51 protein-coding genes, 1 tRNA gene, 2 pseudogenes and 1 riboswitch (2 of these 55 only partly in view) are annotated in these 57,004 nt (G+C 69.4%); of the genes and pseudogenes, 27 read left to right on the top strand and 27 right to left on the bottom strand.

Features of this window, described 5'->3' with window-relative positions; all coding sequences use genetic code 11:
• The 5 genes from AB0C75_RS02910 to AB0C75_RS02890 form a co-directional block, all read left to right on the top strand.
• Window positions 1–1,155 carry the 3' portion of a copper resistance protein CopC gene (locus AB0C75_RS02910; RefSeq protein WP_362886428.1) on the top strand. Its footprint begins 789 nt before the window's first position, so the window shows 1,155 of its 1,944 coding nt (coding positions 790–1,944); its start codon lies beyond the left edge, outside the window; its stop codon occupies window positions 1,153–1,155.
• 5 nt (window positions 1,156–1,160) lie between these two features.
• Window positions 1,161–2,432 carry an iron uptake transporter deferrochelatase/peroxidase subunit gene (efeB, locus tag AB0C75_RS02905; RefSeq protein ID WP_362886426.1) on the top strand — a complete coding sequence of 424 codons (1,272 nt, stop codon included), beginning with the start codon at window positions 1,161–1,163 and terminating at the stop codon, window positions 2,430–2,432.
• A gap of 68 nt (window positions 2,433–2,500) precedes the next feature.
• Entirely contained in the window at window positions 2,501–3,436 is a 936-nt protein-coding gene (pheA, locus tag AB0C75_RS02900; protein ID WP_362886424.1) for a prephenate dehydratase, read from the top strand.
• A gap of 625 nt (window positions 3,437–4,061) precedes the next feature.
• Window positions 4,062–5,339 carry a serine--tRNA ligase gene (gene serS, locus AB0C75_RS02895; protein WP_362886422.1) on the top strand — a complete coding sequence of 426 codons (1,278 nt, stop codon included), beginning with the start codon at window positions 4,062–4,064 and terminating at the stop codon, window positions 5,337–5,339.
• Window positions 5,340–5,347: 8 nt separating this feature from the next.
• Entirely contained in the window at window positions 5,348–6,163 is an 816-nt protein-coding gene (locus AB0C75_RS02890; protein ID WP_362886927.1) for an HAD family hydrolase, read from the top strand.
• A 106-nt stretch (window positions 6,164–6,269) separates the two neighbouring features.
• Here AB0C75_RS02890 and AB0C75_RS02885 read toward each other — a convergent pair.
• The 6 genes from AB0C75_RS02885 to AB0C75_RS02860 form a co-directional block, all read right to left on the bottom strand.
• Window positions 6,270–6,355 (bottom strand) — tRNA-Ser (locus AB0C75_RS02885).
• A gap of 261 nt (window positions 6,356–6,616) precedes the next feature.
• Complete coding sequence (locus tag AB0C75_RS02880; protein ID WP_362886420.1) at window positions 6,617–7,309, bottom strand: hypothetical protein; 693 nt, start codon at window positions 7,307–7,309, stop codon at window positions 6,617–6,619.
• A 281-nt stretch (window positions 7,310–7,590) separates the two neighbouring features.
• On the bottom strand, window positions 7,591–8,310 hold the full coding sequence (locus tag AB0C75_RS02875; RefSeq protein ID WP_362886418.1) for an ABC transporter permease subunit: 720 nt from the start codon (window positions 8,308–8,310) through the stop codon (window positions 7,591–7,593).
• Between the two features lie 30 nt (window positions 8,311–8,340).
• Window positions 8,341–9,252 carry an ABC transporter ATP-binding protein gene (locus AB0C75_RS02870; protein ID WP_362886416.1) on the bottom strand — a complete coding sequence of 304 codons (912 nt, stop codon included), beginning with the start codon at window positions 9,250–9,252 and terminating at the stop codon, window positions 8,341–8,343.
• Window positions 9,249–10,157, bottom strand: coding sequence for an ABC transporter permease (locus AB0C75_RS02865; protein WP_362886414.1), 909 nt, complete (start codon window positions 10,155–10,157; stop codon window positions 9,249–9,251). The genes AB0C75_RS02870 and AB0C75_RS02865 overlap by 4 nt, the downstream gene beginning before the upstream one ends.
• Entirely contained in the window at window positions 10,147–11,160 is a 1,014-nt protein-coding gene (locus tag AB0C75_RS02860) for an ABC transporter ATP-binding protein (protein WP_362886925.1), read from the bottom strand. The genes AB0C75_RS02865 and AB0C75_RS02860 overlap by 11 nt, the downstream gene beginning before the upstream one ends.
• Window positions 11,161–11,407: 247 nt before the next feature.
• Between AB0C75_RS02860 and AB0C75_RS02855 the strand changes: the two genes are divergently transcribed.
• The 4 genes from AB0C75_RS02855 (at window position 11,408) to AB0C75_RS02840 (ending at window position 16,123) form a co-directional block, all read left to right on the top strand.
• A complete protein-coding gene (locus tag AB0C75_RS02855) occupies window positions 11,408–13,198 on the top strand; it encodes an SDR family oxidoreductase (protein ID WP_362886412.1) in 1,791 nt (596 codons plus the stop codon).
• 347 nt (window positions 13,199–13,545) lie between these two features.
• Window positions 13,546–14,103, top strand: coding sequence for an RNA 2'-phosphotransferase (locus AB0C75_RS02850; RefSeq protein WP_362886410.1), 558 nt, complete (start codon window positions 13,546–13,548; stop codon window positions 14,101–14,103).
• A gap of 78 nt (window positions 14,104–14,181) precedes the next feature.
• The gene (locus AB0C75_RS02845; RefSeq protein WP_362886408.1) at window positions 14,182–15,093 is read left to right on the top strand and encodes an LLM class flavin-dependent oxidoreductase; all 912 of its coding nucleotides are present in this window, start codon (window positions 14,182–14,184) and stop codon (window positions 15,091–15,093) included.
• Between the two features lie 187 nt (window positions 15,094–15,280).
• Complete coding sequence (locus tag AB0C75_RS02840; protein WP_362886406.1) at window positions 15,281–16,123, top strand: Cof-type HAD-IIB family hydrolase; 843 nt, start codon at window positions 15,281–15,283, stop codon at window positions 16,121–16,123.
• A gap of 243 nt (window positions 16,124–16,366) precedes the next feature.
• Here the strand turns inward: AB0C75_RS02840 and AB0C75_RS02835 are convergent.
• The 5 genes and pseudogenes from AB0C75_RS02835 to hisC form a co-directional block, all read right to left on the bottom strand.
• Window positions 16,367–18,052: pseudogene (locus AB0C75_RS02835) on the bottom strand (GAF domain-containing protein); the annotation flags it as partial.
• Between the two features lie 79 nt (window positions 18,053–18,131).
• Window positions 18,132–21,695, bottom strand: a complete 3,564-nt coding sequence (gene cydD, locus AB0C75_RS02830; protein WP_362886404.1) for a thiol reductant ABC exporter subunit CydD — start codon at window positions 21,693–21,695, stop codon at window positions 18,132–18,134.
• Window positions 21,696–21,747: 52 nt separating this feature from the next.
• Window positions 21,748–22,749, bottom strand: a complete 1,002-nt coding sequence (cydB, locus tag AB0C75_RS02825) for a cytochrome d ubiquinol oxidase subunit II (RefSeq protein ID WP_362886402.1) — start codon at window positions 22,747–22,749, stop codon at window positions 21,748–21,750.
• A 19-nt stretch (window positions 22,750–22,768) separates the two neighbouring features.
• On the bottom strand, window positions 22,769–24,277 hold the full coding sequence (locus AB0C75_RS02820) for a cytochrome ubiquinol oxidase subunit I (protein WP_362886400.1): 1,509 nt from the start codon (window positions 24,275–24,277) through the stop codon (window positions 22,769–22,771).
• 300 nt (window positions 24,278–24,577) lie between these two features.
• Complete coding sequence (hisC, locus tag AB0C75_RS02815; protein WP_362886398.1) at window positions 24,578–25,657, bottom strand: histidinol-phosphate transaminase; 1,080 nt, start codon at window positions 25,655–25,657, stop codon at window positions 24,578–24,580.
• Window positions 25,658–26,060: 403 nt separating this feature from the next.
• Between hisC and AB0C75_RS02810 the strand changes: the two genes are divergently transcribed.
• From AB0C75_RS02810 to AB0C75_RS02800, 3 genes are all read left to right on the top strand, one after another.
• On the top strand, window positions 26,061–27,173 hold the full coding sequence (locus AB0C75_RS02810) for a LacI family DNA-binding transcriptional regulator (RefSeq protein ID WP_362886396.1): 1,113 nt from the start codon (window positions 26,061–26,063) through the stop codon (window positions 27,171–27,173).
• Between the two features lie 174 nt (window positions 27,174–27,347).
• Window positions 27,348–28,406 (top strand): metallophosphoesterase, encoded by a 1,059-nt coding sequence (locus tag AB0C75_RS02805; protein WP_362886395.1) that lies wholly within the window; start codon window positions 27,348–27,350, stop codon window positions 28,404–28,406.
• Between the two features lie 181 nt (window positions 28,407–28,587).
• Window positions 28,588–29,412 carry a hypothetical protein gene (locus AB0C75_RS02800; RefSeq protein ID WP_362886393.1) on the top strand — a complete coding sequence of 275 codons (825 nt, stop codon included), beginning with the start codon at window positions 28,588–28,590 and terminating at the stop codon, window positions 29,410–29,412.
• Here AB0C75_RS02800 and AB0C75_RS02795 read toward each other — a convergent pair.
• The 3 genes from AB0C75_RS02795 to thiC form a co-directional block, all read right to left on the bottom strand.
• Window positions 29,369–29,545, bottom strand: a complete 177-nt coding sequence (locus AB0C75_RS02795; protein ID WP_362886391.1) for a hypothetical protein — start codon at window positions 29,543–29,545, stop codon at window positions 29,369–29,371. The two genes, AB0C75_RS02800 and AB0C75_RS02795, sit on opposite strands and share 44 nt — an antisense overlap.
• 181 nt (window positions 29,546–29,726) lie before the next feature.
• Window positions 29,727–31,427 (bottom strand): DUF885 domain-containing protein, encoded by a 1,701-nt coding sequence (locus AB0C75_RS02790; RefSeq protein ID WP_362886389.1) that lies wholly within the window; start codon window positions 31,425–31,427, stop codon window positions 29,727–29,729.
• Between the two features lie 163 nt (window positions 31,428–31,590).
• Complete coding sequence (thiC, locus tag AB0C75_RS02785) at window positions 31,591–33,399, bottom strand: phosphomethylpyrimidine synthase ThiC (protein WP_362886387.1); 1,809 nt, start codon at window positions 33,397–33,399, stop codon at window positions 31,591–31,593.
• Window positions 33,392–33,525, bottom strand: a riboswitch (TPP riboswitch). It overlaps the preceding gene by 8 nt.
• 71 nt (window positions 33,526–33,596) lie before the next feature.
• Here thiC and AB0C75_RS02780 point away from each other — a divergent pair.
• Window positions 33,597–34,952: a YibE/F family protein gene (locus AB0C75_RS02780; RefSeq protein ID WP_362886385.1), complete on the top strand. Its 1,356-nt coding sequence runs from the start codon at window positions 33,597–33,599 to the stop codon at window positions 34,950–34,952.
• 15 nt (window positions 34,953–34,967) lie between these two features.
• Here AB0C75_RS02780 and AB0C75_RS02775 read toward each other — a convergent pair whose 3' ends face one another.
• The 4 genes from AB0C75_RS02775 to AB0C75_RS02760 form a co-directional block, all read right to left on the bottom strand.
• Window positions 34,968–35,405, bottom strand: a complete 438-nt coding sequence (locus AB0C75_RS02775) for an SsgA family sporulation/cell division regulator (protein WP_073750747.1) — start codon at window positions 35,403–35,405, stop codon at window positions 34,968–34,970.
• Between the two features lie 101 nt (window positions 35,406–35,506).
• Window positions 35,507–36,274 carry a helix-turn-helix domain-containing protein gene (locus tag AB0C75_RS02770; protein WP_362886383.1) on the bottom strand — a complete coding sequence of 256 codons (768 nt, stop codon included), beginning with the start codon at window positions 36,272–36,274 and terminating at the stop codon, window positions 35,507–35,509.
• Between the two features lie 252 nt (window positions 36,275–36,526).
• On the bottom strand, window positions 36,527–36,733 hold the full coding sequence (locus AB0C75_RS02765) for a DUF5326 family protein (RefSeq protein ID WP_362886923.1): 207 nt from the start codon (window positions 36,731–36,733) through the stop codon (window positions 36,527–36,529).
• Window positions 36,734–36,896: 163 nt separating this feature from the next.
• Window positions 36,897–37,214 (bottom strand): cupin domain-containing protein, encoded by a 318-nt coding sequence (locus AB0C75_RS02760; protein ID WP_362886381.1) that lies wholly within the window; start codon window positions 37,212–37,214, stop codon window positions 36,897–36,899.
• A gap of 78 nt (window positions 37,215–37,292) precedes the next feature.
• Here AB0C75_RS02760 and AB0C75_RS02755 point away from each other — a divergent pair, with 78 nt between their 5' ends.
• The 5 genes from AB0C75_RS02755 to AB0C75_RS02735 all read left to right on the top strand — a co-directional run bounded on the left by AB0C75_RS02755 (window position 37,293) and on the right by AB0C75_RS02735 (window position 41,184).
• On the top strand, window positions 37,293–37,670 hold the full coding sequence (locus AB0C75_RS02755; RefSeq protein WP_362886379.1) for a phage holin family protein: 378 nt from the start codon (window positions 37,293–37,295) through the stop codon (window positions 37,668–37,670).
• A 63-nt stretch (window positions 37,671–37,733) separates the two neighbouring features.
• Complete coding sequence (locus AB0C75_RS02750; protein WP_362886377.1) at window positions 37,734–38,858, top strand: cystathionine gamma-lyase; 1,125 nt, start codon at window positions 37,734–37,736, stop codon at window positions 38,856–38,858.
• Window positions 38,859–39,129: 271 nt separating this feature from the next.
• Window positions 39,130–40,026, top strand: coding sequence for a LysR family transcriptional regulator (locus AB0C75_RS02745; RefSeq protein ID WP_362886375.1), 897 nt, complete (start codon window positions 39,130–39,132; stop codon window positions 40,024–40,026).
• Window positions 40,027–40,078: 52 nt separating this feature from the next.
• On the top strand, window positions 40,079–40,558 hold the full coding sequence (locus AB0C75_RS02740; protein WP_362886373.1) for an NUDIX hydrolase: 480 nt from the start codon (window positions 40,079–40,081) through the stop codon (window positions 40,556–40,558).
• A 113-nt stretch (window positions 40,559–40,671) separates the two neighbouring features.
• Window positions 40,672–41,184, top strand: a complete 513-nt coding sequence (locus AB0C75_RS02735; RefSeq protein ID WP_362886372.1) for a DUF2269 domain-containing protein — start codon at window positions 40,672–40,674, stop codon at window positions 41,182–41,184.
• Here the strand turns inward: AB0C75_RS02735 and AB0C75_RS02730 are convergent.
• On the bottom strand, window positions 41,084–42,328 hold the full coding sequence (locus AB0C75_RS02730) for an MFS transporter (protein WP_362886370.1): 1,245 nt from the start codon (window positions 42,326–42,328) through the stop codon (window positions 41,084–41,086). The genes AB0C75_RS02735 and AB0C75_RS02730 overlap by 101 nt on opposite strands.
• 142 nt (window positions 42,329–42,470) lie before the next feature.
• On the opposite strand from AB0C75_RS02730, the gene AB0C75_RS02725 reads away from it, so the two are divergent.
• Genes AB0C75_RS02725 through AB0C75_RS02715 form a run of 3 tightly spaced genes read left to right on the top strand, consistent with a single transcriptional unit; the run spans window position 42,471 to window position 44,615 of the window.
• Window positions 42,471–42,929: a MarR family transcriptional regulator gene (locus AB0C75_RS02725; protein ID WP_362886368.1), complete on the top strand. Its 459-nt coding sequence runs from the start codon at window positions 42,471–42,473 to the stop codon at window positions 42,927–42,929.
• Between the two features lie 27 nt (window positions 42,930–42,956).
• A complete protein-coding gene (locus tag AB0C75_RS02720) occupies window positions 42,957–43,409 on the top strand; it encodes a GNAT family N-acetyltransferase (protein WP_362886366.1) in 453 nt (150 codons plus the stop codon).
• A gap of 42 nt (window positions 43,410–43,451) precedes the next feature.
• The gene (locus AB0C75_RS02715; protein ID WP_362886364.1) at window positions 43,452–44,615 is read left to right on the top strand and encodes a winged helix DNA-binding domain-containing protein; all 1,164 of its coding nucleotides are present in this window, start codon (window positions 43,452–43,454) and stop codon (window positions 44,613–44,615) included.
• A 110-nt stretch (window positions 44,616–44,725) separates the two neighbouring features.
• Here AB0C75_RS02715 and AB0C75_RS02710 read toward each other — a convergent pair whose 3' ends face one another.
• A complete protein-coding gene (locus tag AB0C75_RS02710) occupies window positions 44,726–46,105 on the bottom strand; it encodes a serine hydrolase domain-containing protein (protein ID WP_362886362.1) in 1,380 nt (459 codons plus the stop codon).
• 37 nt (window positions 46,106–46,142) lie between these two features.
• The gene (locus AB0C75_RS02705) at window positions 46,143–46,754 is read right to left on the bottom strand and encodes a winged helix-turn-helix domain-containing protein (RefSeq protein ID WP_362886361.1); all 612 of its coding nucleotides are present in this window, start codon (window positions 46,752–46,754) and stop codon (window positions 46,143–46,145) included.
• A gap of 63 nt (window positions 46,755–46,817) precedes the next feature.
• Here AB0C75_RS02705 and def point away from each other — a divergent pair.
• Together def and AB0C75_RS02695 are read left to right on the top strand one after the other, a co-directional pair.
• Window positions 46,818–47,369, top strand: a pseudogene (def, locus tag AB0C75_RS02700) (peptide deformylase); the annotation flags it as partial.
• Window positions 47,370–47,497: 128 nt separating this feature from the next.
• The gene (locus tag AB0C75_RS02695) at window positions 47,498–48,064 is read left to right on the top strand and encodes a dihydrofolate reductase family protein (RefSeq protein ID WP_362886360.1); all 567 of its coding nucleotides are present in this window, start codon (window positions 47,498–47,500) and stop codon (window positions 48,062–48,064) included.
• 39 nt (window positions 48,065–48,103) lie between these two features.
• Here the strand turns inward: AB0C75_RS02695 and dnaB are convergent, their stop codons facing one another.
• On the bottom strand, window positions 48,104–49,579 hold the full coding sequence (gene dnaB / locus AB0C75_RS02690; protein ID WP_362886359.1) for a replicative DNA helicase: 1,476 nt from the start codon (window positions 49,577–49,579) through the stop codon (window positions 48,104–48,106).
• 458 nt (window positions 49,580–50,037) lie between these two features.
• On the opposite strand from dnaB, the gene AB0C75_RS02685 reads away from it, so the two are divergent.
• Window positions 50,038–51,375 (top strand): MATE family efflux transporter, encoded by a 1,338-nt coding sequence (locus tag AB0C75_RS02685; protein ID WP_362886358.1) that lies wholly within the window; start codon window positions 50,038–50,040, stop codon window positions 51,373–51,375.
• A gap of 112 nt (window positions 51,376–51,487) precedes the next feature.
• Here the strand turns inward: AB0C75_RS02685 and rplI are convergent, their stop codons facing one another.
• The 4 genes from rplI to rpsF all read right to left on the bottom strand — a co-directional run bounded on the left by rplI (window position 51,488) and on the right by rpsF (window position 53,218).
• Complete coding sequence (gene rplI, locus AB0C75_RS02680; RefSeq protein WP_362886356.1) at window positions 51,488–51,934, bottom strand: 50S ribosomal protein L9; 447 nt, start codon at window positions 51,932–51,934, stop codon at window positions 51,488–51,490.
• Window positions 51,935–51,952: 18 nt separating this feature from the next.
• The gene (gene rpsR / locus AB0C75_RS02675) at window positions 51,953–52,189 is read right to left on the bottom strand and encodes a 30S ribosomal protein S18 (RefSeq protein ID WP_003967857.1); all 237 of its coding nucleotides are present in this window, start codon (window positions 52,187–52,189) and stop codon (window positions 51,953–51,955) included.
• Between the two features lie 43 nt (window positions 52,190–52,232).
• Window positions 52,233–52,856 (bottom strand): single-stranded DNA-binding protein, encoded by a 624-nt coding sequence (locus AB0C75_RS02670; RefSeq protein WP_362886354.1) that lies wholly within the window; start codon window positions 52,854–52,856, stop codon window positions 52,233–52,235.
• A gap of 71 nt (window positions 52,857–52,927) precedes the next feature.
• Window positions 52,928–53,218 carry a 30S ribosomal protein S6 gene (rpsF, locus tag AB0C75_RS02665; RefSeq protein WP_280887590.1) on the bottom strand — a complete coding sequence of 97 codons (291 nt, stop codon included), beginning with the start codon at window positions 53,216–53,218 and terminating at the stop codon, window positions 52,928–52,930.
• A 286-nt stretch (window positions 53,219–53,504) separates the two neighbouring features.
• Between rpsF and AB0C75_RS02660 the strand changes: the two genes are divergently transcribed.
• From AB0C75_RS02660 to AB0C75_RS02650, 3 genes are all read left to right on the top strand, one after another.
• Window positions 53,505–53,858: a hypothetical protein gene (locus AB0C75_RS02660; protein WP_362886351.1), complete on the top strand. Its 354-nt coding sequence runs from the start codon at window positions 53,505–53,507 to the stop codon at window positions 53,856–53,858.
• Window positions 53,859–53,996: 138 nt separating this feature from the next.
• A complete protein-coding gene (locus tag AB0C75_RS02655) occupies window positions 53,997–55,115 on the top strand; it encodes a peptidoglycan bridge formation glycyltransferase FemA/FemB family protein (protein ID WP_362886349.1) in 1,119 nt (372 codons plus the stop codon).
• A gap of 69 nt (window positions 55,116–55,184) precedes the next feature.
• Window positions 55,185–56,216: an alanine racemase gene (locus tag AB0C75_RS02650; RefSeq protein ID WP_362886347.1), complete on the top strand. Its 1,032-nt coding sequence runs from the start codon at window positions 55,185–55,187 to the stop codon at window positions 56,214–56,216.
• Between the two features lie 12 nt (window positions 56,217–56,228).
• Here AB0C75_RS02650 and AB0C75_RS02645 read toward each other — a convergent pair whose 3' ends face one another.
• Window positions 56,229–57,004: the 3' portion of a glycosyltransferase 87 family protein gene (locus AB0C75_RS02645; RefSeq protein ID WP_362886345.1), read on the bottom strand. The gene runs 730 nt beyond the window's last position; 776 of the gene's 1,506 nt are visible here — the last part of the coding sequence; the start codon falls outside the window, past its right edge; it ends in the stop codon at window positions 56,229–56,231.

Below are 57,004 nucleotides of genomic sequence, written 5' to 3'. Positions count from 1 at the left end.
TTCATCGCCGTCCTCTTCGGTGCGTACGCCAAGCGCGAGGACGAGAAGGAGAAGCAGGACCTCACCTTCGGACTGGCGGCGGGCGGAGCGGTCATCGCCGCCGGGATCGCCGGTACATGGGCCCTGGCCGAGCACGCCTCGACGGGGATCCAGCCCGGCATCGCCATGCCGGTCGACGTGCTCCACCTGCTCGCCGTCGCCACCTGGTTCGGCGGGCTCACCGCGCTGCTGGTCGCCCTGTACCGGACACCGGACATCACGAGCGCTGCGGTACGCCGCTTCTCGCGCATGGCGTTCGGCAGCGTGCTCGTCCTCGCCGCGACCGGGCTCTACCAGTCCTGGCGTCAGGTCGGCTCGTGGTCCGCGCTGACCGGGACCCGCTACGGGCAGCTGCTGCTCGTCAAGGTGGCGCTCGTCGCCCTGCTCGTCGGGATCGCGTGGATATCGCGGCGGTGGACGGGTCGGCTGACCGAGCGCGCCGCGTCCACGCCCGCCGATGCGGTGGAGTCGGTGGAGCCGGCCGCGCCGGTGGCAACCGTGGAGCCGGCCGCCGCGTCCGATGAGGAGGAGGCGGCTCCGGAGCGCGCCGCCCAGCTCCTCCGGCAGCGCGCCGCCCTGACGGCGACGAAGGAGAAGCGCGCCCGCGACGCCGATCCGGCACGCTCCGGGCTGCGGCGTTCCGTGATGGTCGAGACGGGCATCGCCGTGGTGCTGCTCATCGTCACGACGATCCTGACGTCCACCGAGCCCGGCCGCACCGAGGAGGAGTCCGGCCGCGGCAACACGGCTGCGGCGCCCGCGCCGGTGAACAGCGGGCAGGTGAATCTCAGCCTGCCCTTCGACACCGGCGGCCAGAACGGCAAGGGGACGGTACGCCTGGACATCGCGCCCGGCGGAACCGGTTCGAACAGCGTGCACCTCTGGGTGGACGGCCCCGACGAAGGCCCGCTGGACGTCCCCGAGGTGAAGCTCGCCTTCACCCTGGAGTCCAAGGACATCGGCCCGCTGCCGGTCGTCCCCGACCGCCTCACCGAAGGGCACTGGACGGCCAGCGGGGTGCAGATCCCGATGGCGGGTGACTGGAAGGTCGCCGTGACGGTACGCACGTCGGACATCGACCAGACAACCATCACCAAGAACGTGAAGATCGGCTGAGCAGGGTGAGCAAGAAGAAGGACGACCACGCCCCCGTGAGCATCGTGTCCCGCCGGCGGCTGATCGGCAGCGCGGGAGCGGCCGGGGCGGCAGGCCTCGTCCTGGGCGCGGCGGGCGGCGCGGGGGGCTATGCAGCGACGCGCGAGGACGCGCCGACGCCGCTGACCACGGTCGGCTCGACCGAGGCGATGTTTCACGGGAAACATCAAGCGGGGATCACCACTCCGCTTCAGGCCCGTGGGCACCTGATCGCCTTCGACCTGAAGGCCGGCACAGGGCGCAAGGAGGCAGCCGCCCTGATGCGCCGCTGGTCGGCCGTGGCGAAGCGGCTGATGGCCGGGGAGCCGGCGGACGGCGGACGGGAGCACGACACCGGGGTGGCCCTGGACGCCGGCCCGTCCTCCCTGACCGTCACCTTCGGATTCGGGCGGACCTTCTTCACCCGCACCGGCCTGACCGACCGGCGGCCGGACGCCCTGGACCCGCTGCCGCCCTTCTCCTCCGACCATCTCGACGCCGGGCGCTCCGAGGGCGATCTCTGGGTGCAGATCGGCGCCGACGACTCGCTCGTCGCCTTCCACGCGCTGCGCGCCCTGCAGAAGGAGGCCGGCTCGGCGGCCCGGGTGCGCTGGCAGATGGACGGCTTCAATCGCGCCCAGGGCGCCACGGCTCGTCCGATGACCACGCGCAATCTGATGGGCCAGGTCGACGGCACCAACAATCCGAGGCCCGCCGAGAGCGACTTCGAGGAGCGGATCTTCGTTCCGTCCGGCGGTTCGTCGGCCGACGCCTGGATGGCAGGCGGCTCGTACGCCGTCGTCCGACGGATCAGGATGCTCCTGGACGACTGGGAGGAGCTCACGGTCAAGCGGCAGGAACAGGTCATCGGCCGTCGCAAGGCGGACGGTGCCCCGCTCAGCGGCGGCTCGGAGGACACCGCGATGGACCTGGACAGAACAGGCGCCGACGGCAAGCTGCTGATCCCCGACAACGCCCATGCCCGGATCTCCGCGCCCGAGAAGAACGGGGGCGCCGCGATGCTGCGCCGCCCGTTCTCGTATCACGACGGCCTCTCCGACGACGGCACCCCGGACGCCGGTCTGCTCTTCATCTGCTGGCAGGCCGATCCGTTCAAGGGCTTCATTCCGGTCCAGCGCAAGCTCGACCGCGGGGACGCGCTCGCACCGTTCATCCGGCACGAGGCGAGCGGGCTGTTCGCCGTACCAGGAGGTGCCGCGTCCGGGGAGTACGTGGGGCAGCGGCTGCTGGAGGCGTGAGGCGTACGCCTTCCCGCCGCCCGGCGCACGGCGCACGGACCCGTCCGTCGGCCCATTAGGGTGACCGTATGTCAGCCACGCGCTACGCCTACCTCGGCCCCGAAGGCACCTTCACCGAGGTGGCCCTCCGTACGCTCCCCGAAGCCGCCACCCGCGAACTCGTCCCCATGGTCTCGGTGCCGGCCGCGCTGGACGCGGTGCGTTGCGGGGAGGCCGCGGCAGCGCTCGTCCCCATCGAGAACTCCGTGGAGGGCGGGATCAGCGCGACCCTCGACGAGCTGACCACGGGCGCTCCGCTGATGATCTACCGGGAAGTGCTGCTCTCCATCACGTTCGCCCTGCTGGTGCGCCCCGGGACGAAGCTCTCGGACATCAAGACCGTCACCGCCCACCCGGCCGCTCAGCCTCAGGTGCGCAACTGGATGTCGGCTCATCTGCCGAACGCGCTGTGGGAGTCGGCGGCTTCGAACGCCGACGGAGCCCGGCTGGTCCAGGAGGGGCGCTACGACGCCGCCTTCGCCGGCGAGTTCGCCGCGGAGACCTACGGTCTCGAACCGTTGGTGACGGAGATCCATGACGCGGAGAACGCCCAGACGCGCTTCGTGCTGGTGGGACGCCCGGCCAGACCCTCCGCGCCCACCGGAGCCGACAAGACCTCCGTGGTCATCTGGCTCCGTGCCGACCGACCGGGTGCTCTCCTCGAACTGCTCCAGGAGTTCACGGTCCGCGGGGTCAACCTGATGCTGATCCAGTCCCGGCCCACAGGGGAGGGCATCGGGAACTACTGCTTCGCCGTGGACGCCGAGGGGCACATCGCGGACCGGCGCGTCGGTGAGGCGCTGATGGGGCTGAAGCGGGTCTGCCCGGAGGTGCGGTTCCTGGGGTCCTATCCGCGTGCGGGAGTGACGCCCGAAGAGGTGAGCGCTTTGCGCGTCGGGACGTCGGACAGGGACTTCACCGAGGCATCCGACTGGCTGGCCCGCAGTCAGGACGGCCGGGCCTGACGCATACGGGGAAGGATCTGACGCCTACTGGGTAGGGCCGCCGCGGCTACCGGTGGCCCTACCCGCAGCTCCGGCCCTATCCACTGATCTTCACTCCGCACAAAGTTATCCACAGGGGCACCTCTCCGCCTGGGGACAAGTCGACACCACAGTGCGCCATCGTCGACAAATCACCCCAGGCCCCCTGGATCCCCCATGGGGTCAGGAGCCCTCCCGTGTCGCCTCAATTCCGTTGATCAACTCATTGAGGCGGGGAATACCCACCCGAATGAGTGCGCGGGTGGGGTTTGAGTCGCGAATCCCTGCCCCGTCATGCCGCTTTCGGAACGATCTCTTCCGGCATCCACAGATCTTCTTCACAGCCTGTGGATAACTAATTGGATCACCGGGAACCTGTGGACAACACTCCGCGCCAGCGCCCCAACTCCCCGCGCAGACACCGGTGATGCGTCAAGCAGCAGGGCCACTTGTTCCCTTTTCGAGGCAATGAGTCCCTTTTATTGACGCCCCGGCCGTGCGATGCCCCCGACTCTCCCCAGATTATTGATTCCGGCAATTCGGGCAAAGCGCCACGCTCGTCGATATCGGTTCGAGCGGTGGATCCCCGCACCGGTAGCCTTGAGGGGTGATTGACCTTCGCCTGCTCCGTGAGGACCCCGACCGTGTTCGCGCCTCCCAGCGCGCCCGTGGAGAGGACGTCGCGCTCGTCGACGCCCTGCTCTCCGCCGACGAGCTGCGCAGGTCGTCCGGCATCCGCTTCGACGAACTCCGCTCCGAGCAGAAGTCGCTCGGAAAGCTGATCCCCAAGGCCGGCCCCGAGGAGCGCACCGAGCTCCTCAAGAAGGCCGATCAGCTGAAGTCGGAGGTCAAGGCTGCCGACGTCGCACAGGACGAGGCCGACGCCGAGGCCAAGCGGCTGCTCCTGCTGCTCGGCAACATCGTCCACGAGGACGTGCCGATCGGCGGCGAGGAGGACTTCGTCGTCCTGGAGACGCACGGCACGATCCGTGACTTCGGCGCCGAGGGCTTCGCGCCCAAGGACCACCTGGAGCTCGGCGAGACGCTGGGCGCCATCGACATGGAGCGCGGCGCCAAGGTGTCCGGATCGCGCTTCTACTACCTGACCGGCGTCGGCGCGCTGCTCGAGCTCGCCCTGGTCAACGCGGCCGTCGCCCAGGCCACCGAGGCCGGCTTCGTCCCCATGATCACCCCCGCCCTGGTGCGCTCGCGCGCCATGGAGGGCACGGGCTTCCTCGGCCAGGCCGCGGAAAACGTGTACCACCTGGAGAAGGACGACTACTACCTGGTCGGTACGTCGGAGGTTCCCCTCGCGGCGTACCACATGGACGAGATCGTCGACGCCGACAAGCTGCCCCTGCGGTACGCCGGCTACTCGCCCTGCTTCCGCCGTGAGGCGGGCACGTACGGCAAGGACACCCGGGGCATCTTCCGGGTCCACCAGTTCGACAAGGTCGAGATGTTCTCGTACGTCGACCCGGCGGACGCCGAAGCCGAGCACCTCAGGCTCCTGGACTGGGAGAAGCAGTGGCTCACCGGCCTGGAGCTGCCGTTCCAGGTGATCGATGTCGCCACCGGTGACCTGGGTGCGTCGGCCTCGCGGAAGTTCGACTGCGAGGCATGGATCCCGACCCAGGGGAAGTACCGCGAGCTGACCTCCGCGTCGAACTGCGACAGCTTCCAGGCACGCCGGCTCTCCGTCCGGATGCGCGACGGGAAGAAGGTCCAGCCGCTGGCCACGCTGAACGGCACGCTCTGCGCCGTACCGCGCACGATCGTGGCGATCCTGGAGAACCACCAGCTGCCCGACGGCTCGGTGCGTGTGCCGGAGGTGCTGCGTCCGTATCTGGGTGGACGCGAGCTTCTGGAACCGGTCTCCAAGTGACCGTCCCCGTGACCTTCCCCTACAAGCTCGTCGCGACCGACCTCGACGGCACGCTGCTGCGTGACGACCACACCGTTTCCGGTCCCACCCGGGAGGCGCTGGCCGCGGCGACCGCGGCCGGCGCGGCGCACATCGTCGTCACGGGGCGGGCGGTTCCGTGGACCCGGCACATCCTGGACGACCTGGGCTACGAGGGCCTCGCGGTGTGCGGCCAGGGCGCGCAGGTCTACCACGCGGGCGAGCACAGGCTGCTGACCTCCCTGACCCTGGACCGGCAGCTCGCCGGGCTCGCGCTGGCCAAGATCGAGGCGGAGGTCGGTCCGCTCGCGCTGGCCGCGAGCCGTGACGGGCTCGACGGCGAGGTACTGGTCGGGCCCGGTTACCAGGTGCAGGAGGGCCCGCTGCCCGCCGTCTTCCTGGCCGACCCGGCGGAGATGTGGACCGCTCCGCTGAACAAGATCTACATCCAGCACCCGGAGCTCGACGACGACGCCCTGGCCCAGGCCGCGCGGCAGGCCGTCGGCAGCCTGGTGAACATCGTGATGGCGGGCCCGGGCATCGTGGAGATCCTGCCCCTGGGGCTGAGCAAGGCGACCGGCCTCTCGTTGGCCGCACGTCGGCTGGGCCTCAAGGCGGCGGACACGATCGCGTTCGGTGACATGCCGAACGACATCCCGATGTTCGGCTGGGCGCAGCACGGCGTGGCGATGGCCAACGCCCACGACGACCTGAAGGCCGTCGCGCACGAGATCACCGCGTCGAACGAGCACGACGGCATCGCGGTGGTGCTGGAGGAGCTGCTCCGGACCGCCACGCGCGCGTAGGCAGGTCGACTGCTCTCAAGGCTCGGGCCTGCGGGCCCGGGCCTTGAGTCTTCGGGCCCTGCTCTTCCGGCTTATGGTCTTCGGGCCTCTGGTCTTTCGGCTCCGGCGGAGGATGCGCGGATCGAACGCGCGCGGGGTCGCACCCCGACGACGGCTTAGCAAGCCGCTGCCTTACCACTCGGCCAATCCTCCGGGAGGGTGGCCTCGCGCGACGCGCGGTGACGGCCACCCGGGGGCCCAGCTGGCGGGCGACTGCGCGGGCAGCTGATGAAGCTACCGCGGTGCCGGCTGCGAACCACCCTGTCGGGAACACGACGGACTCGGACTTCTGGTCATCGCCGCGCTCCTCTCCCGGTCTTCAGAGGCGCCGTTCTCCTGCGCCGTCCCCCTCACTCTGCCCGAGGCCGCCGTCCGGGGACCACCCATTTGTTCGAGTGGTCCCCGGCGGGACCGTCAGCCGCTCGTGCGACGGCCCAGATCCCTCAGCCCGTGGGCGAGATCGTCCATGCGGGCGTCGAGCCGGATGACGTCCTGCGAGACGTCGGTGAGCCGGAGGCTCATGGCGCCGATGACCTGGTGCGTGACATCGAGCTTCCGGTCGAGCGAGTCGAGCCGCTTAGACATCCGGCCCAGCACGGGACCGAGCTCCTGGAGCGCGCTCCCCACGCCGGCCAGGCAGCCCTCGATGCGGGTGACCCGCCGATCGAGCGAGACGTAGGTGGTCCTGAGGTCCTCCTCCGCGTCGAGCAGATAGGTCCGAACGCTGCGTGCGATGTCGCTGTCGCGAAGAAGCATCGCCACGTTGAGCACGGTTCTGCGGGTGTAGAGCCGCAGCTGAGTGGCTGCCTGTGGATAACTTTCGACCCCGTCCCCCTTCCATAGCGACAGGATGTCGCTATGGAAGGACTCCAGCTCAGAGCCACGCAGCACTCTCATGCCATTGCTGGCCAGCTCCTGCAGATGCCGGTCCGCGAGCCTTCTGACCGAGGTTGTGGATACTTCGAAGTAACGAGCCACATCCTCTGTGCGAAGGTGAATTCCGTCAGGGAGCATGACAAGGCTCTTGACCTTGTCGAGGACTTCGACGCGCCCCATCTGCTCGACCCGGAGGGCCGGGGATTCGAGCAGGGCGACTTCCGTGGGCATGGGTGTGCCTTTCGTGCGCGGGCATGGCAAGGACGGCCCTTCCCCGGGCTGCGGGGTGGAGGACGCTCACGGTTGCCACTTACTCGATGACCGGTCGGGTGGGCGCTGCCTCACCTCTGCCGGCATTCCCCGAATTCACGAAAGCTCGACGTCACAGATTCCAGTTGCCTCCACGCACCCTGCACAACGAGCCGATCACCGCACAGTCACGCGATCAGCTCATCGCACACATGGAACAACCCCCGCCCACCGGGCAGGGGTTGCACGCGTGTCGGCCGGTCTCACTCCTCGCCGGCGAGCTTCAGCGCCCTCAGCTTCTGGCCTGCGTACCACGTGGCCACGATGGTGACGCCGACCAGCAGGACGGTGGCGAGCGGCAGGCCGACCTCCGAGCTGACCAGGCCGTCCCCGGCGACCTTCTCGGCGACCGAGAGGGACCACTGCTGCACGCTGAGCGTCCTGGCCCCCGGCACCAGGCTGCCGAAGAGCGCCTCCCACACCAGCGCGTACACCAGGCCGAGCACCACGGCGTGCCGACTGACCGTGCCGAGCAGCAGGAACAGCGCGCTGTACGCGATCGACGCGACCAGCGCCGCGATCGTGTAGGCCACGGCGATCTGTCCGCCGTTGCCGTTCAGGATCAGACCCGCGATCAGCGTGGGCAGCGCCGAGAACAGCATCGTGACGGCGACGGCGACCACGAGTTTGGTGACGATGATCGTGGGCCGCTTCACCGGCTTGGCGAGCAGGTAGACGATCGAGCCGTCGTCGATCTCCGGACCGATGGCGCCGGTGCCGGCGATGACACCGATGAGCGGGACCATCGTGGCGATGGCGAAACCGCCCAGCACACCGGAGGCGACGTCGTCATCGACTCCGGCGAACGCCCGTACCGCCACGGCGATGGCCACCAGCAGCACCGGCAGGACGAACAGGATGGCGGCCCGGCGCCGACCGAGCAGGGCCCGGTAGGTGAGCCGGGCGACTGTGGGGTCGTACATGACGCTTCACAGCTCCTTATCGGCCACTACTCAGGCCGCTACGAGATAGGAAAAGACCGATTCGAGGGACTCGTCGGACGGGGAGACGGTGAGCAGCCGGATGCCGTGCTCGCGCGCGACCTTCGGCAGCAGCGTCGTGAACCGTCCGAAGTCGACCGCCTGGATGCGCAGAGCCTTCTCCGTGACGTCGACCTCGATCCCGGCCGTGGAGGGGTCGGCGATGAGCGCGGCGGCGAGGCCGCGGTCGTCGCTGGACCGGACGAGGTAGCGGTGCGGCCGGTCCGTCATCAGCCGGCGGATCTTGCGGAAGTCGCCCGAAGCGGCGTGGCGGCCCGCCACGATCACCTCGATGTGCGAGGCGAGCTGCTCGACCTCTTCGAGGATGTGGGAGGAGAAGAGCACCGTACGGCCCTCCGCGCCCATCCGGCGCAGCAGCTCCATGAGCTGCATCCGCTGGCGCGGGTCCATGCCGTTGAAGGGCTCGTCGAGGAGCAGCACAGAAGGGTCGTGGACCAGCGCGGAGGCCATCTTCACGCGCTGGCGCATACCCTTGCTGTACGTCGAGATCTTGCGGTCCTGCGCGTACTCCATCTCGACCGTGGACAGCGCCTTGTGCGCGGCCGCGTCGCCGAGTCCGTGCAGCTCGGCATTGGCGACCACGAACTCGCGGCCCGTCAGGAAGTCGTACATGCCCTCACGCTCGGGCACGATCCCGATCGCCTTGTAGACCGCCTCGTTGCGCCAGATCGGGGCGCCGTCGAGCATCACCTTGCCGGTCGAGGGCGCGAGGAACCCGGCCATCATGTTGATCAGCGTGGACTTCCCGGCACCGTTGGGCCCGAGCAGCCCGGTGACCCCTGGACCCACGTTCATGCTCACGTCGTTGACGGCGACCACGTTGCCGAACCAGCGGGAGGTGTGGTCGATCTCGATGGTGGTCACAGCCCGACCCTCCGGTAGCGGCGCATCAGTACGGCGTACGAGCCGGCGACGAGCGCGAGAACAACGAGCAGATAGACGACACCGGCGGCGGCTCCGGGTCCCTCACCACCGGGGAAGGAGGAGGAGGCACCGAGGAACGCGGTCTGCACGCCGTCGATCAGCGTGATGGGCGAGAAGAGCCCCAGCCAGGTGATGGCGGCGGTCGAGTCCGTCTGCCAGGCGATCGCCTGGACCGTGGAGACCGCACCATAGGTGATGGTCAGGACGGCGATGACCGCGGCGACCCCGAAGCCCCTGCGGGGCGTCAGCGCGGCGACGACGAGGCTGAGCCCGGCGAACAGCACGGAGAGCAGTGCCACCGAGACCATCCCCTGTCCGAAGCCAGTGGTCTGGTCGACGAAGTCGAACTTCGCGAGCAGCGCTCCCGCGTAGAGGATGACGAGGGGCAGCCCTGTGAGGATCAGCAGGGCCGATGCCATGGCCGCGAATTTGGCCAGGACATAGTCGACACGTTCGATCGGCCGCGAGAAGTACAGCGGCACGCTCTTGAACCGGAGGTCCCGTGACACGGACTGCGGAGCCTGGGAGGCGATGAAGAGACCGATCACGGCCTGCAGGAAGATCGCGAAGTCCGTGTACTCGATGGGGAGCTTCGTCATTCCGGGTGCGTAGATGCCGACCGCCACGAGGATCAGCGCCACCAGGCACATCACCCCGCACAGGAGCATCGGCAGCATTTTGGACTTGGCGGACCTGCCCAGCCCGAACGAACCCCGCAGGGACTGCGAGTACAGCGAGCGGCGGGCATAGGCCCTGCCCAGGCGGACACCGTCGTAGGAGCGGTATCCGATGTTGTGGATCCGGGAGGTGGCGCTCCCGGCCGCGGTCCCGGTCTCAGTGCTCATCGCGACCGCTCCCCTTCTGCTGTCCGGCACCGACGGTCACGGCGACGGCCGCCCGCGGTGCCTCTTCGGTGCGGAAGACCTCGGCGATGTGGTGGCGCCGCTGTTCCATCCGGATGAGACCGAGGCCGAGGCCGGCGACGGTGTCGCGGACCACGTCGTACGCCTCCTCCCCCGTGGCCTCCACCAGGAGGATGTGGCCGGCGCCCGGCAGCCCTTCGGCGTCGAGGCCGTCGAGCCCGACGAGCTTGACCCCGGCACCGGCCAGGGCCTGGCGCAGGGCGTGCGTACCGTCCGGGTGAGTGTCGCTGTCGGTGACCTCGACCGCCAGGGTCGTGGTCGTCTGGGTGAAGTCACTGGTGGAGCTGGAGCGCAGCAGCGCGCCGCCGTCGATGACGACGACGTGGTCGCAGGTCCTCTCCAGCTCTCCGAGCAGATGCGAGGTGACCAGCACCGAGATGCCGAAATCGGTGTGGACACGGCGGATCAGGCCGAGCATCTCGTCCCGGCCGACGGGGTCGAGGCCGTTGGTCGGCTCGTCGAGCAGGACCAGCTTCGGGTCGTGGACCAGTGCCTGGGCCAGCTTCACCCGCTGCTTCATACCGGTCGAGTAGCCGCCGATGGGCCGGTAGCGCTCCTCGTACAGCCCCACATGGCGCAGGGTGTCCGCGGTGCGCTCGCGTGCCGCGGTGGGGGGCAGTCCGGACATCCGTGCCATGTGGACGACGAACTCGGTGGCCGAGACGTCCGGTGGCAGGCAGTCGTGCTCGGGCATGTACCCGACGCGCTCCCGGATGGCGGCGCCCTCGGTGGCGACGTCGAGCCCGAGCACCGCGGCCCGGCCTTCGGTGGCGGGGGACAGACCCAGCAGGATCTTGATCAGTGTGGACTTGCCGGCCCCGTTGGAACCCACCAGGCCCGTTACACCGGGTCGGATGTCCAAGGAGAGCCGGTCAAGAGCGGTCACCCTCGGGAACCGCTTGCTCAGGCTTTCGGTTGCGATCACAGTCACGTCATCGACGGTAGTGGCGCGCACCACAGCTTTCGTCAGACCAGGCGGTTGTATCCACGTCAGACTCCAGGTGTACGGACCCGTAGGGGGAGACCCCACAAGGGAGGACACCGCGGGGCGTGCCTGGGGTTGTCCACAGGTTCGGGGCATCCCTTGACGTGGGTGTCCGTCGGTTGCCACATTCAGCGGTGTCACGTTACGGACACGTACCGCGACGCCGGCACTGGGACGAGGAGGCGGCGTGGAGCTGCGAGGCGCGCGTGAGCGCTGGGTGCGTACGGGCGGGATCGAGCTGTGTGTCGCCGAACTGGGCGATGCGGCACGGCCGACGATCGTCCTGGTACACGGCTATCCGGACAGCAAGGAGGTCTGGTCCGAGGTCGCGGGACGGCTGGCGGAGCAGTGGCATGTGGTGCTCTACGACGTGCGGGGCCACGGCAGGTCGACCGCCCCCAAGCCGCTGCGCGGTGGCTTCACGCTGGAGAAGCTGACCGACGACTTCCTGGCCGTCGTGGACGCGGTGAGCCCTGACCGTCCCGTCCATCTGGTCGGCCACGACTGGGGATCGGTCCAGTCCTGGGAATTCGCGACGGTGGAGCGCACCAAGGGCCGCATCGCCTCGTTCACGTCGATGTCCGGCCCTTCCCTCGACCACTTCGGGCACTGGATCGGGCAGCGTGTGGCCCACCCGAGCCCGCGCCGTGCAAGGCAGTTGCTCGGCCAGGGAGCCAAGTCCTGGTACGTGTACGCGCTGCATACGCCGGTGCTGCCCGAGATGGCCTGGCGCGGGCCGCTCGGCAGGCAGTGGCCGCGGATCCTTCAGCGCATGGAGAAGGTGCCGGCGGACGGGTATCCGACGGCGTCGCTCCCCCGGGACGCGGCGCACGGGGCCTGGCTCTACCGTGACAACATCCGGTACCGCCTGCGCCGTCCGCGTCCGGACGCGTACGCACATGTGCCGGTGCAGCTGATCACGCCGACCGGTGACGCGTTCCTTTCGCCGTCGCTCTACGACGAACTCGACGCATGGGTGCCCAGGTTGGTCCGGCGTACCCTGCCGGCCAAGCACTGGGTGCCGCGCACCAGACCGGATCAGCTGGCAGCCTGGATCAGCGAGTTCGCCGACGACCGGGAGTCCGGCGGTACGGACGGCTCCGTCGGCCCCGTCGGCTTCGGCTCGCCGGCCCTGGCGGCCACCGGCGCCCATGCGGACCGGTTCGGCGGGCAGTTGGTCCTGGTGACGGGAGCGGCCGCGGGTATCGGTCGAGCCACAGCGCTGGCTTTCGCGGAGGCGGGAGCGCGGGTGGTCGCCGTGGACCGGGACGCCGAGGGCGTCGCCCGGACCGCGGAGGCCGCCCGGATGGCCGGGGCGTCCGGCGCGTGGGGCGAGGTGGTGGACGTCGGGGACGAGCAGGCGATGGAGAAGCTCGGGGAGAAGGTCTTCACCGAATTCGGCGTTGTGGACGTACTGGTGAACAACGCGGGCATCGGGCTGTCGGGGTCGTTCCTCGACACGACGAGCGAGGACTGGCGACGGGTTCTCGACGTCAATCTGTGGGGCGTCATCCATGGCTGCCGGATCTTCGGCAGGAAGATGACTGAGCGGGGACAGGGTGGACATATCGTCAACATCGCCTCGGCTGCGGGTTATCAGCCGTCGCGCGCACTGCCCGCCTACAGCACATCCAAGGCGGCGGTACTGATGCTCAGCGAATGCCTGCGCGCGGAACTGGCCGAGAAGTCCATCGGCGTCAGCGCGATCTGCCCGGGACCGGTGAACACGGGAATCACCGGCACTGCGCACTTCGCAGGAGCCGATGACGCGCAGGAGGAGCGCCTCAGGAAGCGGACGGCCCAGCTGTACACCCTCCGCAACTACCCGGCGGAGAAGGTGGCCAGGGCGATCCTTGGGGCCGTGGTGCACAACCGTGCCGTGGTGCCGGTGACGCCCGAGGCCCGAGGCGTGCGACTGCTGTCACGGATCAGTCCTCGGTTGCGGCGTGGGATCGCCCGGCTGAAGCCGCCTCTGTGAACCGTGTGTTCCCTGTGCAGGTGGCCCATGCCGCCTGCGTATGACCCCGGTTGGTAACGACACAGTCAGGCCCGCCATAACCGGCCCGCCGGGGCGCCTGGTTGGCCATATCGCGCTGTGGAGCCGGCGGTTGGGGGCCACCAGCGGTTTAGCGGCCACAAAGGCCGTGCCACATGGGCGAGTTGAGCAAATCCCGCTTATGGGACAGGAGTTGTCCACAGAATCGCTAAAAGACCTGTGGATAACCCGAGTTGGCTGTGGATCAAACCTGTGCACGCCCATTGATGCCAGGAACGCCGGGTGAAATCGAGGTGCGCCCGGAGCGGTCTGCCGGGCACTCTGACGGGATGGACGAACGACGCACCGTCAAGGTGTCCAAATTCCTCTCGAAGCATCTGAGGCATGAACCCGACCGGCTCGGGATCGGTCTCGACCCCCACGGCTGGGTGGCCGTCGACGAGCTGCTGCGTGCCTGCGCCCGGCGCGGCTTCACCCTCACCAGGGCCGACCTCGACCACGTCGTCGCGGTCAACGACAAGCAGCGGTTCACCATGACCGGCGATCGCATCCGGGCGAACCAGGGCCACTCCGTCCCCGTCGACCTCGATCTGCCCCCGGCCGAACCTCCCGCGTACCTCTTCCACGGCACCGTGGCCCGGGTGCTCGACGCCATCCGCGCCGAGGGGCTCCGGCCCATGAACCGCCACCATGTCCACCTCTCGCCCGACACGGGGACGGCGGTCCGCGTCGGCGCCCGGCGCGGCGCCCCGGTCGTCCTCGTCGTGGACGCCGGAGCCATGCAAAGGGCAGGGCATCTCTTCCATGTCAGCGCCAACGGGGTCTGGCTCACCGCCTCCGTGCCGCCGGACTTTCTGCGTCTGCGAGAGCACACGCCGCCCTCCTGAAGACCCTGGCCCCGCGGGCCCGCCGCCTCAGCTCACGTACGGACGACCCCCGGAGCCACCCGCCGTAGAGTCGTGGTCATGACCTCCCCTCGCCGACTGAGCACCGTGATCCTTCCCATCCACCGCTGGCACGAGGGCGGCCGGCCCCTGTGGGTACGCGCCGAGGAGCTGGGATTCCACGCCGCGTACACCTATGACCACCTGGCCTGGCGGACGTTCCGCGACGGCCCGTGGTTCGGAGCCGTCCCGACGCTGACGGCCGCCGCAGCGGCAACCGAGCGGCTGCGTCTCGGCACGCTCGTCACCTCGCCCAACTTCCGGCACCCGGTGACACTCGCCAAGGACCTCATCACGCTGGACGACGTCTCCGACGGGCGCATCACCCTCGGCATCGGCGCCGGTGGCAGCGGTTTCGACGCCACCACCCTCCGCGCGAGCGACGAGGAGCCATGGACCCCACGTGAACGCGCCGACCACTTCGACGAGTTCGTCCCCCTGCTCGACCAGCTGCTGCGGGAGCCCTCCGTGACATACGAGGGTCGCTTCTACACAGCGAACGAGGCCCGGAACATCCCCGGCTGCGTACAGCGCCCCCGGCTGCCCTTCGCGGTGGCCGCCACCGGGCCGCGCGGGCTGAGGCTCGCGGCGCGGTACGGCCAGGCATGGGTGACCACGGGCGACCCGAAGCTGTACGAGACGGGCACCTCCGAACAGTCCGTGGCAGCCATCAGCGGCCAGATGAGCCGGCTCGGCGAGGCCTGCGAGGAGACGGGCCGGGATGTCGCCGATCTGGACAAGATCCTTCTCACCGGCTTCACCCCCGGCCGGCCGTTGCGGTCCTTCGACGCGTTCGTCGACTTCGCGGGAACGCATTTCGATCTCGGGTTCACCGAGATCGTCGTCCACTGGCCGGTGCCGGACTCCGGCTTCGCCATGGACACCGAACTGTTCGAACGCATCGCCACCGAAGCGCTCGGCCAGTTCGGCTGACCCCTCGGCTCCCGCCTCCGGCCGGGGTGGAACATGCTCCGGATCCCGGGCACCCCCTCCGGCCTGGGCGGTTGCCCCGATGAGCCTTTGGCATATTCCCCTGACATGTTCCCCAGCTCAGGGACTCGCGCTCTCACATGGGCGCCCCTCTGCACGCCCGTGCGGACTCGTACGGGAGAATGGCCGGGTGACCCCAGCTACCGACTCGCCTCTGCCTGCCGTGACCCGGCTGATCGCCACCGATCTGGACGGCACTCTCCTGCGCGACGACAAGACCCTGTCGGACCGCACGATCGCCGCCTTGGCAGCCGCCGAAGAGGCCGGAGTCGAGGTCTTCTTCGTCACCGGAAGGCCCACCCGCTGGATGGACGTCGTCAGCCCCCATGTGCAGGGCCACGGCATGGCGATCTGCGCGAACGGAGCCGCGGTCGCCGATCTCCACGACGGGCGGCTGATCAAGGTCCGTCCGCTGGACCGCTCGACCGCCGTCGGCGTGGTCGACATCCTGCGCGGGGTCGCACCCGGGGTGTCGTTCGCCGTCGAACTGAGCACCGGCATCCACTACGAACCGGCCTACCCCCCGTTCCACATGGACCCGGGTGCCACGGTCGCCGTCGCGGAGAAGCTGCTGCACGAGGAGGCTCCCGGCACCGGTACGCCGGTTCTGAAGATCCTCGCCCATCACCCCGAGCTCGCCCCGGACTCCTTCCTCGCGCTGGCCCGCGAACTCGCGGGGGACCGGGCGTCCTTCACCCGGTCGAGCCCCACCGCGCTGCTGGAGATCAGCGCCCTCGGCGTCTCCAAGGCCGACACGCTCGCCGAGTGCTGTGCGGAGCGCGGGATCTCTCCGGGCGAGGTGGTCGCGTTCGGGGACATGCCGAACGACGTGGAGATGCTGAGCTGGGCCGGTGCCTCGTTCGCCATGGGCAACGCCCATCCGGCCGCCCTGGCCGCGGCGTCCGGTGTAACGCTCACGAACAACGAGGACGGTGTCGCGGTGGTCATCGAGCGGATCCTCGCCGCCCGCTGAGACGGCCCGCTGGGGCGATCGGGTGGTACGACCAGTCGGGACGACCCGATGGGACGACCAGTCGGGACGGCCAACCGAGCCGGGCCCCCCGGACGTCCGTCAGCCGGACGTCCGTCAGAGCGGGACCTGCCAGGTCACCGTCGTACCGCGGTGGCCCGTCGTGCCGCTCCCACCCGCCGCACCGCTGTCACCCGTCGTGCCGCTGTCACCTTCCGTACCGCTGTCACCCGTCGTGCCGCTGTCACCCTCGTCCGCCCTGTGCTCCTCCCCGAGCCCCGGCCCGAACCAGCTCGCGCCGCCCAGTGACTCGGCACGCCTGGCGAGGTTGCGCAGACCGCTGCGCCGGCCCCCCTCCGGGATGCCCACCCCGTCGTCCGCGACGGTCAGCCGTACGGCGTCCCGCCCGTCCGGCAGTACCGCGGTCGCGTCCACCCGCACCTCGACGCGCGAGGCCCCCGCGTGACGGAAGGTGTTGGACAGCGCCTCGCGCAGAGCCGCGATGAGGTTCTTGCCCGCGAGCTCCCCCACCAGCGAGTCGACCGGCCCCAGGAACCGGTGCGAGGGCATGAATCCCAGAGGCACCGCGGCCATGTTGATCTCCCGCAGCACCCGCGTCCGCAGCGCCGACGGCGCCTCGGCCGGTTCCTGCTGCAGCGCGAAGATGGCCGTACGGATCTCCTGGATGGTCACGTCCAGTTCGTCCACGGCCCGTCCGATACCGGCCCGCACCGCGGCGACCGGAGAGCGCCGCTGGGCCCCCTCCAGCATGATGCCGGTGGTGAAGAGGCGCTGGATGACCAGGTCGTGGAGGTCCCGGGCGATCCGGTCCCGGTCCTCGTAGACGGCGAGCCGCTCCCGGTCCCGTTGCGACTCTGCCAGCTTCAGCGCCAGCGCGGCCTGCGCGGCGAAGTGGGTGGCCAGCGTCCGCTCCGCCGGGGTGAACGGCCGGCCGCCCCTGGCCCGCGGGATCGACAGCGCGCCGAGCACCCGGCCCCCGCTGCGCAGGGGCAGCAGCATGTGCGGGCCGAACCGGTCGGCGAGTCCCGTGGTCATGCGGGGGTCGGTCGCCGAGTCGTCCAGGAACACCTCCTCGCCCCTCAGGAGCGCCGCCACCACGGGACTCTGCGGCGGGATGATCACCCCGAGCGACTCGGACGGCTTGTCGCAGGCGATGGCGGCGATCTCCAGACCTCCCGACTCGGCCGGAAGCAGCACGATCCCGGCCGCGGCGTCGGCGAGCCGACGCGCCTGCTCCGCGACGACGGTGAGTGCCTCGTCGGCGTCACCGGCCGAGAGCAGCGCCGTGGTGACGGCCACCGAGCCGTCGATCCACTGCTCACGCTGTCGTGCGGCGTCATACGTCCGTGCGTGACCGATGGTGATCCCGGCCTCCGTGGCCAGCACGCGCAGCATGTGCAGTTCGTCGTCGCCGAAGGGCTCCCCGTCCTGTCTCTCCGCCACGTAGAGATTCCCGAAGATCTTGCCCTGGACCCGGATCGGGACCCCGAGGAACGTGCGCATCCGCGGGTGTCCGGCCGGAAACCCGGCGAACCGCGGGTCGGCCGTCAGATCCTCCAGCTGGATGGGAACGCCCTCCTGGATCAACGCTCCCAGCAGACCGGTGTGCCCGTCGGGCCACCGGCCGATCTCCCGGGCCGCCTCGTCGGACACCCCGTGGGTGATGAAGTCGGAGAGACTCTCACCGGGGCTTTCGACGACGCCGATGGCCGCATAGCGGGCGCGGGCGAGTTCGGCCGTCGTCTCGCAGATGCGCTCCAGGGTGGAGTGGAGCTCGATGCCCGAACCGACGGACCTCGTCGCCTCCAGCAGCTCCGGAACGCACGCGGTCAGCTCGGGGGAGAGCCCTCGCAGGATTCCGCCGGTCTGCTGCGCGGCTCCGGGAGAGTCCTTCGGATCCTGCTCGGCCATGACCCGAGCCTAGTAAGAGCTGAATGGTCCGGAAAGTCGGAAAGCCGCCCACCGGTGCCGGGGGCGCGCCTCGCAGCTCTCAGACCCGTGCGGGCACAGGCCCCGTGAGCTCAGGCCCCGTACGCACCTGCTCCTCCTCCCGTGCGAGCATCCGCCGCAGTGGGCCTTCCTGCGCGGCCAGAGCGGCGTACGGCCCCCGCTGGACCACCCGGCCCCCGTCCATCACCAGGATCTCGTCCACCGCGTCGAGCCCGGCCAGCCGGTGAGTGATCAACAGGGTCGTGCGGCCCTCGGTGGCGGCCAGCAGATCCACGGTCAGCGCGTCCGCCGTCGCCAGGTCGAGGTGCTCCGCGGGCTCGTCGAGCACGAGTACGGGGAAGTCGGCGAGGAGCGCGCGGGCCAGCGCCAGCCGCTGCCGCTGGCCGCCCGACAGCCGGGCCCCGTGTTCGCCCACCAGCGTGTCGAGGCCGTTGGGCAGGGACAGGACCCAGTCCAGCAGCCGGGCCGCTCCGAGGGCGTCCCGCAGTCCGTCGTCCGTCGCACCGGGCCGGGCGAGCCGCAGGTTCTCGCGGATGGAACTGTCGAAGACATGGGCGTCCTGGGCGCACAGCCCCACGAAGGTCCGGACCGTGTCCCCGGCCAGCGAGGACGCTTCGACACCACCGAGACGGTACGTCCCCTCCCGGGCGTCCAGGAAGCGGAGCAGGACCTGGGCGAGAGTGGTCTTGCCCGAACCGGACGGACCCACCACGGCGACCCTCCTGCCGGGGCGCAGCGTCAGGTCGACGGAGTGCAGGGCATCGCGCTCCGCACCCTCGTAGCGTGCCGACAGCCCTCGTACGTCGAGGGGGAAGGGCGAGTCGGGCGCCTCGGCGGGCTCGGCCGGTTCCCCGACCGGTACGGGGCCGTCCAGCACCTCGTAGACCCGCTCGGCACTCCGCTCGACCCGGCGGCGGTACTGCACGGCGAGCGGAAGTCCCGTGACGGCCTCGAACGCCGCCAGCGGCGTGAGGACGACCACCGCGAGCTCCACTCCGGCCAGCCGTCCGTCCGACACGGCGGGCAGCGCGACGACCGCCGCGCCCACGACGGTGAGCCCGCAGATCAGGGCGGAGAGCCCACCGCCCAGCGCGGTCGCGGTCGCCGCACGCGCGGCGATCCGCGTCAGGACGCCGTCCGCCGCGCGCACCTGCTCCTTACGGGCGGGCAGCGCACCGGCGACGGTCAGCTCCGCCGTCCCGCCGAGAAGATCGGCGACGCGGACGGCCAGCGCCGCCCGGGCGGGCGCCAGTTGGCGCTCGGCACGCCGCGCGCAGGCGCCACTCAGCCAGGGCACGCCCACACCCGCGAGCAGCAGCCCTGCGGCCAGGACCGCGCCTGCCTCCGGCAGCAGCCAGCCGGTGAAGGCGACGGCCCCCGTACCGACCAGGAGCGCGGTCGCCGCGGGCAGCAGCCAGCGCAGCCAGTAGTCCTGCAACGCGTCCACGTCGGAGACCAGCCGGGACAGCAGGTCGCCCCGGCGCGTGGCCCGGAGGCCCGCGGGCGCGATGCGTTCAAGACCGCGGTACACCGCCACCCTGAGCTCGGCGAGCATCCTGAGCACGGCGTCGTGGGACACCAGCCGCTCCGCGTAACGGAAGACGGCCCGGCCCAGGCCGAAGGCCCGGGTCGCGGTGACCGCGACCATCAGATACAGCACCGGGGGCTGCTCGGAGGCCCGGGAGATCAGCCATCCGGAGACGGCCATGAGACCGACGGACGATCCCACGGCGAGGCTGCCCAGCAGAAGAGCCAGGCCCAGCTTCCGGTGCTGGGAGCCTGCGGCCTCCCGCACCCTGGCCAGCACACGGCCCCCGGCCCGGGGGGCGGCGTCCCTGAGCAGCTCGGGCTCCCCCGCGCCCGGACGCCCGGCATCGCCCGCAGCCGGCTTCCCGCCGTCCGGGACGCCTGGGGCGCGCTCCGCATCATCCGCGAGGCCGCGGGCACCCGCAGTCGTCCTGCCGGGCTGCGCGGAGGGCTCCAGGGTCACCACCCGGTCCGCGACCGTGAGCAGCGCCGGCCGGTGCACGACCAGCAGCACCGTGCGCCCCGCCGCCAGCCTCCGTACCGCCTCGACGATGCCCGCCTCCGTCTCACCGTCCAGGCTCGCCGTCGGCTCGTCGAGCAGCAGCAGAGGCCGGTCGGCGAGGAAGGCCCGCGCCAGAGCGAGCCGCTGACGCTGCCCGGCGGAGAGCCCCGCACCGTCCTCCCCCAGCTCCGTCCCCATGCCCTCCGGCAGCGCGGCCACGAAGTCGTACGCCCCCGCCTCCCGCAGCGCGGCCATGACCGCCGCGTCATCCGCCTCCGGGCGGGCCAGGCGTACGTTCTCCGCGATCGTCCCGGCGAAGAGATGGGGGCGCTGGGGCACCCAGGCGATCTGCTCGCGCCAGCGTGCTGGGGAGAGGGCGGACAGATCGGTTCCGCCGACCCGGACCTGCCCCTCGTCGGGCGCCGTGAATCCCAGCACCACGCTGAGGAGCGTGGACTTGCCGACCCCGCTGGGACCGACCAGGGCGACGGTCTCGCCCTCCTCGATCACGACGGATGCAGCATCCAACGAGGGTTCGGTGCGGCCCTGGTGGCGGACCGTCACCCCCTCCAGCTCCAGCCGCAGAGACCGGGGCACATCCTGGGACCCACCGGCCGCCGGCTCGGTCTCCAGCACCCCGAAGATCTCCTCCGCGGCCGAAAGTCCCTCCGCGGCCGCGTGGTACTGGGCACCGACCTGACGGATCGGCAGGTATGCCTCCGGTGCCAGGATGAGAACGACCAGACCCGTGTAGAGGTCGAGCTCTCCATGGACGAGCCGCATCCCGATCGTCACCGCGACCAGAGCCACGGAGAGAGTCGCCAGCAGCTCCAGGGCGAAGGAGGAGAGGAAGGCGATCCGGAGCGTCTTCAGCGTGGCCTGGCGGTACTGCGAGGTGATGGTCCGGATCGATTCGGCCTGCGCCTTGGCCCGTCCGAAGACCTTCAGCGTCGGCAGTCCGGCGACCACATCGAGGAAGTGCCCCGAAAGACGCGACAGCAGCCTCCACTGACGGTCCATCCGGGACTGGGTGGCCCAGCCGATCAGGATCATGAAGAGCGGGATCAGCGGCAGCGTGACCACGATGATCGCCGCCGAGACCCAGTCCTCGGTGACGATCCGGGCCAGCACCGCCACCGGCACGACGACCGCGAGGCCGAGCTGCGGGAGATAGCGCGAGAAGTAGTCGTCGAGGGCGTCGACGCCCCGGGTGGCCAGAGCGATCAGCGAACCGGTACGCTGCCCGCTCAGCCAGTCCGGCCCCAGCCCGGAGGCGCGCTCCATGAGCCGGCCGCGCAGCTCGGACTTGACCGCGGCGCTCGCCCGGTACGCGGCCAGTTCGGTCAGCCAGGCCACGAACGCCCGGCCCAGCGCGACAGCGGCGAGCAGGAGCAGTGGTGTGCGGAGCCCGGCGACGGTCAGCCCGTCCTCGAACCCGCCCACCACCACTTCGGCGACGAGCATCGCCTGGGCGATGACCAGCACGGCTCCGACCAGGCCCAGCGCCACCACGGCCGCCAGGAAGAACCGGGTGGCTCGGGCGTACCTGAGCAGTCTCGGGTCGATCGGTTTCACGTGAAACAGCTCCCCAGTGAGCTCATGGCGTCCTCATTCGTTCAGGGCACGCTCAGTGCGCGTCGGCGATGTGGTGCGTGCCGATGCGCTTGCGGAACACCCAGTACGTCCAGCCCTGGTACAGCAGCACCACCGGAGTGGCGACACCGGCGCACCAGGTCATGATCTTGAGGGTGTACGGGCTGGACGAAGCGTTGGAGACCGTCAGGTTCCAGGCGTCGTTCAGCGAGGACGGCATCACGTTCGGGAAGAGCGTCAGGAAGAGCATGGCGACGACCGCCGTGATGGTCACCCCGGAGAACGCGAAGGACCAGCCCTCGCGCCCCGCCGCGATGGCGCCCAGGGCCGCGACCAGCGACACCACGGCGATGATCATCGCCACGAGGCTCCAGCCGTTTCCGTTGTCCGCCTGGGTCCAGGCGAGGAAGCCCAGCGCCAGCACCCCGGTGGCCAGGCCCAGCTTGAGAGCCAGCCCGCGTGCCCGCGCCCTGATGTCCCCGACGGTCTTGAGCGCGGCGAACACCGCGCCGTGGAAGGTGAAGAGGAACAGCGTGACCAGCCCGCCCAGGATGGCGTACGGGTTGAGCAGGTCCCAGAGGTTGCCGACGTACTCCATATCGGCATCGATCTTCACGCCGCGGACGATGTTCCCGAAGGCCACGCCCCAGAGAACGGCCGGGATCAGCGAGGTCCAGAAGATCGCGTGCTCCCAGTTCGTCTGCCACCGCTCCTCCGGCCGCTTCGCCCGGTACTCGAAGGCCACCCCGCGCACGATCAGGCAGATCAGGATGAGCAGCAGAGGCAGGTAGAAACCGGAGAACAGGGTGGCGTACCACTCCGGGAAGGCCGCGAAGGTCGCGCCGCCCGCGCTGAGCAGCCACACCTCGTTCCCGTCCCAGACCGGCCCGATCGTGTTGATCAGGACCCGGCGCTCCTTGCGGTCGCGGGCCAGCAGCTTGGTGAGGACCCCGATGCCGAAGTCGAATCCCTCCAGGAAGAAGTAGCCGGTCCACAGGACGGCGATGAGCACGAACCAGACGTCGTGGAGTTCCATCTCTCAGCTCCGCTTGATCTCAGTAGGAGAAGGCCATCGGCCGGTCGGCGTCCTGGTCGTGACCGCCGATCCGGGTGGGCGGGTTGAGGTCGGCCTCGGTGAGCTCGGGCGGTCCGGCCTTGACGTACTTCAGGAGGAGCCTGACCTCGATGACGGCGAGCACCGCGTAGAGGGCGGTGAAACCGATCATGGAGGTGAGGACCTCGCCCTGTGAGACGCCCGGGGAGACCGCGTCGCGGGTCTGGAACACCCCGTAGACCACCCAGGGCTGACGTCCGGTCTCGGTGAAGATCCAGCCCCAGGAGTTGGCGATCAAGGGGAAGAGCATGGTCCACAGCGCTGTGATCCAGTAGAGCCTGGCGAGCTTCGGGCTCAGGGCCTTGTTCTTGAAGAGCACCAGATGCGGTACGTCGTCCTCACCGGTGCGCAGCGCCTCCGGCAGCATGAACTTCTTCCGCGTCAGCCAGAGCCCCAGGATTCCGAGGCTGAAGGAGGCCATGCCGAAGCCGATCATCCAGCGGAAGCTCCAGAAGGCCACCGGGATGTTGGGCCGGTAGTCGCCCGGTCCGTACTTCTCCTGCTCCGCCTTGTTGATGTCGTTGATGCCGGGGATGTACGAGGTGAAGGTGTCGTCCGCGAGGAAGGACAGTATTCCGGGGATCGAGATCTCGACGGTGTTGTGCCCCTTGGCGACGTCACCGACCGCGAAGAGCGAGAAGGGCGCCCCGTCCTCGCCCTCCCACAGGGCCTCGGCCGCGGCCATCTTCATGGGCTGCTGCTTGAACATCACCTTGCCGAGCACGTCGCCGCTGACGGCGGTGAGCAGGCCGGCGACCACCACGGTGACCAGACCGAGCCGCAGCGAGGTCCGCATCACCCGGATGTGCCTCTTGCGCACCAGGTGGAAGGCGGCGATGCCGACCATGAAGGCGCCGCCCACGAGGAAGGCAGCGGTGATCGTGTGGAAGAACTGGGCGAGCGCCGTGTTCTGTGTGAGCACGTGCCAGAAGTCGGTGAGCTCGGCACGGCCACGGTCCTTGTTGATCCGGTAGCCGACCGGGTGCTGCATCCAGGAGTTGGCGGCCAGGATGAAGAACGTCGAGAGGATCGTGCCGATCGACACCATCCATATACAGGCGAGATGGATCTTCTTCGGCAGCTTGTCCCAGCCGAAGATCCACAGGCCGATGAAGGTGGACTCGAAGAAGAACGCGATCAGCGCCTCGAAGGCGAGCGGGGCGCCGAAGACATCACCGACGAAGCGCGAGTAGTCGGACCAGTTCATGCCGAACTGGAACTCCTGGACGATGCCGGTGACCACGCCCATGGCGATGTTGATCAGGAAGAGCTTGCCCCAGAACTTGGTCGCCCTGAGGTACTTCTCGTTGTCCGTGCGCACCCAGGCGGTCTGCAGGCCGGCGGTGAGCGCGGCAAGAGAGATCGTCAGGGGGACGAACAGGAAGTGGTAGACGGTGGTGATGCCGAACTGCCATCGCGCCAGAGTCTCTGGTGCCAGAGCCAGATCCATGACTCTTCTCCTTACGTCGCCGCGATCACACCCGCAGACAGCCCGTCGAACCACCCGATCTCGGGAGGAAACAGGACGCGCTTGTGAACGCGTTCACATTCACAAGCAATTATGGCGCACATGTCTTCGAGGCCATCGAGTGGGGGGTGCTTTCCGGCCGACCGGGCCGAGCCATCCGAAACCGGACAGCTCTCCGAGGCACGGCCGGACGCCCGCAGCGGCCACGAACGCACGGTGGCCCCGGACCTCGGCGATCGAGGTCCGGGGCCACCGGAAGGTGTCCGGGCGGCTGCCGCGCCGCTACTGCTCCCGGCGGAAGGCCTCCGCCACCTTCAGGAAGACGTCGTTGGCCTCGGCCTCCCCGATCGTGACCCGTACGCCCTCACCGGCGAACGGCCGGACGACCACGCCCGCCCGCTCGCAGATCCCGGCGAATTCGACCGTGCGGTCCCCGAGCCGCAGCCAGACGAAGTTCGCCTGGGACTCCGGAACGGTCCAGCCCTGCTCCACGAGCCCCTCGTACACCCGGGCCCGCTCGCCGACCAGCGATCCGACCCGGCCCAGCAGCTCGTCCTCGGCGCGCAGCGAGGCGATCGCCGCGTCCTGCGCGACCTGGCTGACCCCGAAGGGGACGGCCGTCTTGCGCAGCGCCGCCGCCACGGGCTCGTGCGCCACCGCGAATCCCACCCGCAGGCCCGCGAGGCCGTACGCCTTGGAGAAGGTCCGCAGCACCGCGACATTGGGACGCTCACGGTAGATCTCGATGCCGTCCGGCACGTCCGCGTCCCGGATGAACTCCTTGTACGCCTCGTCGAGCACGACCAGGACATCGTCCGGAACACGGTCCAGGAACCGCTCCAGCTCCGCCCGGCGCACCACCGTGCCGGTCGGGTTGTTCGGATTGCAGACGAAAATCATTCGGGTCCGGTCGGTGACCGCGCCCGCCATGGCGTCGAGGTCGTGCACCTCGCCACCCGTCAGCGGCACCTGGACCGACGTCGCACCACTGACCTGCGTGATGATCGGGTACGCCTCGAACGAGCGCCAGGCGTAGATGACCTCGTCACCCGGACCCGATGTGGCCTGGAGCAGCTGCTGGGCGACACCGACCGAACCCGTACCGGTCGCCAGATGGGAGACCGGCACCCCGAACCGGTCGGCCAGCTCGTTCATCAGGCCGGTACAGGCCATGTCCGGGTACCTGTTGAACGTGGCAGCCGCGGCGAGCACCGAGTCCATGACCCCGGGCAACGGGGGATAGGGGTTCTCGTTGGAGGACAGCTTGAAGGCAACCGGCCCCTCCGCGGACGCCGGCTTGCCCGGCACATACGCAGGGACGCCGTCCAGCTCGGCGCGCAGCTTGGGGCTCGTCTCGCTCACCGCAGGTCCTCCTCGACCGTCCGTACAGTTCAATACTGCTCACCTTATGAGGATTGGGCACCCGTGCGAACGGCCGGGATCCGAAATCGTCTCCTCCGGCGGGAAACGCCCGCCGCGCACGGCTCCGGCGGCCTTCGGGAGGGGGGAGCGTCGCGCATTTTGCCGCGCGCCGGTCGCTCACTCCGTGGCGCGCATCCCTCGAACAGGTGAGTTGAGACCTCTTCGAGACATGGGCCATTTGGCAGGTTCCTGCGCGTCGATGCATGACACATCACTGCGGATCTACTCAACGACCTTTTTTCACAAGGCAATTACTCGTTTATGATCATGCAGAAACGTGCCTGCCAACGTGTGCATATGCGACCGGCCTGACCATGCGTCAGAGCCCTACTATCGGCTCGCCATGACAGCAGCAGGGAAGCACCAGGTGAGCCGGACAGAGACGCCCCGCCGCAGCGGCCGGCAAGGACGGGCGGGGATCCGGGACGTCGCCGCGGCGGCCGGGGTCTCCATCACGACCGTGTCCGACGCCCTCAACGGCAAGGGCAGGCTCCCGGACGCCACCCGCCGACATGTCCGCGAGGTCGCCGAACGGCTGGACTACCGCCCGTCGGCGGCGGCCCGAACCCTCCGTACCGGCAAGTCCGGCCTCATCGGCCTGACCGTGACCACGTACGGGGACGAACCTTTCACCTTCACCGAGTTCGCGTACTTCGCGGAGATGGCGAGAGCCGCCACATCGGCCGCGCTCGCCCGTGGCTACGCCCTCGTGATCCTCCCCGCCACCTCACGCCACGACGTGTGGTCGAACGTCGCGCTCGACGGAACGGTCGTCATCGACCCCTCCGACCAGGACCCGGTGGTCACCGAACTCGTGCGCCAGGGGCTGCCCGTCGTCTCCGACGGCCGCCCGGCGGGCACGCTCCCGGTCACCGCCTGGGTCGACAACGACCACCGGGCGGCCGTCCTCGACCTCCTTGACCACCTCGCCGCCGCCGGAGCCCGCCGCATCGGGCTGCTGACCGGCACCACCACCGACACCTACACCCGGCTCTCCACCACCGCCTATCTCCACTGGTGCGAGCGGGTCGGCCAGGATCCCGTCTACGAGTCCTATCCGGCCCACGACCCCTGCGCGGGCGCGGTCGCAGCGGACCGTCTCCTGGCCCGTCCCGACCGCCCCGACGCCGTCTACGGGCTCTTCGACCCCAACGGCACGGATCTGCTCGCCGCCGCACGCCGCTACGGCCTGCGGGTCCCCGAGGACCTCCTGCTGGTCTGCTGCAGCGAGTCCACGGTGTACGCCGCCACCGAGCCCCCCATCACCACGCTCTCGTTGAAGCCCCGCAGAATCGGCACTGCCGTCATCCAGCTCCTCATCGACGCCATCGAAGGAGTCGAACACGACGGTCCGCTGGAGCAGGTGATACCGACGGAACTCATCGTCCGGACGTCCTCGCAACGGCGCCCGCCGCGCACCACGGTCAGCCCTCCGCGATCACCAGCCGGGGACTGATCGGGATATTCCGGACCAAACGGTCGATGAACCGGGTGCTCGCACGGATTCAACACCCCTGGTGCGTCACACAGCACGATCCGCATTCCTATGATGGGCGCACGACACCGCGGACCACCTCTACCAGGCAGGGACCGTCAGGTGTACGGAGGCGCGACGGTGGTGGAGGGGTCGATGACTCAGGGGGCCGGTCAGGAACCCGTGGTGCGGACAGCGACGTTGCGTGACTTCCGCGTACCGCCGTATGCGCAGGCGCCGGTGCCCGCGCCCTCGCCGCACCCCGGAAATGCCGTGGTGGGCGACGAACCGCCGGAGGGGTACACCCCCACCGAGCGCGATCTGCCCGTGATCAACCGGGGGGACACCGTCCAGGTGGAGGCCGTGCCGCAGCCCCGGCCTCCCGCCGAATCCGGACGCGGTCCGCTGTACGTCGTCGGCGACGTCCACGGCTATCTGGACGAGCTCATGGCCGCCCTGCACGAGCAGAGGCTCATCGACGCCGACGGCCGGTGGGCCGCGGGCAGCGCCAGGCTCTGGTTCCTCGGCGACTTCACCGACCGCGGCCCCGACGGCATCGGCGTCATCGACCTCGTCATGCGTCTCTCCGCGGAGGCCGCCGCCGCCGGTGGGTACTGCAAGGCGCTCATGGGCAACCACGAGCTGCTGCTGCTCGGGGCCAAGAGGTTCGGCGACACCCCCGTGAACTCCGGCGCGGGAACCGCGACCTTCCAGGCCGCCTGGCTGCTCAACGGCGGCCAGAAGACGGACATGGAGCGTCTCCAGGACGTCCACCTCCAGTGGATGGCCCGGCTGGACGCGGTGGTCGAGGAGGACGGGCATCTGCTGATGCACTCCGACGCGACCACCTACCTCGACTACGGCTCCACCATCGAGGACGTCAACGACACGGTGCACGCCATTCTCACGCGCAACGACGCCGACGAGTGCTGGGACCTCTTCCGCAAACTCACCAAGCGGTTCGCCTTCCGTGACGAGGGCGGCACAGAGGCCGTCCGCGAACTGATGTCGACGTACGGCGGGCAGCGCGTCGTCCACGGCCACAGCCCCATTCCGTACCTGCTCGGCGAGGTCGGTTCGGAGGAGGGCGAGGAGGTGCCACGGCCTGTGGTGGACGGTCCGCACGTCTACGCGGACGGGCTCGCCATCGCGATGGACGGCGGCGTGACCATGGCCGGAAAGCTATTGGTCGCCCAACTTCCCCTGCATGACTGACGGTCGCCGGGGAAGACGCATCTCGACCCGACACCGTCAGCCGCTGGGCCTATTTCCGGAAACACCCTGTCACCTCGTGCCGTAGGCGCTCTACCATCGGCGTATCAGTCGCAGGCTCTCCTCCGTTTCCGCCCGATCGCCCGGCCCGCACGGTCGATCAGGCCCTACGGAGCATCGGGGGATGCACATGAATAGCGCTCCGCACCTGCTGGCCGAGGACCGCCCCGAGTACGAGCGGATCCTTGCCGACGCGCTGCGTCATGCTCAGATACGACCGGATCCGGACGAAGTCGGCGACCGTCTCAACACGGAACAGCTGCGGACGATGGCCCTCAACGCCACGCCCCTGATCACCGCGGCGGCCGCCACCGAGTACGACCACTACGTGAAGATCCGCGGCGAGGTGCGCGGGACGGGAGACCTGGACACCCATGGCTCCTTCCTGGAGCCCCCCACGGACGAAGCCGGACCCAGCGGCGCCGGCACCCTCGCGGTGATCGCCGTGCTGGCACCCCTGCTCGCGGCTACGGCCGCGTTGATATTCCTGCTGATCGGCTACCCGCTCAAGGCACTCAGCCCCGCCCCGGCCTTCGCCACGACCATGGTCGCCGCCGGATGGTTCTTCGCCGCGGTCGCCGCCGCCGCCATCCTCGTCGCCGCGGTGGGCCTCCTCGTCACCGCCCTGCGCAACGGCGCCACCGCGCTGCCGGCCGTGGACGAGGAGGAGGAACTTCCGGAGGACGTGGCGCGCGCCCGGGAGGCCTGGCGCCACGCCCTGCTGGAGCGCGGCGTCCTGCCCTTCCTCCGGGACGCGCTGGCCGATCCGACGGCAGGACCCGCATCGCGGACGCCGCACCGTTCGCCCGAACGCATCCCGAAGGTGGGCTACAGCAGGCCGGACTTCTCCGGGCCCGAGGGAGGCCCCTCCGCAGGCCCGCGCCCCACCTTCACCAGTCCCGACTTCACGAGCCCGGACTTCGGCGGCCCTGAGCACCGGCCGGAGTGATCCGGGCCGGCAGGCAGACCAGCGCGCCCAGGACGAAGCCGTACACGGCGACCGGTCCGTGACCGTTGGACTGGTCGATCCACATCGCGAGACCCAGCACGGGCAGCCCGAGGGCGAGCAGCTCCTCCTTCACGACCGCCCCGCTCCAAGGCTCGCTGCGGCCCCCGCTTCGCCGGTACCGCGGCCCTGACCGAACTGAGCCCCGAGGCGCGCCGGCAGGAGCGCGTCGAGGCGCAGCTCGTCACGCTGCGCCACGGCTCCGGTGGCGCGGGCCTCGCAGCGCTCCCGGAGACCGGCCTCTGACGTGTCGCGGCCTACAGCTCCGCGAGATTGCCGGCCAGGTCGTCGAGCCCCAACGAACCCTGGGAGAGCGCCTTCATGTGCCAGGCCTTGAGGTCGAAGGCGGCGCCCTGGCGGCGCTTCGCGGCCTCGCGGCCCTGGAGCCAGACGCGTTCGCCGAGCTTGTAGCCGATGGCCTGTCCCGGCCAGCCGAGGTAGCGGTCGATCTCCGATGCGCGGCGGGCGGCCGGGCTGCCGTTGTAGGCGGCCATGAACTTTGCGGCGAGCGACGCGGTCCAGCGCTCGCCGGGGTGGAAGCCCGAGTCGGCGGGGATGGTGAGTTCGAGGTGCATTCCGATGTCGATGATCACCCGTATCGTTCGCAGCATCTGCCCGTCCAGGAAGCCGAGACGGCGCGCGGGTTCGGAGTAGAAGCCCAGGTCGTCCATGAAGCGCTCGGCATACAGCGCCCAGCCCTCGACGTTGGCGCTGACCATGCCCTCGGTGACCTGGTAGCGGCTGAGCCGGCCGGCGACCGCGGCCCACTGGGCCAGCTGGAGATGATGCCCAGGGACGCCCTCGTGATACCAGATGCTGACGAGCTGCCAGGTCGGGAAGCTCTCCTGGCCGAGGGTGGGCAGGTAGGTGCGTCCCGGACGGCTGAAGTCGAGGCTCGGGCCCTGGTAGTAAGGCCCGGAGGCGCTGCCCGAGGGCGCGATCCGGGACTCGACCTCGCGGATCGGCCCCGAGAGGTCGAAGTGCCTTCCGTCGACGGCGCTGATCGCCTCGTCCATCAGTTGCTGCAACCAGTCGCGGATGGCTTCCTCGCCCTTGACCGCGTGGCCCTGCTCGTCCAGGTGGTGCATGGCGTCGAGGAGCGTGGCGCCGGGCAGGACCCGCTCGGCCTCGACGCGCATCTCGGCGAGCGTCCGGTGGAACTCGTCCCAGGCCCAGGCGTAGGCCTCGTCCAGATCGAGCTCGGCCCCCGTGTTGTGACGTGCGGCGTGCAGATAACGCTCCCGGCCGACGGCGTCCGGGGTGTCCGCCGCCGCGGGGGCGTAGGTGTCGCGCAGCCAGTCACGGAACTCGGAGACCGCGGCGGTGGCCCGGAGCGCTGCGGCGTCGAGCTCGGGGCGCATCCGGTCGGTGCCGCCCGCGACGAAGCCGGCGAACCAGCCCGCACCGCCGCCCCCTTGCTGCCGGCCGGCCTGCTCGGCCTCCCCGGTCCAGTCGGTGAGCTGGCCGATGATCCCGGCGGCCTGCCGGGGCGCGGCGAGCAGACCGCGGGAGATCCCCTCGGCGAGGGTCGCGCGGTATCCGTCCAGCGCGCCGGGGAGGTTGCGCAGCCGCCCGGCGACCGCCGCCCAGTCCTCGTCGGTGTCGGTGGGCATGAGGGTGAAGATCGTCCGTAGCTGATCGACGTGCGCGCCCACGGTGCGCAGCTGCCGGAAGTTCTCGCCGGTGTCGTGCATCGCGAGCTCGGCGGTGAGGCGTTCACGCAGCAGCCGGGCGCAGGCCTGTTCGGCGGGGTCATCCGGTACAGGGGCGACGTCGAGTGCGGCGAGACTGCGGCGGGATACATCGGCGAGCGCCTCGAAGCCGTCCGGTGAGAGGTCCGGCTGCCGGTCGTCGCCCCGGTCGAGGCCCAGCCAGGCGGACGTCATCGGATTGTGCGCGGCCACCTGATCGAGGTGGCTGTCGGCGATGCTGCGCGGTGTGACCGATTCGATTGGCATGGGGACATCCTGACGCGCCGCCGGTCCCGGCGCCGGGCTCTCGGACAACCGGCTGTCCGGAACCCAGGACCGGGCCACAGGCGTGGACGGCGCTGTTCCCGAGGGCTGCTCCGGAGGGGCTTCCGTCCGGAACAGCCCTGAACGGCTCCTGTGCCGGCCGGTGTCAGTCGGCCAGCGGGAGGTACACCCGGTTGCCCCGGGCGGCGAACTCCTGCGACTTCTCCGCCATGCCTGCCAGCGCCTCCGCGTCGAACTCGGTGTCGACGATCGTGGGCCCGCCGCCGTGCTCCCGCCGGATGTCGTGGGAGATCTTCATCGAGCAGAACTTGGGGCCGCACATCGAGCAGAAGTGTGCCGTCTTCGCCGGCTCGGCCGGCAGCGTCTCGTCATGGAACTCCCGCGCGGTGTCGGGGTCGAGCGCCAGGTTGAACTGGTCCTCCCAGCGGAACTCGAACCGCGCGTCCGACAGCGCGTCGTCCCACTCCTGCGCCCCGGGGTGCCCCTTGGCGAGGTCCGCGGCATGGGCGGCGATCTTGTACGTGATGACACCGGTCTTCACGTCGTCGCGGTTGGGCAGTCCCAGGTGCTCCTTGGGCGTGACGTAGCAGAGCATCGCCGTCCCCCACCAGGCGATCATCGCCGCGCCGATGCCCGAGGTGATGTGGTCGTACGCGGGCGCGACGTCCGTGGTGAGCGGCCCCAGGGTGTAGAACGGGGCCTCCTCGCAGATCTCCTGCTGAAGGTCGATGTTCTCCTTGATCTTGTGCATCGGGACATGCCCCGGGCCCTCGATCATCGTCTGCACGCCGAACCGCTTGGCGACGGTGTTGAGTTCACCGAGCGTCCGGAGCTCGGCGAACTGCGCCTCGTCGTTGGCATCGGCGATGGAGCCGGGGCGCAGCCCGTCACCGAGCGAGTACGTCACGTCGTAGGCCGCGAGAATCTCGCAGAGCTCCTCGAAGTGCTCGTACAGGAACGACTCCTGGTGGTGGGCCAGGCACCACGCCGCCATGATGGATCCGCCGCGCGAGACGATTCCGGTCTTGCGGCGGGCCGTCAGCGGGACGTACGGCAGCCGGACACCGGCGTGCACCGTCATGTAGTCGACGCCCTGCTCGGCCTGCTCGACGACGGTGTCCTTGTAGATCTCCCAGGTCAGCTCCTCGGCCCGGCCGTCGACCTTCTCGAGCGCCTGGTAGAGGGGGACCGTACCGATCGGCACGGGGGAGTTGCGCAGGACCCACTCGCGGGTGGTGTGGATGTTGCGGCCGGTGGAGAGGTCCATGACCGTGTCGGCGCCCCACTTGGTGGCCCAGGTCATCTTGTCCACCTCCTCCTCGATGGAGGAGGTGACCGCGGAGTTGCCGATGTTGGCGTTGACCTTCACCAGGAAACGCTTGCCGATGATCATCGGCTCGATCTCCGGGTGGTTGACGTTGGCGGGCAGGACGGCCCGGCCCGCCGCGATCTCCTCGCGCACGACCTCGGGTTCGACGTTCTCCCGGATCGCCACGTACTCCATCTCCGGGGTGATCTCCCCCCGGCGGGCGTACGCGAGCTGGGTGACGGGACCGCCGTCGCGGCTGCGGCGTGGCTGCCGCGGGCGCCCGGGGAAGACCGCGTCGAGATTGCGCAGGCCGCCCCTCGGGGAGGTGTGCTTGAGCCCGTCGTCCTCGGGGCGCACGGGACGGCCCGCGTACTCCGCGGTGTCCCCGCGGGCGGTGATCCAGTGCTCCCGCAGCGGGGCGAGCCCCCGGCGCACGTCGGTGCCGGTGGTGGGGTCGGTGTACGGCCCGGACGTGTCGTACAGGGTCACGTCCTTGCCGTTGGTGAGGTGCACCTGGCGGACCGGCACCCGGAGATCCGGGCGTGAGCCCTGGATGTATCCCTTGTGCCAGCCGATGGACTTCCCGGCCTCGTCGTTCTGCGCGTTCCGCTTCGAGGCAGGCGTGCGTGCGTCCGCTGTGGTCATGAGACCTACTCCCTACGCCGGCATTACCCGGTAACAGGTTCGGCGGTCGGCGCAGCGTGTCCCGTATGAATATACGGAGGTCAGCGCCCTCTCAGCCCGGTGCTCCGAGCTCCCGCGTGTACAAATGCGCCTCCACGCTAACCCCCGTCCTGGCGCGCTGGCCAGAGGGCCTCCCCTGTTCTTGGGATGATCGCCGGGTGACGTCCCCTCCGAGCGCCCCCGAACCCGACGGCCCCGCAGCAGGCAGCACCCAGAGTCATGCGCATGGCCACACCCACAGCCACGGCCCCGCAGCGCCGGTGTCCAAGCACCTTCGCAAGGTCATCGCGGCTGTGCTGATCCCCTTCGCCGCCGCGGTCGTCGTCGGCCTCGTAGCCTTCTGGCCCGGTGGTGCACCCGCCCATGAACGCACGGGTGTCGGCTTCGACCGGCAGACACAGGACGGGCGGGTCACGAAGGTCGTGTCGGTCAACTGCGCGGACGTCAACGCCGCGCAGGTGCCGGCGACCGGCGACACCTCCACTGCGGCCGGACAGGAAGCGGTCAACGAGCAGACCGGGAAGTGCAAGAAGGCCACGGTCGAGGTGACCAGCGGTAAGGACAAGGGCCGTACGTTCGTCGAGGTCGTCCAGCCCGACGCCCCGCGGCAACTGCGCGAGGGCCAGGGGGTGGTCGTGGCGTACGCCCCCGACGCGCCCCGGGACCTGCAGTATTCGGTGACCGACGTGGACCGCGCGTTCCCGATGGCGCTGCTCGCCGGGATCTTCGCCCTCGCGGTGATCGTGGTGGGCAGGCTGCGCGGACTCATGGCACTGATCGCGCTCGCCGTGTCCTTCGCCGTACTGACCCTGTTCATCCTGCCGGCGATTCTGCAGGGGTCCAACCCCCTGGTCGTCGCGGTGATCGGGGCGAGCGCCATCATGCTGATCGCCCTCTACACCTGTCACGGACTGACGGCCCGTACCTCCGTGGCCGTCGTCGGCACGCTCATCTCGCTGCTGCTGATCGGGCTGCTGGGCTCGCTCTTCATCGGCTGGGCCGTCCTGTCCGGGAACACGGACGACAACACCGGTCTGATCCATGGGCTCTACCCGGACATCGACATGAGCGGTCTGCTGCTCGCCGGCGTGATCATCGGCTCGCTCGGTGTGCTCGACGATGTGACCGTGACCCAGACGTCGGCGGTCTGGGAGCTGCACCAGGCCGATCCGACCATGGGCGCGCGCCGCCTCTACCGGGCGGGTATCCGGATCGGGCGCGACCACATCGCCTCGGTCGTCAACACACTCGTGCTCGCCTACGCCGGCGCGGCTCTTCCGCTGCTGCTGCTGTTCTCGATCGCGCAGAGCAGTGTGGGCACCGTGGCCAACAGCGAGCTGGTCGCCGAGGAGATCGTCCGCACGCTGGTCGGATCGATCGGGCTGGTCGCCTCCGTACCGGTCACGACGGCACTCGCGGCTCTGGTGGTCTCCGCGGACCGCACGGGGCTCGGCGCGGGAGCCGAAGCTCCTGCACCCGCGCGGACCGGGAGGGGACGGCGCCGCAAGGCGTGAGCCGGACCTTCCTGTTCAGCCGGCGTTCTGCTCCTTGGCGAGGATACGACCCAGCGCCTCTTCCAGATTGCCGTCGAAGTCACCCAGCGTGTGCTCCTGCCCCAGCGGCACCAGCTTGTCCGTACGGTCGAGAAATGCCACAAGCGGTGCCGTGCCGGCCCTGAAGAGCGCACGGTCCGCACCGACCTGAAGGCGGATGTGTACATCCGACAGCCCTTCGGGCTCGGTCGGGCCGATGTGCACATCGCCGTCACCGCTGGGGCTGTTGAGACCGTCGAGCAGTAGCTCGCGGCCGAATGCCCAGGTGACGGGGGCGTCACCCGGCAGGTGGAAGGTCATCCGGATCGCGTACGGATCGCTGACCTCGTACCGGAGCTCCACCGGAATACGGAAGGAGAGTTCCTCGGAGACGAGGAAGCTCATCATGACCTCTGCTTGAACCGACTCGCGCATCGTTCAACCCCGCAGTAGATGAAACTGGCCAGGAATGATCCCCCATGGCCCTATTGACGCCATCGTGGTGCACGCGATAGCAGATCACAAGGAGTGATTTTTCAGATACTGATAGAGAACACGAACGAGCGCAAGAGAGTCGTCACTTCGCAGCGTAGTTGTTCGACTGCGGGGCGCAACCGTTCTTCCTGGTGCAGGGGGAGAGAAACAGCCATGGCAGCGACGGCGGAACCGACAGTGATCGGAATGGCCGCGCAGACCGTCCCCATGGCGTACTCCTGCCGTTCGATGACAGGTTCCGTACGCTTTATCGTCCTCAGCCGGTTCAGCAGCGCCTGACGGTCCCTCACGGAGTAACGGGTCAGCGGCCGGACGGGGTGCCGGTCCAGATGATCCTCACGCGCACGCTCGTCCAACTGCCCGAGGAGGCACTGACCGAGGGCGTGGGCATGGCCCGTCTCACGGAACGAGGCCCATTCGTGCACCGCGGAGACGGCCGGAGTCTCGGCGACCGCGATCATCTCGATCTCGCCGTCCTTGTAGAGGGCGCAGTACACGGGGGCGCCGATGACGTCGGCCCAGTGCGCGAGCGACTCGACGATCACGCCGGGACGCGGCGTCGCGGGACCTCCGCCCAGGCGCTCGGCCGCCGCTCCGAACAGGAAGACGCCATTCTCCCTGCGGAGATACCCCTCATGGGTCAGGGTCCGCAGCAGGTGGTAGGCGGTGGGGAGAGGAAGCCCCGCCTCCCGGGCGAGCTGCTTGGCCGGCGCCCCGTCCCGATGGGTGCCCACAGCCTCCATAAGTCTCAACGCCCGCTGAACCGAACCGATCAACGTCGGGACAGCGGTACTCGATGCCGTGGTCACAGGTCACCCCCAGGCATGGTGACGGGCTTTCAGCCCTCCCGCGGGGGCCGCCCCCACGGGCCCGCCGCGAGCCTGGGGTCCGGAGACCGGACGGTCGCACAAACCACTGGGCAGGGTGGTGAAGGACCGTCGTTTCCCAGCTGGCGGCAGCGGTACGCCACTGTATCCGCACGGTCAGTCACGAGTGAGGTTTCGACCATGACTTAGCTCAGCTGGGCTAATCGCCGAATCCCCGGTCCCTGCCGGCCGCTCCTACCAGCCGCGCCCTGACGAGGACATGAACTTCCGCACGACGAAGACCAGAGCGCCCACCAGCACGACGAGCACCAGCACCTTGAACAGCAGACCGATGACGAACCCGACCACGCTGGCGATCAGGCCACCGAACACGACGAGCACGATGAGAGGCACCGCGACCCACTTCACCCACCAGGGCATCCCTGCGAAAATCTCCTGCACCGCCATCGCCGCTACCTCGTCTCTATGAGTTCCTGCCTCGATGCTAGAGGCGCGGGGCGGCCTGCAGGGACCCGGGAGCCCTTGAACTCCCCTGAGTGATCCCCTAGGGAACATCGAGGCCTCTCCGGGGCCCGGCACCGGTGAAAACCCCCACGCGGGCCGGTCAGCCCTCCGGCGGGGAGAAGATCACCATCACCCTGAGGTCCTCGGTGATGTGGTGGAACTTGTGCACGGCACCCGCAGGTACGTACACGACGCTCCCCCGTCCCACCTGCGTGGTCTCCGTACCGACCGTGATCGAGGCGCGGCCGCTCACGACGAGGTACACCTCGTCCTGCCGGTGCGGCTGCTGGGGATCCAGCGCTCCCGCGTCCAGGGCGTACAGGCCGACGGACATGTTGCGTTCCCGGATGAACTGCAGATACGCGCCTTCGTTCGCAGCTCGTTCCGCCTCCAGCTCGTCCAGTCTGAATGCCTTCATCGTCCGTCCGCCCCTCGCGCCCGCACCGGCCGGTCCCGGCGGTGTCCGCCACCGATCATGTCTGCCACGATCAGACACATGAAGAATTTCGTAGTCAAGACGATCGCCAACGCGGGTGCGCTGGCGGTAGCCATCTGGTTGCTCCAGGACATCACGCTGACCGGTGACAACACCGGTCGCAAGGTGCTCACACTGATCGTGGTGGCGTTGCTGTTCGGTCTGGTGAACTTCATCGTCAAGCCGGTGGTGAAGGTGCTCACCCTGCCTCTGTTCATCCTGACGCTCGGGCTGATCACGCTGGTGGTCAACGCCCTGATGCTGATGCTGACCTCCTGGCTGGCCGGCGTCATCGACGTGGGCTTCCATGTCGATGGCTTCTGGACCGCCGTCCTGGGCGGCCTCATCATCTCGGTCGTGTCCTGGGCGCTCAACGTGGTGCTCCCCGAGGACGACTGATCCTGCCCCGATGACACAGTGCGACACGGACCGGCGGAGGCCGGGGAGAGACGAGGAATCACCATGAGCACCACGGGCGACGGGACACGGGCCGTACGGGCGGGCCTGCCCGAACCGGAGCAGTACGAGCCCACCCTTCCCGGCCCGGTCTTCGCCGCGCACTTCCATCTGTCCGGCGAGCCTGTCGGCCCCTACACGTACGGCCGGGAGACGAATCCGACCTGGACCCACCTGGAGCGCGCCATCGGCGAGCTGGAGGCGCCGGGGGAGCGGATCGAGACCACGGTCTTCGCGTCGGGGATGGCCGCCATCTCGGCCGTGCTGCTGTCCCAGGCACGTACGGGAGAGGTCGTGGTCCTGCCCGACGACGGCTACCAGGCGCTCCCCCTGCTGCGGGAGCAGTTGGAGGCGTACGGCATCGAGGTGCGGACCGCTCCGACGGGCGGGGACGCCCAGCTGGCGCTGCTCGACGGTGCGAAGCTGCTGTGGATCGAGACCCCGTCCAATCCCGGCCTCGACGTCTGTGACGTGCGCAGGCTCGTGGAGGCCGCGCACGCCGCGGGTGCTCTGGTCGCGGTCGACAACACCCTGGCCACCCCTCTCGCCCAGCGTCCCCTCGAACTGGGAGCGGACTTCTCGGTGGCCAGTGACACCAAGGGCATGACCGGGCACGGGGACATCCTGCTCGGGCATGTCAGCTGCCGGGACCCGCAGCTCATGGCCGGCGTACGACGCTGGCGCAAGGTGGTCGGCGCCATTCCCGGCCCGATGGAGGCCTGGCTCGCGCACCGGTCGCTGGCCACGCTGCAGCTGCGGATCGACCGTCAGTGCACGACCGCGCTGGCCCTGGCCGAGTCCCTGTCCAAGCGCGCGGACGTGAGGGGCCTGCGCTATCCGGGGCTGCCCGGCGACCCTTCGTACCCGGTGGCCGTCCGGCAGATGCGGCGCTTCGGTTCCGTGGTCTCGTTCGTTCTGGCGGACGAGAGCACCGCAGAGCGCTTCCTGGCCGGGCTGCGCCTCGTCGACGACGCGACGAGCTTCGGCGGCGTACGGTCCACCGCCGAGCGCCGGGCACGATGGGGCGGGGACGCGGTGCCGGCGGGCTTCATCAGGTTCTCGGTCGGCGCCGAGGACCCCGAGGATCTGCTGGCCGACGTGGAACGCGCGCTGGACGCGTCCGCGCGCTGATCCTTCCGTCCGGTCCTGGCGGGACCGGTCCGGGACGGGCGTCCCCGTCCACCGGTCCGGTCCCGCTCGGGACGAGCGGTCCGAGCCTCCCCCCTCGTGACTCGGACCACCCCGGTTCCTGCGCCGAGAACCGCCTGGACAAGGCTAGTTGACTCTGCGTCAGTGTCCAATCACAGTAGCGACAGCGACCTATCGACATATTTATAGTTGGGGCGGTTGCGAGGGACGGTGCGGGACGGCGCGGCGTTCGTGAGGGTGGAGGGGGCGGAGCATGGACCTGGCCCTGCTGCGCACATTCGTCACGGTGCACCGGGCCGGATCCTTCACCCGGGCCGCCGCCCTGCTCGGGCTGTCCCAGCCCGCCGTCACCTCGCAGATACGCACCCTGGAGCGGCAGCTGGGCCGCCCGCTCTTCCTTCGCAGGGCCCGTGGGGTCACCCCGACCACCGTCGGCGACGAGCTCGCCCACCGTGCCGCCCCGCACCTTGACGCGTTGGTCGACATCGTGGAGGCGGGGCTCGACGAGGAGTCGGGGGCGAGAACCCTGCACCTGGCCGGTCCCCCGGAGTTCATGTCGGTACGGGCGCTGCCCGCCCTCACCCCGCTGATCTCCCAGGGGCTCGCACTGCGCAGCACCTTCGTCGCGAACACCGAGGACACCCTGGAGGGGCTCGCGGCCGGACACCACGATCTGGCCATCACCACCGCCCGCCCGCGCGGTGGACTACTGACGTCCACCACCCTCTGCGACGAGGAGCACGTCCTGGTCGCAGCACCGCGCTGGGCGGGACGCCTGGGGCCCGGGGCGTTGCGGCACAAGGGTTCCGTACTCCTGGAGCAGCTGCCGGTGGTCGAGGTGCACGAGAGCCTGCCCCTGGTATCCCGCTACTGGGCGGCGGTCTTCGACAGCCGCCCCGCGGCTTCCGCAGCCGTGATCGCGCCGGACCTCCGCGCGGTTCTGGAGTGCGCGGCATCGGGTGCCGGCCTCGCCGTGCTGCCGCGTTATCTCTGTGAGGACGCGCTGGAGCGGGGTGAGGTCGTGGCACTGCTCGATCCGCCGATACCACCGCTGCGCACGTACTTCCTCCTGGCCAGGGCCGGGACACTCGGCCTTCCGCATATCGCGCGGGCGCACGAGGGGCTGGTGCGTGCTGCCGTGGACTGGTGACCGGTCGGCCGATGGGCGTTTCAGATGGGGCTTCCCGGGCCACGCTCTTGCCATGACCGAACGTCCGGTGGTCAAGCGCACAGCACGCGCCGTCCTGCTCGATGGCGATGACCTCATCCTGATCAAGCGCACCAAGCCCGGTGTCGACCCGTACTGGCTGACGCCGGGCGGTGGGGTCGAGCCGGAGGACGCCACGGTCGTCGACGCACTGCACCGCGAGGTCGACGAGGAGCTCGGCGCCAAGGTCGTCGATGTCGTGCCCTGCTTCGTCGACACCGTCGAACATATCGCCGGCGGTGGCGTCAAAGGCGTCAAGGTGCAGTACTTTTTCCTCTGCCGACTGGCCTCGATGGACCTGTCGCGTCGCCATGGTCCGGAAATCGACGAACCCCGCGGGGAGTACGAGATCGTCCGGGTGCCCTTCAGCCGCGTCGGAATCGCCGCCGTTCACCTCGTGCCCTTGTCCTTGCGGCACTATCTGGACGCCAACATCGAGGGCGTACGGGCGCTGCACGCACCCGATCTGGGCTGAGCCCCGGAGCCCCGGCGTTTGGGCGGGTGCATGACGCGTACGCCGAGGCCAGTAGCCGGGGATACTCCCGCTGTCGGATGACGGCTCACTCCACGCTTGGCACCGTGTTTCACGTGAAACCACTCAAGCGTCCGGCTCGCCGGAGCCTCCTCGTCGCCCACGTAGCGGTGTCCGTGAGCTGGCTGGGCCTCACCGTGGGACTGCTGGCTCTCGGCCTCAGCGCGTTCCTCACCCACGACGCCACGATGGCTCAGGCCGCCACCCGTGCCATGAAGGTCTTCAGTGACTGGCTCATCGTGCCGGTCGCCCTGCTCTCCCTCCTCAGCGGACTGCTGCTGGCGCTCGGGACCCCCTGGGGCCTGGCCCGGCACCGCTGGGTGTGGACGAAGTTCTGGCTGACCCTGACCACCGCGGGGCTGTCGATCTTCGCGCTCCGCCCGGGAATCGACGAGGCCGCGGCCCGGGGTGCGGCAGACATCGATCTGCTGATCGCACCGTCGGTTGCCACGGCCACGTATCTCTTCATCACCGCGATATCGGTACTGAAGCCGTGGGGACCGACTCGCCGGGGCCTACGCCTGCGGCAGGCTCGGGAGCGTGCGCGGCGACCGGCCGCCCAGCGGTGACAGCCCGACGGTCGAGCGCACCGGAGAGCACCGCGAGCAGCAGCGCCGAGGCTGCGAGTGCGGCGCCGACCCAGTTGGGCGCGGTGTAGCCGAACCCGGCCGCGATGACGATGCCGCCGAGCCACGCCGAGAGCGCGTTCCCGAGGTTGAAGGCCCCGATGTTGACGGCGGAGGCCAGGGTGGGTGCGCCGGCCGCCTGGTCCAGAACGCGCTTCTGGAGCGGCGGCACGGTCGCGAAGCCGAGGGCTCCGATGAGGACTATGGTCACCGCGGCGGCGATCTTGTTGTGCGCGGTCAGGGTGAAGAGGGCCAGGACCACGGCGAGCGCGCCGAGCGACACGTACAGCATCGGCATCAGATGACGGTCGGCGAACTTTCCGCCGAGGAGATTCCCGCCGACCATGCCGAGCCCGAAGAGCACCAGCAGCCAGGTCACGGACGAGGTCGCGAAGCCGGCGGTCTCCGTCATCATCGGGGTGATGTAGGTGATCGCCGCGAAGACTCCGCCGAAGCCCAGAACCGTCATCGCCATGGCGAGCAGCACCTGCACATTACGGAACGCGGCCAGCTCGTGGCGGATCCTGACACCTTGTGGCTTCGGCTGCTCAGGAACGAGCTTTGCCACGCCGAGAAGCCCCAGGACACCGAGTCCTGCGACGACGAAGAAGGTGGCCCGCCAGCCGAAGTTCTGACCGATGGCGGTCCCCAGCGGGACCCCGACGACATTGGCCGTGGTGAGCCCGGTGAACATCATGGCGATGGCGCCGGCCTTCTTCTCGGGAGCGACCAGTTCCGCGGCCACCACCGATCCGATGCCGAAGAAGGCGCCATGCGCGAGTGAGGCGATCACCCGTCCGGCGACCATCACTCCGAAGACCGGGGCGAGTGCGGACACGACGTTCCCGACGATGAACAAGCCCATCAGAACCATCAGCATCCGCTTCCGGGTCACGCGAGTGCCCAGGACGGTCATCAGCGGAGCACCGAGAACCACACCCAGGGCATAGCCCGTGACCAGGAAGCCTGCGGTCGGGATCGAGACCTGGAAGTCCGCCGCGACATCGGGGAGCAACCCCATGATCACGAACTCTGTGGTGCCGATACCGAATGCCCCGATGGCGAGAGCGAGGAGCGCGAGCGGCATGGGTGTCCTTCCCTGAAGATTGCGTCTGCGCCTTACGAGCGTCGACAATAATTGCAGACGCCCATTAATTGCAAGCGCGGGCTATTGCGTACGTGCCCTATCCTGGAACGGAAGCAGCTCCCGTACGGAGGAGAGACCGACGATGACAGCGACAGACCCCGCACTGACGGCCCTCGCCCAGAGCTGGTGTGCCCTCTCCCTGCTCCACGGGAAGATCGAGGCGCGCATCGAGCGGGCGCTTCAGTCCCACCACAGCATCAGCGCACGCGAGTTCTCCCTGCTCGACGTCCTGAGCCGCCAGCACAGCGGCACGGGCGGCCATCTGCAGATGAAGCAGGTGGCGGACGCGGTGGTACTGAGCCAGAGCGCCACCACACGGCTGGTCACCCGGCTCGAGGACCGGGGCCTCCTCACCCGGTACCTCTGCGACACGGACCGGAGGGGCATCTACACGGACGTCACCGAAACGGGTCTCACCCTGCTGAACGAGGCCAGGCCGACCAACGACAACGCGCTCCGCGCCGCCCTCGACGAGGCTGCCGAGAACCCGGAGCTGGCCCCGCTGGTCCGGACGGTCGAGGACCTCAAGGTCCCCGCCTGAGCCTTCGGGTTGCGTAGTCTGCCGATCATGAGCGATCTCGACATACGCCCCGCGGCACTCGCGGACATCTCCGCCATCGTGGCCATGCTCGCCGACGACCCGCTGGGTGCACAGCGGGAGTCCCCGGACGACCTCGCGCCGTATCACGCCGCGTTCCGGCGACTGTCCGACGACCCGAATCAGCATCTGACCGTGGCCGTGCGCCAGGGCCGCATCGTGGGAACGCTCCAGCTCACGATCATTCCCGGACTGTCCCGACGCGGTGCGACCCGCTCCCTCATCGAGGGTGTCCGCGTCCACGCGGACGAGCGCGGCAGCGGCCTCGGCACCCAGCTGATCCAGTGGGCGGTCGACGAATCCAGGCGCCAGGGCTGCCAGTTGGTGCAGCTGACATCGGACGCCAGCCGCACGGATGCCCACCGTTTCTACGAGCGGCTGGGCTTCACCGCGAGCCATGTGGGCTTCAAACTCACCCTCTGAGCCGTTGAGCTCCGGACAGCTCCGCACTCCGGGAGGGATCGCGTGCACCGCATCAGTGACGAGCAGCGCAGGATCAGGCTCGGCCGACGACATCTGCTGGCCCCGTCCGTGCGGGCCGCGTCCGCCGTCGATGTGGCCGACGCCGTCGTCGCCCTGCATTCGACCGACGCCGCCACGGTCTTCCTCTCCGTCTGCGCGCGGCTGACCGACCCGGGGGTCGCAGCGGTGGAACGGGCGCTCTACGAGGACGTCTCGCTGGTGCGACTGCTCTCCATGCGGAACACGTTGTTCACCGTGTCCGCGCAGGCCGCACCCGCGGTCGCCGCGTCGAACGCCCGCGCCGTGGCCGCCAGGGAGCGCCAGAAACTCCTCAAGCATCTACGGGAGGACGGCAACGGACTGGATGAGAGGTGGCTCGCGGATACCGAGCTGCGCACACTCGCCGCTCTGACCGCCCGGGGCCGCGCCACGGGGAGCGAGCTGTCGGCCGCCGTACCCGCGCTGCGCACCAGGATCACCCTCTTCCCCGGGACGAGACAGGAGGCGGTGCAGGGAGTCGCCTCCCGCGTGATCCGGGTGCTGGCCGCCGACGGCCGCATCCGGCGGGACCGGCCCCGCGGTTCATGGACCTCCAGCCAGTTCCGTTGGACGGCCGCCGAGCCCTGGCCCGTGCTGGATCCCTCCGAGGCCCGGGTGGAAGTGGCTCGCCGCTGGCTCCGCTCCTACGGCCCCGCGACCGAAGGCGATCTGAAGTGGTGGACCGGCTGGGGTGTCCGCGAGACGCGTACGTCCCTGGCTGCCCTCGGCGCCGAGGAGGTCCTGCTCGACAACGGGGCTGTCGGCCGCATCGCCCCGGGGGATCTCGCCGCCGATCCCGCTCCGGAGCCCTGGGCCGCCCTGCTGCCCGGCCTGGACCCGAGCGCGATGGGCTGGGCCGACCGCGGCTTCCATCTGCCCGCCCGTCATCGTGCCGACCTGTTCGACCGCGCCGGGAACATCGGGCCCACGGTGTGGTGGAACGGTGCGATCGTGGGTGGCTGGGCTCAGCGCGCGGATGGAGAGCCGGTGTGGCGGCTGCTGTCCGACGTGGGCCGGGAGGCTTCACAGCGCATCGAGGCAGAGGCTGGCCGACTGTCGGCATGGACGGGAGACGCCCGCGTCACGCCGCGCTTCCGTACGCCTCTGGAACGCGAGCTGACGGCCTGATCCGTTCACCGGAGGGTCCCGGGAGCCGCAGGAGTCCCGGTCCCGAAAAGCCGGAGGGTCCCGGGGAGTACAAGGGGTCGGTGTTTCACGTGAAACACCGACCCACGCTCTCAGGTGGCCAGGCCCCGCCAGCCGCCCTCGTCCACGCCGCCGGGAATGGCCGCGCTCCGGTCGTAGGGCTCCCGGGTGAAGACGAACGATCCCAGGTCGAGGTGGTTCACCGTGCCGTCATCGCCCCGTACGACCCGGAGCGTCTCCCCCGCGTAGTAGCCGTTGAGGCCCGTCCAGGTCCCGTCGGGGCGCGCCTCGAACCGAGCCGCGCGGCCGGCGCCCCGCAGGGGCTGGAACTCCAGGCCGCCGTCCGCGAGCAGCTTCAGCCCGTGGACCTGAGTGCCCCAGTACCAGGGCCCGGTCAACGCCAGCAGCTCCTCGTCGAACTCGGGCAGCGGGCGCCAGGGCTCCGGGATCCTCGGCTCCGCGTCGGTGACGATCTGCAGAAGGTCCGCGGCGACGGTACCGATCGCCGGGCCTGAGGTGGCGTTGGTGAGCACCACGGCCGCCACATCGTCCTCGACACTGAACCACAGCGTGGCCAGGAAGCCGGGGAGCGAGCCCGTGTGGCCGAGGAGCGTGCGGCTGCCGCGCCGTACGGCCTGAAGACCGAGGCCGTACGTGCCACCCCAGTCGCCCGCCTCGGGCGGAGCGGCCGGGGCACGCATCTCCGCGACCGATGACGCGCGGAGCACCCGCTCATCCCCCTGCGCCAGGAAAGCGGCGAAGCGGAGCAGATCGGTGGTGGTGGACCAGAGCTGACCGGCCGGCGCCATCAGCCCGAGGTCCTCGGACGGCTCGGGCAGCATGACATCGGCCCACGGGTGAACGGCCCAGCCGCCCGCATGCGGGGCACGCGCCTGCGGAGTCGTACGGTCCATCCCCAGCGGCTCCAGAATCTCCCTGCGCAGCACCTCGGCCCAGGAGTCGCCCCGCAGCCTCTCCACGAGAGAGCCGAGCAGCGTGTAACCGGGGTTCGAGTAGTGGTGCCCATGGCCGGAGGGGTGGATCAGCGGCTTCTCCCCGAGCACATCCGCCAGCTCAGGACGCAGCGCACCCGCCGTCCTCTCCCACCAGGGGGCCGGCGTCTCGGCCGGCAGCCCTCCGCTGTGGCCCAGGAGCTGGAAGACAGTCACCTGTCCGGCATCCGTGCCCGGCAGATGCTTCTCCAGGGGGTCGTCCAGATCCAGCATGCCCTCGTCACGCAGGCGCATCACCAGCACGGCGGTGAACGTCTTGGTGATGGAGCCGATCCTGAACTGTGTATCGCCGTCGGGCTCATGGCCGTGCACACAGCTGCGAGCACCGCTCCAGGCGATCTGCCCCTCCCGCTGCACGGCTGCGACGAGGGAAGGGGCCCGGCCCTCGGACTGCGCGGTGGCGATACGGTGCAGCAGGGCACGCCGGGTACTGGGGAGCAGAACTTCGGAAGAGGTCATGCCCAAGCATGACCCGTGTATCACCGGCCTGACCAGCTCATTCCGCAGCCGTCGGACTGTCGGCTTCCGGCTCTCCCTTCGTGTGCGGCAGCAGCGGGAACAGCCGGGTGATGAGCGCCACCGGCCGGGCGCCGTCGGGCCTGGCCAGGGGGCGCTGTTCGCGGACCTGGTAGGGCGCGAGAGCCTGTCGCACCACCTCGGCGACCCGGCTCATCTCTTCGGGAGTCAGGTAGGCGACGGCGCTGAAGGCCTCGTCACGGCGCCATTCAGCCGGTGCCCCGTCCCGCTGGGTCAGCCAGCGCCGCCAGCTCTCGTCCTCCAGTCCCCGTGCCAGATCGCCGAACTGCTCCTCCGCGGCCTCGCCTGCCCCACCGGCCGCCGGGTCGTCATGCCGCCGCAGAAGACGCCAGGGGCGTGCGCGGCCGCCGCTGTGGGGCGCCTCCTCGATGTACCCATGTCGCGCCAGCTGCCGCAGATGGAACGAGCAGAGACCCGAGCTGTGGCCCAGCCGGGCAGCGGCCTCGGTCGCCGTGACGGTGCCGACTTCGGCGAGCAGGTCCAGGAGGGCCGTACGGACCTCGTGCACGCGCAGCTCCTCGCCCGTGCCGCCGATTCGGCCGTATGAAGTGTTGAGGTCATCTTCAGTCACTTTGCAAAGTCTGCTACTTTGCAAAGAACTTCGCAAGCGAGACGAGACCGAGCAGAGCAGGAGATGGATATGCCGGTGCGCCGGGTCACGGTGGTGGGTGAGGAGGTCCTCAGGGTTCCGTGCCGGGAGGTGACCGAATTCGGCTCCCCCGAGCTGTCCGCCCTGATCGACGACATGTTCCTGACGATGTACGTGGCGGACGGCGCCGGACTGGCCGCGAATCAGGTCGACGTCGGCCTGCGGCTCTTCGTGTACGACTGCCCGGACGACCATGGGGTCCGGCATACAGGCCACCTCATCAACCCGGTCCTGGACCGCGTCGATCCGGCCGACCGCCGGCTCGTCGAGGAATTCGAGGGCTGTCTCTCCGTACCCGGCGCCACCATGACGGTTCCCCGCGTCGATCGCACCGTGGCCCGCGGGTTCGACAAGGAGGGTAATCCGCTGGTCATCGAGGGACAGGGCTATTTCGCCCGATGCCTCCAGCACGAAACCGATCACCTCGCCGGCCGCACCTATCTGGACCGGCTCTCCGGCCGGGACCGCAAGGAGGCACTGCGGCAGATGGAGGCCCGGAGCGAGGGCGTTTTCGCCCGACGCGCCGAGAAGGCAGCCTGCCCGGGTAGGTACACCCCCGCTGAGTTCCGAGCAGAAGGACTGACGGCGCGTCCGGATCGTGCACCGATGAGTTCCCCGCGCCACGCTGGTCTGTACCGGGACACCCACGGACGGAAGGCTCGGCCATGCGGAAACTGATCTACGGCATGAACCTGACCCTGGACGGCTACATCACCGCGGCCGGCGACGACATCGGCTGGAGCGGGCCGCCGAGCGACGAACTGTTCCAGTGGTGGCTGGACCAGGAGCAGGCGAGTGGCCTGTCGCTGTACGGGCGCAAGCTGTGGGAGACGATGAGCTCCTACTGGCCGGCCGGCGACCAGCAGCCCGACGCCACCCCGGCGGAGATCGAGTTCGCGCGGAACTGGCGGGACACGCCGAAGGTGGTGTTCTCCTCGACGATCGACAAGGTCGGCTGGAACGCCCGCCTGGTCACCGGCGACGCGATCACCGAGATCACCCGGCTCAAGGCCGAGGACGGCGGCCCGATGAACATCGGGGGCGCCACGCTCGCCGGGGCGGCCATGCGCGCCGGGCTGATCGACGAGTACGTGATCGCCTCCCATCCGGTCCTGGTGGGCGGCGGCACGCCGTTCTTCACCGCGCTGGACAGCTGGGTGAACCTGGACCTGGTGGAGACGCGGACGTTTCCCGGCGGCGTGGTCCTGACCAGGCACGAGACGAGGCGCTGAGCAGCAGCACCCACGCGCCCGGTCGCACGGAGGCCGGCCTCAGGTCTGGGCCATGTCCACGAAGCGGGAGTAGTGGCCCTGGAACGCCACGGTGATCGTCGCCGTCGGACCGTTACGGTGCTTCGCCACGATCAGGTCCGCCTCGCCCGCGCGCGGGGACTCCTTCTCGTACGCGTCCTCGCGGTGCAGCAGGATCACCATGTCGGCGTCCTGCTCGATGGAGCCGGACTCACGCAGGTCGGAGACCATCGGCTTCTTGTCCGTGCGCTGTTCGGGTCCACGGTTCAGCTGGGACAGGGCGATGACGGGAAGCTCAAGCTCCTTGGCGAGCAGCTTGAGGTTACGGGACATGTCCGAGACCTCCTGCTGCCTGCTCTCCGCTCTCTTCGCCCCGCCGGACTGCATCAGCTGCAGATAGTCGATGACCACGAGCTTGAGGTCGTTGCGCTGCTTGAGCCGACGGCACTTCGCTCGGATCTCCATCATCGAGAGGTTCGGCGAATCGTCGATGTAGAGCGGCGCGGCCGACACGTCGGGCATCCGACGGGCAAGTCGCGTCCAGTCCTCGTCGGTCATGGTCCCCGAGCGCATGTGGTGCAGGGCCACCCTGGCCTCGGCGGACAGCAGACGCATCGCGATCTCGTTGCGCCCCATCTCCAGGGAGAAGATCACGCTCGGCAGATTGCTCTTGATCGAGCAAGCCCGCGCGAAGTCCAGGGCGAGCGTGGACTTACCCATGGCGGGGCGGGCCGCGATGACCACCATCTGGCCGGGGTGCAGGCCGTTGGTCAGGGCGTCGAGATCCGTGAATCCCGTCGGTACACCGGTCATCTCGCCGCTGCGGGAACCGATCGCCTCGATCTCGTCGAGAGCGCCCTCCATGATGTCGCCCAGCGGCAGATAGTCCTCGCTGGTGCGCTGTTCCGTGACGGCGTAGATCTCGGCCTGGGCGGAGTTGACGATCTCGTCGACGTCGCCGTCGGCGGCGTATCCCATCTGGGTGATCTTCGTGCCGGCCTCGACGAGGCGCCGCAGCACGGCCCGCTCGTGGACGATCTCCGCGTAGTACGAGGCGTTGGCCGCGGTCGGCACGGACTGCACCAGCGTGTGCAGATACGGGGCGCCACCGACCTTGGTGATCTCGCCCCGCTTGACCAGCTCGGCCGCCACCGTGATCGGGTCGGCCGGCTCGCCCTTGGCGTAGAGGTCGAGGATCGCCGTGTAGACGGTCTCATGGGCCGGGCGGTAGAAGTCATGGCCCTTGAGGATCTCGACGACGTCCGCGATGGCGTCCTTGGAGAGCAGCATGCCGCCGAGGACGGACTGCTCGGCGTCGAGGTCCTGCGGGGGCACCCGCTCGAACCCGGACGACCCGCCGTCCCAGCCGCTCTCCCGGCCCCGCTCGTGCTGCTCGTCGCGCCCCTTGCCGTCTCCGCGGCGCTGACGGGATACGGGCAGACGGTCGCTGGGACCGACATCGGTCCAGGGATCGTCCAAAGGCTCGGGAATGCTCACCGGGCCACCTCCTCCCGTCCGCTTCGCGGACCTAGCCGTGCCACTCTTTCTTACGGCACGGCACCGACAAACAAGACGCCCGACTCCGGTTCCGGCGCGTCAAGTTCTGCGGTTTTCCATGCCGGAACGGAGTGCGGGCGCCGCCCCACGGTAGGCCGGTCCGCACCGTCAGCCAATCTGGTTATCCACAGGGCATGTGGACGACGGACCAGATGCTGTGGAGAACCCTTCCGTTCCTGTGCACGGACCGGGGGACAGCGCTGTGGACAAACTCATACGCGAACCCAGAAGGGGCCACTGACCTGGCTCTTCTCCATCCACCGGCTGTGGGGGAGAAAAACTTTCGCCCTGAGCTCAAGATCACCGGAATCGACTCCTCGGCGAACCGGGCAACCCGCACCCAGTAAGGACCGCAGATCGATTGCATCTCTTACCTGTGGAAGATTAGATTGGCGTCCATGACCAAGGCGAACACGGCACAGCCACCCTCCCGCCGTCGGCACGACCGCGAGATCATCTCACTCGCTGTCCCGGCCTTCGGCGCGCTGGTCGCCGAGCCCCTCTTCGTCATGGTCGACAGTGCCATCGTCGGCCATCTGGGCACCCCGCAACTTGCGGGCCTGGCCGTCGCCGCGGCCCTGCTGACGACCGCGGTGAGCATCTTCGTCTTCCTCGCCTACGCCACCACAGCCGCGGTCGCCCGCCAGGTCGGCGCGGGCGACCTCTCCTCCGCCATCCGGCAGGGCATGGACGGCATCTGGCTCGCCCTGCTGATCGGTGCCGCTGTCATCGCCGCCGCGCTCCCCCTGGCACCGTGGCTGGTCGACATCTTCGGGGCGTCCGACACCGCGGCACCGTACGCCACCACGTATCTGCGGATCTCCAGCCTCGGCATCCCCGCCATGCTCGTGGTGCTCGCGGCGACGGGTGTGCTGCGCGGACTGCAGGACACCCGGACACCTCTCTACGTCGCCATCGGCGGATTCGCGGCCAACGGCGTCCTCAACGCCGTCCTGGTCTACGGCGCCGGGCTGGGGATCGCGGGATCCGCATGGGGGACCGTCATCGCCCAGGTGGGCATGGCGCTCGTCTATCTGATCGTCGTGGTGCGCGGGGCCCGTCGGCACGGGGCATCGCTGCGTCCTGATGCCGCGGGCATCCGAGCCAGCGCCCAGGCAGGCGTACCCCTGCTGATCCGTACGCTCTCCCTCAGGGCCGTGCTGATGATCGCCACAGCCGTCGCCGCCCGCCTGGGCGACACGGATGTCGCCGCGCACCAGATCATCCTGTCCCTCTGGAGCCTTACAGCCTTCGCGCTGGATGCCATCGCCATCGCCGGGCAGGCCATCATCGGCCGCTATCTGGGGGCGAACGACGCCCAGGGCGCCCGGGAGGCCTGCCGCCGGATGGTTCAGTGGGGGCTCGCCTCAGGGGTGGTACTCGGCGCGGTCATCATCCTCGCCAGGCCGCTCTTCGTCCCGCTGTTCACGGGCGACACGTCCGTCAAGGACACTCTACTGCCGGCACTGCTGGTCGTGGCCCTCTCCCAGCCGATCTGCGGGGTGGTCTTCGTGCTCGACGGCGTACTCATGGGAGCGGGGGACGGCCGCTACCTCGCCTGGGCCATGGTCCTGACCTTGGCCGTCTTCGCCCCGGTCGCGCTGCTCGTCCCCGGCTGGGGAGGAGGCCTCACCGCCCTCTGGGCGGCGATGACGCTGATGATGACCGTCCGGCTGGTGACGCTGTGGGTGCGCACGCGGTCCGGCCGCTGGATCGTGACCGGAGCGACGCGCTGAAGCGCACCCGACGGACCTGGTTTCACGTGAAACGAAGAGGGGCGGAACGACGAAGGGCCGCACCCAGGGGGTGCGGCCCTTCACCTAGCTCTCAGAGAGCTGAGCTGTGCCCTTAGGCGGAGACGACCTCGATACCGAGCTTCGCCGCAACCTCGGGGTGCAGACGGACGGACACCTGGTGTCCGCCCAGCGTCTTGATCGGCGAGCCGAGCTCGACGCGACGCTTGTCGACGTCCGGACCACCGGCGGACTTGATCGCCGAGGCGATGTCAGCCGGGGTGATGGAGCCGAAGAGGCGGCCGGCGTCGCCGGAGCGAACAGCCAGACGGACCTTCACGGCCTCGAGCTTGGCCTTGATCTCGTTGGCCTGCTCGATCGTCGCGATCTCGTGGATCTTGCGGGCGCGGCGGATCTGCGCCACGTCCTTCTCGCCACCCTTGGTCCAGCGAATGGCAAAGCCACGCGGAACCAGGTAGTTGCGGGCGTACCCGTCCTTGACGTCCACGACGTCGCCGGCGGCACCGAGGCCAGTGACCTCGTGGGTGAGGATGATCTTCATGATTCGGTCACCCTTCCCTTATCGCGCGGTGGACGTGTAGGGCAGCAGCGCCATCTCACGGCTGTTCTTGACTGCCGTGGCGACGTCACGCTGGTGCTGCGTGCAGTTGCCGGTGACGCGGCGGGCACGGATCTTGCCACGGTCGGAAATGAACTTCCGCAGCATGTTCGTGTCCTTGTAGTCCACGTACTGGGTCTTGTCCTTGCAGAAAGCGCAGACCTTCTTCTTAGGCTTGCGCACAGGCGGCTTCGCCATGGTGTTTCTCCTGTGTGATCAAGAAGTGGGGGTACGAGCAGCCCTAGAAGGGAGGCTCGTCCGAGTAGCCGCCGCCGGAAGAACCGCCGGAGCCGCCGGAGCTTCCGCCCCAGCCGCCCCCGCCGCCCTGCTGGCCCCCGCCCTGCTGGCCGCCGGCCGGAGCGTTGGTCGCCCACGGGTCGTCGGCGGGAGCACCGCCGCCGCCCTGCTGGCCACCGGCACCGGGACCGCCGCCCCAGTTGCCGCCACCCTGCTGGCCGCCGCCGCCGTATCCACCCTGGCCACCGCCCTGGCCACCGCGACCTGTGGTCTTGGTGACCTTGGCCGTGGCGTTCTTCAGGCTGGGGCCGACTTCCTCGACGTCCAGCTCGTAGACCGTGCGCTTGACGCCCTCACGGTCCTCGTAGGACCGCTGCTTCAGCCGGCCCTGCACGACGACGCGCATGCCTCGCGTAAGCGACTCCGCGACGTTCTCCGCCGCCTGACGCCAGACCGAGCAGGTGAGGAACAGGCCTTCGCCGTCCTTCCACTCATTGGTCTGCCGGTCGAAGATGCGGGGAGTGGACGCGACACGGAACTTCGCGACCGCCGCACCGGACGGGGTGAAGCGCAGCTCGGGGTCGTCGACGAGATTGCCGACGACCGTGATGACGGTCTCGCCTGCCATGGGTGAACCTCTCGGCGGGGATTGCTTCTGGCTGCTTGCTACTCGAACCCGATGACCGCTGAGCTAGATGCTCAGTGGGTCTCGGGACGGAGGACCTTGGTCCGGAGGACCGACTCGTTCAGGTTCATCTGTCGGTCGAGCTCCTTGACGACCGCAGGCTCGGCCTGCAGGTCGATGACCGAGTAGATGCCCTCGGGCTTCTTCTTGATCTCGTAAGAGAGACGACGACGGCCCCAGGTGTCGACCTTCTCAACCTTTCCGCTGCCCTCACGGACGACGGAGAGGAAGTTCTCGATCAACGGGGAGACTGCGCGCTCCTCGAGATCGGGGTCGAGGATGACCATCACCTCGTAGTGACGCATGTGGAACCCACCTCCTTTGGACTCAGCGGCCACGGTCGTTCCGTGGCAGGAGGGTCGTGATGCGTAAGCAACAGTGTCTCCGAGTAAAACAGCCGCCACTGACAACGCCCGTCTTCAAGAGTCGAGGGGGGTCGCAGCGCTGGCTCAAGGCAGACACCGGTGCAGACCGTACAGAGTACCCGCAGACCACCTTCCGGTTGAAATCCGGTGTTCAGGGCGCACAATCGAGACAGACGCGGTGTGAGAGGCACGACATCGCGCCACCCGTTTCGCCAGGAGGTGCTCCATGGCACAGACCATCCGGCCCGCAGGCAGCCGGCCCTCTTCCCGGTCGGCCGCCCCCCGTCCGGCCACCGGCTCTCTCTTCGCGACGGACGGCAGGCCGCATCCGCTCCAGGAAGCGCTGATGGCGGTGGCCGGGATCCTCGGCGTCGTCGCGTTCGTGACGGCGATGTTCCCCAGCCTGCACCTGATCAGCTCGTGGGCCGGTCTCGTCGGCATCCTGACCGGTGCATACGGCCAGTACATCTCCAGGACCACCTGGCAGCGGTTCGGCTTCATCATGGGGATGGGCTCGTCCGGGGTCGGATTCCTCCTCGGCATGGCGCACGGCGGCCTCTTCGGCGGCGTGATCACCTGACCGGCAGAGCCGTGGCGCGGACGGCGCCCGGCCCGGTCCCGACGGGGCCGGGCCGGGCGCCGCTCGGTCACAGTAGGCTTCGGCGCGAGAGCCGGAGCCCCTGACCGATGGGGACACACCTGCCGAGGAGCGCCCCGCATGAGCCTGACCCTGAGGACCATCAGCCGAGAGCAGCATCTGGCGTACATCCAGAATCTGCCCTCGGCCAGTCACTGCCAGGTCCCGGCGTGGGCTGATGTGAAAACCGAATGGCGCTCGGAGAACCTGGGATGGTTCGACAAGAACGGTGAGATGGTCGGCGCCGGGCTTGTGCTCTACCGCCAGCTGCCCAAGATCAAGCGCTATCTGGCCTACCTCCCCGAGGGACCGGTCATCAACTGGTACGCGCCGAATCTGGACGAGTGGCTCCAGCCGATGCTCGCCCACCTGAAGCAGCAGGGCGCCTTCTCGGTGAAGATGGGCCCTCCCGTGGTCATCCGCCGCTGGGACTCGCCCGCCATCAAGTCGGGCATCCAGGACCCCGATGTGAAGCGGCTGCGCGACGTCGAGGCCAGCCACATCGAGCCCCGTGCCTTCGAGGTGTCGGACCGGCTGCGGAAGATGGGCTGGCAGCAGGGCGAGGACGGCGGCGCCGGCTTCGGTGACGTCCAGCCCCGCTACGTCTTCCAGGTGCCGCTGGCCAACCGCTCGCTCGAAGACGTGCTGAAGGGCTTCAACCAGCTCTGGCGGCGCAACATCAAGAAGGCCGACAAGGCCGGCGTGGAGGTGGTCCAGGGCGGCTACGAGGACCTCGCAGAGTGGCAGCGGCTGTACGAGATCACCGCCGTGCGCGACCACTTCCGGCCGCGCCCGCTCTCGTACTTCCAGCGCATGTGGTCGGTGCTCAACTCCGAGGACCCCAACCGCATGCGGCTGTACTTCGCCCGGCACAACGGCGTGAACCTGTCGGCCGCCACGATGCTCGTCGTCGGTGGGCACGTCTGGTACTCCTACGGCGCTTCGGACAACATCGGGCGTGAGGTCCGCCCCTCCAACGCCATGCAGTGGCGGATGCTCCGCGACTCGTACGCGATGGGCGCGACCGTCTACGACCTGCGCGGCATCAGCGACTCGCTGGACGAGACCGACCATCTCTTCGGGCTCATCCAGTTCAAGGTCGGCACCGGCGGCGAGGCCGTCGAATACATCGGCGAATGGGACTTCCCCCTCAACAAGCTGCTGCACAAGGCGCTCGACATGTACATGTCGCGTCGCTGACAGCCCCCTCCACCAGCTACCCCGCTCTCTCACTCACACCGCAGCCACCAGAAAGGTTCCGGGCCGGCCATGGCGCTCTCCCTCTACGTCGACACCGCGCGCTGGCGGGCGCACCAGAAGTCCGTGCTGGACCAGTTCCCTGGTCTCGTCCCGGTCTGCAAGGGCAACGGCTACGGCTTCGGGCACGAGCGCCTGGCCGACGAGGCGATCCGCTTCGGGTCCGACACCCTCGCCGTCGGGACCACGTACGAGGCCGCCCGCATCAAGGACTGGTTCAGCGGCGACCTGCTGGTCCTCACGCCCTTCCGCCGGGGCGAGGAGCCGGTGCCGCTGCCCGACCGCGTCATCCGTTCCGTCTCCTCCGTGGACGGCGTGCACGCCCTCGTGGGCGCGCGGGTGGTCATCGAGTGCATGAGCTCGATGAAGCGCCACGGCGTGAAGGAGGAGGAGCTCGGCCGGCTGCACGCGGCCATCGAGGACGTACGTCTCGAAGGTTTCGCACTGCACCTGCCGCTCGACCGCACGGACGGGTCGGACGCGGTCGAGGAGGTCATCGCCTGGATGGACCGGCTGCGCGCCGCCCGGCTCCCGCTGCACACGATGTTCGTCAGCCATCTGCGGGCCGAGGAGCTGGCCCGGCTGCGGCAGCAGTTCCCGCAGACCCTCTTCCGCGCGCGCATCGGCACCCGGCTCTGGCTGGGCGACGACGAGGCGACGGAGTACCGCGGCGCGGTACTCGACGTCACGCGTGTGGCCAAGGGGGACCGTTTCGGCTACCGCCAGCAGAAGGCCGCGTCCGACGGCTGGCTCGTGGTCGTCGCCGGCGGCACCTCCCACGGTGTCGGCCTCGAGGCGCCGAAGGCCCTGCACGGGATGATGCCGCGCGCCAAGGGCGTCGCGCGTGCCGGGCTTGCCACGGTCAACCGCAATCTGTCGCCGTTCGTCTGGGCGGGCAAGCAGCGCTGGTTCGCCGAGCCGCCGCACATGCAGGTGTCGATCCTCTTCGTTCCGTCGGACTCCCAGGAGCCGAGGGTCGGCGACGAACTGGTGGCCCATCTGCGCCACACCACCACCCAGTTCGACCGCCTCGTGGACCGGTAGACCCGCCCGTACTCAGTCGGAGGCCGCTCGTCCCTCGGTGCCCCACTCCACCCGCGGTCCCTCGACCGCGGGTGCCGCGTGCCGGCCGGCATGAGCCTGGACCCGCAGGAGCGCCGTACGGTCCTGCGCCCCGTCGAGCACCCCGCCCGAAGGATCGTCGGACCCGTCGCGGCGTACGGGGTCCCGCTCCGGCCTCAGGATGTCCCTGACGACCAGGGCGCACAGGTAGAGCGTTCCCGCCAGGTGCAGGGCGACCGCGGCCTGGTAGCCCTCCTGCGGCAGCCCCTGGTGCTTGTCGCCGCTCATCGTGTACGCGAGGTAGAGCCAGATGCCCAGGAAGTACATGACCTCGCAGGCCTGCCAGACGAGGAAGTCCCGCCAGCGGGGCCTGGCGAGCGCGGCCAGCGGAATCAGCCAGAGCACGTACTGCGGTGAGTAGACCTTGTTCGTCAGGATTATGGCGGCCACCACGAGGAACGCCAGCTGGGCGAAGCGCGGCCGGTGCCGGGCGGTCAGTGCCAGCCCCGCGATGCCCGCGCACAGCACGACCATCAGCAGCACCGAGGCCGTGTTCACCGTGTCCACGTCGATGGGCCGGCCGGTGCGCTGGGTGATGACCAGCCAGAACGAGCCGTAGTCGACCTGCCGTTCCTGGCTGAATGTGTAGAACTTCTTCCACCCCTCCGGCGCGTAGAGCATCACCGGCAGGTTCACCACCAGCCAGGCCGCCGCCGCGCCGAACAACGCCGATCCGTACTCCCGCCATTTCCCGGCCCGCCAGCACAGCA

This window comes from Streptomyces sp. NPDC048565, assembly GCF_040650935.1.
Classification (GTDB): Bacteria; Actinomycetota; Actinomycetes; order Streptomycetales; family Streptomycetaceae; genus Streptomyces.
Note: the sequence above shows the minus strand (reverse complement) of the source record. Positions and strands in the feature narration are given on the sequence as shown.

What these genes read in the sequence shown, in the direction of transcription:
- AB0C75_RS02670 (WP_362886354.1), bottom strand. Translation starts at nt 52,856, where the DNA reads ATGGCAGGCGAGACCGTCATCACGGTCGTCGGCAATCTCGTCGACGAC.
- AB0C75_RS02845 (WP_362886408.1), top strand. Translation starts at nt 14,182, where the DNA reads ATGACCTCCCCTCGCCGACTGAGCACCGTGATCCTTCCCATCCACCGC.
- cydB (WP_362886402.1), bottom strand. Translation starts at nt 22,749, where the DNA reads ATGGAACTCCACGACGTCTGGTTCGTGCTCATCGCCGTCCTGTGGACC.
- AB0C75_RS02750 (WP_362886377.1), top strand. Translation starts at nt 37,734, where the DNA reads ATGAGCACCACGGGCGACGGGACACGGGCCGTACGGGCGGGCCTGCCC.
- AB0C75_RS02805 (WP_362886395.1), top strand. Translation starts at nt 27,348, where the DNA reads ATGACTCAGGGGGCCGGTCAGGAACCCGTGGTGCGGACAGCGACGTTG.
- AB0C75_RS02880 (WP_362886420.1), bottom strand. Translation starts at nt 7,309, where the DNA reads ATGCCCACGGAAGTCGCCCTGCTCGAATCCCCGGCCCTCCGGGTCGAG.
- AB0C75_RS02745 (WP_362886375.1), top strand. Translation starts at nt 39,130, where the DNA reads ATGGACCTGGCCCTGCTGCGCACATTCGTCACGGTGCACCGGGCCGGA.
- AB0C75_RS02820 (WP_362886400.1), bottom strand. Translation starts at nt 24,277, where the DNA reads ATGGATCTGGCTCTGGCACCAGAGACTCTGGCGCGATGGCAGTTCGGC.
- AB0C75_RS02695 (WP_362886360.1), top strand. Translation starts at nt 47,498, where the DNA reads ATGCGGAAACTGATCTACGGCATGAACCTGACCCTGGACGGCTACATC.
- AB0C75_RS02740 (WP_362886373.1), top strand. Translation starts at nt 40,079, where the DNA reads ATGACCGAACGTCCGGTGGTCAAGCGCACAGCACGCGCCGTCCTGCTC.
- AB0C75_RS02850 (WP_362886410.1), top strand. Translation starts at nt 13,546, where the DNA reads ATGGACGAACGACGCACCGTCAAGGTGTCCAAATTCCTCTCGAAGCAT.
- AB0C75_RS02730 (WP_362886370.1), bottom strand. Translation starts at nt 42,328, where the DNA reads ATGCCGCTCGCGCTCCTCGCTCTCGCCATCGGGGCATTCGGTATCGGC.
- AB0C75_RS02790 (WP_362886389.1), bottom strand. Translation starts at nt 31,427, where the DNA reads ATGCCAATCGAATCGGTCACACCGCGCAGCATCGCCGACAGCCACCTC.
- AB0C75_RS02810 (WP_362886396.1), top strand. Translation starts at nt 26,061, where the DNA reads ATGACAGCAGCAGGGAAGCACCAGGTGAGCCGGACAGAGACGCCCCGC.
- AB0C75_RS02760 (WP_362886381.1), bottom strand. Translation starts at nt 37,214, where the DNA reads ATGAAGGCATTCAGACTGGACGAGCTGGAGGCGGAACGAGCTGCGAAC.
- AB0C75_RS02650 (WP_362886347.1), top strand. Translation starts at nt 55,185, where the DNA reads ATGGCGCTCTCCCTCTACGTCGACACCGCGCGCTGGCGGGCGCACCAG.
- AB0C75_RS02655 (WP_362886349.1), top strand. Translation starts at nt 53,997, where the DNA reads ATGAGCCTGACCCTGAGGACCATCAGCCGAGAGCAGCATCTGGCGTAC.
- AB0C75_RS02875 (WP_362886418.1), bottom strand. Translation starts at nt 8,310, where the DNA reads ATGTACGACCCCACAGTCGCCCGGCTCACCTACCGGGCCCTGCTCGGT.
- pheA (WP_362886424.1), top strand. Translation starts at nt 2,501, where the DNA reads ATGTCAGCCACGCGCTACGCCTACCTCGGCCCCGAAGGCACCTTCACC.
- AB0C75_RS02865 (WP_362886414.1), bottom strand. Translation starts at nt 10,157, where the DNA reads ATGAGCACTGAGACCGGGACCGCGGCCGGGAGCGCCACCTCCCGGATC.
- AB0C75_RS02725 (WP_362886368.1), top strand. Translation starts at nt 42,471, where the DNA reads ATGACAGCGACAGACCCCGCACTGACGGCCCTCGCCCAGAGCTGGTGT.
- AB0C75_RS02685 (WP_362886358.1), top strand. Translation starts at nt 50,038, where the DNA reads ATGACCAAGGCGAACACGGCACAGCCACCCTCCCGCCGTCGGCACGAC.
- AB0C75_RS02660 (WP_362886351.1), top strand. Translation starts at nt 53,505, where the DNA reads ATGGCACAGACCATCCGGCCCGCAGGCAGCCGGCCCTCTTCCCGGTCG.
- AB0C75_RS02800 (WP_362886393.1), top strand. Translation starts at nt 28,588, where the DNA reads ATGCACATGAATAGCGCTCCGCACCTGCTGGCCGAGGACCGCCCCGAG.
- AB0C75_RS02775 (WP_073750747.1), bottom strand. Translation starts at nt 35,405, where the DNA reads ATGCGCGAGTCGGTTCAAGCAGAGGTCATGATGAGCTTCCTCGTCTCC.
- thiC (WP_362886387.1), bottom strand. Translation starts at nt 33,399, where the DNA reads ATGACCACAGCGGACGCACGCACGCCTGCCTCGAAGCGGAACGCGCAG.
- AB0C75_RS02710 (WP_362886362.1), bottom strand. Translation starts at nt 46,105, where the DNA reads ATGACCTCTTCCGAAGTTCTGCTCCCCAGTACCCGGCGTGCCCTGCTG.
- rpsR (WP_003967857.1), bottom strand. Translation starts at nt 52,189, where the DNA reads ATGGCGAAGCCGCCTGTGCGCAAGCCTAAGAAGAAGGTCTGCGCTTTC.
- AB0C75_RS02755 (WP_362886379.1), top strand. Translation starts at nt 37,293, where the DNA reads ATGAAGAATTTCGTAGTCAAGACGATCGCCAACGCGGGTGCGCTGGCG.
- rplI (WP_362886356.1), bottom strand. Translation starts at nt 51,934, where the DNA reads ATGAAGATCATCCTCACCCACGAGGTCACTGGCCTCGGTGCCGCCGGC.
- rpsF (WP_280887590.1), bottom strand. Translation starts at nt 53,218, where the DNA reads ATGCGTCACTACGAGGTGATGGTCATCCTCGACCCCGATCTCGAGGAG.
- AB0C75_RS02720 (WP_362886366.1), top strand. Translation starts at nt 42,957, where the DNA reads ATGAGCGATCTCGACATACGCCCCGCGGCACTCGCGGACATCTCCGCC.